Origin of the sequence: Pseudomonas sp. RIT357, assembly GCF_000632245.1 — a bacterium.
Lineage (GTDB): Bacteria > Pseudomonadota > Gammaproteobacteria > Pseudomonadales > Pseudomonadaceae > Aquipseudomonas > Aquipseudomonas sivasensis.
This window is the reverse complement of the sequence record NZ_JFYX01000009.1, coordinates 1-57,671: the sequence shown is the minus strand read 5'-3', so window position 1 is coordinate 57,671 and position 57,671 is coordinate 1. Positions and strand designations below refer to the sequence as shown.

The window sequence follows — 57,671 nt, the reverse complement described above, 5'->3', positions numbered from 1 at the left end:
AAAGTCGGCTCGACCTGACCATCAGCCAGCAGTTGGGCATAGGCACCTTGAGCCTGTACGGCAGCTCTGTCGACTATTGGGGCGGGCAGGAAGGGCGCCAGGTTTCATTCACCGCCAGTTACGGCTCGACCTGGAACAAGGTCAACTGGAACCTCTCGGCGCAGCGCTCAAGGGTCCAGGACACGCGACAACTGACTCAAAGCGAGCTCAGTGACGATGTGTTTTTCGGGCGTATCGGCCAACCCGGGCGCATCGATAACCGCTACATGCTGACGTTATCGATGCCGCTGGGGAGCGAGCCGAGGTCGCCGACCATCAATACTTCGCTGTCTCGGGACAGTGGCGATACACGGGGCAGCCAGCAGCAGGTGGGCATCAACGGCTTCCTGGGCGAGAACGCCGAGTTCGACTACGGTTTTTCCGCCAGCCGCGCGACCAGTGATCAATCGAGTTCCAGGCAACTTAACACCCACGCAGGGTACCGCACCGGTTCCGCCAGCGTGCGTGCAGGCTATGGTCAGAGCCGCGATAGATCCCAGCTTTCATTTGGCGCCGATGGCGGCATCGTCGCTCACGCTGGCGGCGTGACGTTTTCGCAAAGCCTGGGAGAGGCCTCTGCGCTGGTTCATGTGCCGGATGCCGAAGGCGCAGTGTTGGGCCACGACGGTGTTACACGCATCAATAGCAGCGGGTATGCCGTGGTTCCGTCACTCAGGGCATTCCAAAACAATACGGTGAGTGTTGATCCACAAGGCATGTCCATGGACGTGGAGCTTCAAGAGTCGAGCCTGGATATCGTTCCAACCCTCGGTGCAGTGCAATTGGTGGAGTTCAAGACCGTCAGCGGGCGGGCGGTGATCGTCCAGGCCAAACAGCAGAACGGCACGCCGCTGCCATTTGCGGCTCAGGTTCTGGACCAGCAAGGCCGGGAAGTCGGCGTAGTGGGCCAAGCCAGCAAAGCTTTTGTGCGCGATATCCCGGCTGCCGGCACGTTGATCGTCAAATGGGGTGAAAAAATTTCTGAACGATGCGACGTCCACTACCAGATGGCTGCGCATGCCGCGAACAGCCGCCAGCAAGACGTCGACTATCTCCAAGGGTTGTGCGTACCCAGCTCGGTTCGCCAAGTAGCCGGCAGTATTGAACGGCACCCGTGAATATTCGGTGCCACATCTGTGGGGCACCAGCAGAGGACTTTTGTATGAACTTATCTTGGCTTGCTGCCTCGACGTTGGGCGGCTGGATGCTAGCGATGCAAGCGCATGCTTTTTCAGGTGGGGATTGTTATCCGCAAGGGGCAACGGCGATCAACATTGCCCCCATCATCCCCCCGACCAACCCTCAGGTCGGGCAAGTGATCGGTTTGGCGGGAGGCTATCCCTTTAATGCACCGGCAAGTGTCATGCAGTGCCGTTACGACTTCTGGAGCGATTTCCACTGGGTAACTGCGACGATCAACGCGGTCAACTCCAGCTCCACTGGCAGGACATTCAACGCCAACGGTGTGTCCATGCCAGTGTTCGCCACAGGCGTGCCCGGGGTTGGGTTTGCAATGATGGCCCGCGACCCGAATCATGGCTTCGCCGCTGTCGGTCAATCGGCAGCATCACTGCTCAGGGTGAAGTATCCCAAGCCAGTTGTCTGGGGCCTGCAGGGACGGCTTTACCTGGTGGCCACGGGAGGGGCGATTTCTCCGGGGACTGTGCCCACACGCACTGTCGCGCATTACAGGGTGCAAAATACCAATACCTCAGCCCCTGGGTATCATCCGGTCAATATGCAGGCGCTGGTCATTAGCCCACCGCTAAAGCCGACATGCCGGGTTTCGACGCCCTCCATTGCGATGTCTTTGGGAAGCGTACCGGTTACGGCGTTCCGTGGCGTCGGCAGTCATGCCGGCAGCGTAACCCGCAATATCACGCTCTTGTGCGAAGGCGGCACCGGAGGCACGCGTGATGTGTTTATCACCGTCACTGACCATACCACCCGCTCGAATCGCAGCGATGTGCTGTCCCTGACCGCAAGTTCCCAGGCCAAGGGCGTGGCCCTGCAGTTGGTACGCGGCGGCAATATTCTGGTTCGTTACGGTGCGGACTCCTCAAGCGTGGGCAACCCTAATCAATGGCTGGTGGGGACGACGGGCAATGGCACGGTGCAAATTCCGCTGACTGCGCGCTATATCCAGACGCAACAGACGATCGCGCCAGGCAGCGCAAATGGCGTGGCAACGTTCACGATGAGTTACCGATGAGCCGGACGTTCCTGCGACGGCTCAACGTGATAGGGCTGCTGATGGCGCTGCAGGCACCTCTGGTCCACGGCGAAATCGTCATCGACCGTACCCGTGTGATCTATCCGGCTCAAGCCCGCGAAGTAACGGTCAACCTTACCAATGAAACGGATGGCCCGCGGCTGGTCCAGGTATGGATCGACGCCAACGATAGCGAGGCGTCACCTGAAAACAGTGATGTGCCGTTCACTGTCACTCAACCGATTTTCCGCATGGAGGCCGGCAGTGGACGAGCGCTGCGCGTGCTCTATCAATCGGCTTCACACACGAACGAGGACCGGGAATCAGTGTATTGGCTCAACGTGCTTGCGATCAGGCCGACAGGCGAGCCCGCTGTGCAAAATAACCAAGTGAATCTGGCATTTCGTACGCGGGTTAAATTGTTCTTGCGGCCGAACCAACTAGCGGGGACGGCGGCAAGCTCGATTAATGACTTGAAATGGCAACTAGTTACCGGGGATGAGTCGACGCTACACGTGAATAACCCCGGCGATTACCACGTCACGCTGTCCGGCATCGTTGTGACACGCGAGGGCGTTGAATACCACAGCGAAGACCCGCCGATGATCGCACCACGATCCACCGCCGTCGTGACGATGCCAAGGCTGCCGCACGGCGCGGCGGGCAGCGCAACAGTGCGCTTCACTACACTTGACGATCAAGGTGCAACCCAAACGCATTCGGCGCTGTTGGGCAAATCCAGGTGAAGACGGTTCAAGCCCTGCGCTGGCGTACCAGGTGCTTGAACCCTTCGAACACCAGCACCATGACTGCGATCCAAATCGGGATATAGGTCAGCCATTCGCCCGCCTTGATGCCTTCACCCAGCAGCAAGGCCACGAACAGCAAGAGCACCGGCTCGACATAGCTGAGCAGCCCGAACAGGCTGAACGACAGTAATCGGCTGGCAATGATGTAGCTCACCAATGCAGAGGCGCTGATCAGACCCAGCATGGGAATCAATGCGTAAAGCTTTGGGTGCACATCCATCACCGCAAAACCTTGCTCGCCGCTTTGCACGAACCACCAAGCCACCGGCAGCATCAGCGCCATATCCAGCCAGAGCCCACCCAAGTTATCGGTCTTAAGGTATTTGCGCACGATGAAGTAAAGCGGATAGCCAATGATCACCACCAGCGTTGCCCACGAAAACCCACCGGCTTGGTACAACTCGTTGAGTACCCCAAGGCCGGCAAAGAACACTGCGATCTTTTGCAGATAGGACAGCTGCTCACCCCATACCAGCCGTCCGGTGAGCACCATGGTCAATGGCAGCAGAAAGTAACCCACCGAAACATCCAGGCTGCGCCCGTTCAGTGGTGCCCACATGAACAACCACAGCTGCACGCCCAGCAAGGCCGAAGACAACACGACGCCTGCGATCAATCGAGGCTTTGCCGCCAGAACCTGCAGCAATTCCCAAACACGTCGCCATTCGCCGCTGACGATCATGAACACCGTCATGCACGGCACAGTCAGCAGCATGCGCCAGCCGAAAATCTCCAGACCGCTCAACGGCGTGAGCAACGATGTGAAGTAATACATCACGGCAAACAACACCGAGGCCGAGACCGATAACACAACACCTTTAGACACGCTGTCCTCGCGAAAACCGATTTGTACAAGAGAGGCGGGCATTATGGTGCTTGCGGCGTGAAACGGCTGCTCAGTTTTGGGGCGATTGGTGGGAAATTTTCTCACGCCATAAAATTTCTCCTATCCCGGTGGCGAGCGGGCTTGCCCGTGTTGGGCTGCGATGCAGCCCCGCAACCTCTTTCGGTCAACACCCGCTGCCGCTCGCCCCAACAGCACTCGACTACGAGCGAGCGACGCGCCCCGAGACATAGTGGCTAACATCATTGAACCCTGGGGTGGACGAGTGCCCCGATGTCACCAATGAATCGATAAACGCTTCATCCTCAGCCGTGATCTTGACGTCCAGCGCGCCGGTGTAGGCATCCCACTGGGCCTCGGTACGCGGTCCGACAATCGCCGAACTCACCGCAGAGTTGTTCAATACCCAGGCGATGGCAAACTCGACGATCCCCACACCGCGTCCCTGGGTATATTGCTGAATTTGCTGGGCAATGCGCAGCGACTCCACGCGCCATTCGGTTTCCAGGATCCGTTTATCCTGGCGTGCGGCGCGGCTGCCCGGCTCTGGCGTGACATCCGGCGCGTATTTACCGCTGAGTACGCCTCGGGCCAGCGGGCTGTAAGGCACCACGCCCAGGCCATAGGCGGCAGCGGCGGTAATCTGCTCCGCTTCAGCCTGCCGGTTGACGATGTTGTACAGCGGTTGGCTGATCACCGGTCTGTCCACGCCCAAACGCTCGGCCACGCGGATCACCTCGGCAATGCGCCAACCGCGGTAGTTGGATAAGCCCCAGTAGCGGATCTTGCCCTGGCGGATCAAGTCGCCAATCGCAGAAATCGTGACCTCCAGAGGGGTCGAGTGGTCTTCGCGGTGCAGGTAGTAGATGTCGAGGTAATCGGTGTCGAGTCGGGTCAGGCTGGCGTCGAGCGCATTGAAAATCCGTTTGCGACTCAAGCCACTGCGGTTGGGCAAACCGTCCGGTGGACCGAAACCGACTTTGCTCGCCACCACCCAATCCTGGCGGTGTCGGGCAATGGCTTCGCCGACGAGTTCCTCGGAGCGTCCGCCGGTGTATACGTCGGCCGTGTCGATAAAATTGATGCCCTGATCCCAGGCCTTATCGATGATGCGCAGCGAGTCCTCGGTATTGGTCTGCTCGCCAAACATCATGGTGCCCAGCGTCAAGGCGCTGACCTTCAAACCGGACTGGCCCAATGTGCGGTAAATCATGCAAAGCTCCTTGCGGCTGTGAGACGTCATCCATGCAATACCAGACTCAGAGGCTCTGGAACAAGCCCTGAGCGTGTTTCTTCATTCGCTCAGCAACGCATGGCAGCGCACTTGGAGAAACCGATGCAGCACTTTTACCCGCTCCGACACTTGCAGGCGGTGCGGGCACATCAGGTTGAATGGCGTCGGTTCGCCTTGCCAATCCGGCAACAAGTGCACCAGGCGGCCGGCCTTCAGATCCCGGGCGATATCCAGGTTGGCTTTATAGGCGATGCCGTGACCGGCCAACGCCCAGCGCCGCACAATTTCACCGTCGTCGCTCAGGTAATCGCCTGTTACGTGGACTTCCTGCAGCTCGCTGCCCTGGCGAAAGAACCACGTACTGTTGGCGCGCCCCTGGCGCATGTACCGCAGTGTGTTGTGTTGCGCCAACTGCGCGGGCGTCGTGGGTGTGCCGTGACGCGCGAGGTACTCGGGGCTGGCACATGCAATGCGCTGGTGACCGGGCACGACAGGCAGTGCCACCAGACTGGAGTCACGGGGTACGCCGAAGCGCAGGGCGATATCGACGGTGTCGCGGAAAAGGTCAGCATTGCTGTCGTTGAGCAGCAATTGCAGGCGGATATTCGGGTGTTCCGCCTTGAATTCGTCCAGCCAGCCCAAGACGACATTGCGTCCAAAATCCGACGGCGCGGCCAATTGCAGCAATCCGGTCAACCCCTGGCTGTGCTGCTTGAGGGCTTGTTCACCTTCGGCCAATGCGGCCAGGGCTTCGCGCACGCTGTCCAGGTAGCGCTTGCCTTCCTCGGTCAGGCGCATGCTGCGGGTAGAGCGCGCGAGCAGGCGAATGCCCAGCCGTGTTTCCAGACGCTTGAGGGCGATGCTGGCCGCAGCAGGCGTCAACCCCAGGCCGCGCGCGGCGGCGGACAAACTGCCCGTGTCGGCGGTGCGCACAAAAACTTCAAGGTCCAGGATTGAGCTCATTTGTAAAAATCCTTTAAAGATCTTGTCGTTTTACCGGGATTTTTCGTCGATTGCCAAGCTGGGAAGATGAACGCTCACTTTCTGACCCAGGACATCTCCCCATGGCATCTTCCCTCAACGGTAAAACGGTCGTCGTGATCGGCGGCAGCAGTGGCATTGGCGCGGCGGTGGCCAAGGCCGCCGCTGCACGCGGTGCTCAGGTGGTGTTGGCGGGGCGGCGCCTATCGTCGGGCCGCGACAACGGCCTACGCAGCGAGCCAGTGGATGTCACCGACCCCGACTCACTGCAACGTCTGTTCGAAAACGTTGGGCGTTTTGACCATCTGGTGTACACCTCCGGCCCTTCGGTACGCGCCAAGACCTTGATCGAAACCGATCTGGACGAGGCCCAGGACAACTTCAACGTGAAACTCTGGGGCGCGTTGCGGGCGATCCAGCAGGCGCTGCCTTTCCTAGATGAGCGCGGGAGTATCAGTCTGACCTCCGGGCAACTGGGCCGTAAGTTGGCGCCGGGCCAGTTCATCAAAGTTGGTATCAACGCGGCCACTGAAGCCCTGGGCAAGCAGTTGGCAAAGGAGTTGGCGCCGCGACGCGTCAACGTGGTGAGTCCCGGTGTGATTGATACCCCGGCGTATGCAGGGTTGGCCGAGGACCAGCGCCTGGCGATGTTTGCCAAGGCTGGTGGCGCGTTGCCGGTGGGGCGCGTGGGGCAGGCAGAGGAAGTGGCGGCGGCGTATGTGCTGGCCATGGAAAATGGCTACATGACCGGTGCTGTCATTGATATCGACGGCGGCGGGCTGCTGTAAACGCGGACGAGATGTGGGAGGGGCTTGCCCCCTCCCACATGGACGCCGTCAAGCCTTGAGGGTGCGCGTCATCCGCAACGCCAACACACTACCGGCCACAATCACCGCCGCCAGTAGGTACAACGCAATATCGGTGGACCCCGTCGCATCCTTTACAAAGCCCACGATGTACGGGCTGAGAAAGCCCGCCATCTGGCCCATGGAGTTGATCAACGCCAAACCACCCGCCGCCGCGCCCGCGCTGAGCATCGCAGTCGGCACTGGCCAGAACATCGGCAGACCGGTGAGGGCACCCATGGTGGCGATCGTCAGGCCCAGAATCGCAATCGCCGGGGTCGTGGCGAAGTTCACCGCAATCACCAGACCAATCGCGCCCATCAACATAGGCACCACCAAGTGCCAGCGACGCTCTTTGCGCAAGTCTGCGGAGCGGCCCACCAGCAGCATAAAGACCGCCGCCAGCAAATACGGGATCGCACTGAGCCAGCCGATCACCAAGTTATCGCTGAACCCCAGGTTCTTGATGATCGACGGCAGCCAGAAGTTGATCGCGTACACACCGCTCTGGATGCAAAAGTAGATCAGGCCGAATGCCCAGATCGCCGGGTTCTTGAACACTTCGGCGAGGGAATCGGTGGTGGTTTTCGGCTTGTTGGCCAGGTCCGTCGCCTGGTCGGCTTCCAGTACCGCACGCTCGTGGGGTTTGAGCCACTTGGCGTGGGCAAACGTGTCACTGAGCAGGAAGTAGGCGAGGGCGCCGAGGATTACGGTGGGGATGCCTTGCAGCAGAAACATCCACTGCCAACCCGCCAAACCGCCTTGGCCGGCGGCGAAGTGGTTGAGGATCCAGCCGGAGAACGGGCTGCCGAGTAAGCCGGACACCGGAATCGCCGACATGAACAGCGCCATGATCCGTCCACGTCGGAACGTTGGGAACCACTGCGACAGGTACAGCACCACACCAGGGAAGAAGCCGGCTTCGGCGGCGCCCGTGAACAGGCGCAAGGTGTAGAAATGCGTCGGCGTGGTGACGAACAGCAGGCACGTGGACAAGGTGCCCCACACGATCATCATCAACGCGATCCAGCGCCGTGGACCGAACTTGGTCAGCGCCAGGTTGCTCGGTACGCCGCACAGCACGTAGCCAATGAAGAAAATCCCGGCCCCCAGGCCGTACACGGTTTCACTGAATTTCAGCGCATCAAGCATCTGCAACTTGGCAAAGCCAACGTTGACCCGGTCAAGGTAGTTGAACAGATAGCAGATGAAAATGAAGGGGATCAGGCGCAGGGTAATGCGCTTGTAGATGGCGTTTTTATCGTCATCGGTGGCCAGTGTGGCAGCGGCGCTCTGTGACATGGCGTTCTCTCTTTATTATGATTTTTCGCGATGCGAGGGTAACGTTGATCGCTCAACGAGTCTCGGCCACGGGGCGGGGTGCTGTCTTTGTGCTCGCGCACAGTGATGGAAACTTTGCGCTGTGCCGATGAACAACCATGCTTTTTTAGGAATTTAGACTCATGTTCGAGTTGGATCATGACTTGGCACAGGACATCGTCGATCGGACCATGGCGATTTTGCCCTACAACGTCAATGTCATGGACAGCCAGGGCCTGATTCTCGGCAGTGGTGAGTCCGAGCGCATCAACACCCGCCATGAAGGTGCGCAACTGGTGCTGGCCAATGGTCGCGTGGTGGAAATCGACGGCCAGACCGCCAAACACCTCAAGGGCGTACAGCCGGGTATCAACCTGCCGCTGATGCACGATCAGCGTCTGATCGGCGTGCTGGGTATCACCGGCGAACCTGAACTGCTGCGCACCTACGCGGAACTTGTGCGTATGACCGCAGAAATGTTGGTCAGCCATCGCCATCAGCAAGCCGAGCAGCAATGGCGACGCCAGCGTTGCGACGATCTATTGGCGTTGCTCCTCGCCGAAACCGGTGATTCGCCGCGCCTGGTCGACGAAGCTCAGCAACTGGGGCTCAAGCCGCAGCTGGCGCGCACGCCGTACCTTTTCGAACTGGGGCCGGGCCAGTCGGCGGAGGCATTAAGCGCATGGCTGACGTCGCGCTATCCGGACAGTTGGTGCGTCAGCTCGGCGCAGTTCTCGTTGTTATGGTGCCGGCCCGCGGCGGTGCAAGTGGATAATCCACGCCTGCTGGAAAAGCTCGAAGGCCAAGGTTGGAATGTGCTGCGCGTAGCCGTCGGCGGGCAAGCGGAAGGACTGGCCGGGCTGCGCCGTTGCTATCGGCGCGTGGGCGACTTACTGGCCTACGGTCGCGATGTACTGCCGCACTCACGGCTGCTGACCCTCAACCGTTATCGCCTGCCGGTGATGCTCTGGCGCCATCGCAACGACGACGCCCTCGATGAACTGCTCAACCCCCTGCGCAAAGTGCTCGCCAAGGACAACAACGGCCAATTGCTGGCCACGCTGCGCAGCTGGTGCGAGCACGATGGCCAAAGCCAGGCCTGCGCCGACGCGTTGGGTATCCACCGCAACAGTCTGCGTTACCGCATGGAGCGCATCGCTGAACTCAGTGGCGTCGACCCGCTGACCCTGGACGGCATGCTCGCCCTGTATCTGGGCGTCCAGCTGTTGCCCCAGGCTTTGTCGGAATGAACAACAAACCTCACCCGCACTTGTGCATCGGACCGGCGTCATTCCCGGTGCCAACTGGCAGCATGGGCGTCATAAAAACCGGAGAAAGCCCATGAAAATCATCATCGCCCCCGACTCGTTCAAGGACAGCCTGAGTGCCGAAGGCGTTGCCCAGGCCATTGTCCAAGGCTTGGCTGAGGTCTGGCCGGACGCGCAGTTGATCCAGTGCCCGATGGCGGACGGCGGTGAAGGAACGGTGGACTCGGTACTCGCAGCCTGCAACGGCGAGCTGCGCCGCCAGGCGGTTCGCGGACCGTTGGGCGCGACGGTTGACGCGCGCTGGGGCTGGTTGGCCGACAGCCACACGGCGATCATCGAAATGGCCGAAGCCAGCGGCTTGCAATTGGTCCCACCAGGACAGCGCGATGCGTGTATCAGCAGCACTTACGGTACCGGCGAGCTGATCCGCGCCGCCCTGGATGCCGGCGCACAGCGCATCATCCTGGCGATTGGCGGCAGTGCCACCAACGATGGAGGCGCGGGGGCGATGCAGGCGCTTGGCGTGCACTTGTTTGATGCCCACTCCCAAGTGCTGGCGCCGGGCGGTTTGGCCTTAGCTGGCCTGGCCCATATCAGCCTTGAGCGGCTTGATCCGCGCCTGTCTGAGGTGCGCTTTGAAATCGCGGCCGACGTCAACAATCCCCTGTGTGGCCCCCACGGTGCCTCAGCTATTTTTGGCCCACAGAAAGGCGCCAACCCCGCACACGTCCAACAGCTGGACGCGGCCCTCAGCCACTTCGCCGATCACTGCGCCAAGGTCTTGCCCAAGGACGTGCGCGACGAACCCGGCAGCGGCGCCGCCGGCGGCCTGGGCTTCGCCGCCAAGGCCTTTCTCGGTGCACAGTTTCGAGCCGGCGTGGAAGTCGTCGCCGAATTGGTTGGCCTGGACGCCGTCGTGCGCGACGCTGACCTGGTCATCACCGGCGAGGGCCGCTTCGACGCCCAGACCCTGCGCGGCAAAACCCCTTTTGGCGTCGCTCGTATCGCCCAGCAGCACGGCGTGCCCGTGATCGTCATCGCAGGCACCCTGGGCGACGGCTACGAGCAAATGTACGCCCACGGCGTCGACGCCGCCTTCGCCTTGCCGAACGGGCCGATGAGCCTGGAACAGGCGTGCAGTGAGGCCCCGCGCTTATTGCGCGAGCGGGCGGCGGACATTGCGCGGGTGTGGCGCGTGGCGGCCAAGCACTGACGCCACCTCCCGAACATGGGACAATCCGCGCCTTTTTTCGACACGGAGAGTCCCCATGTTGCGCCCCGCACTCCTGGCCTTGCTGTTGACCAGCACTGCCACCTTCGCTCAAACCAACACTGAAACCGTTCCCTTGCTCCGGGAAATCAAGAATTGGGTCACGGGTTGCGACAACCTGCGTAATTGCCATGCCCTCAGCGCACCCAGTGGCGTCGACGAGGAGGACTACAGCTCGCTGACTTTGCATATCTGGCATCAGGCCGGGCCTGAAGGTTACCTGCGTTTGCGCTTCGACCACCGCGGTGAGGCGCTCGACCTGTCGACCCTGCTGTTGGACGGCCAGCCGCTGGGGCTGGAGTTGACGCAGGGGCTGCACGTTGAACTGGACGATCAGGGCGGTGATCCCGAGGTGCAGTCCTATGGCGTGATCGAGGAGGCAGTGGCGCGGCGTTGGTTGCAGCGTTTGCGTAACGGCCAGCGCCTGCAATTGCCGGGGGATGAGCAGGCGCATGTGTCGCTGAGTGGGTTGAGCGCTTCGCTGCTGTTGATGGATGCGGTGCAGGGGCGGGTGGATAACGTCACGGCCTTGGCCCGCCCAGGTAAGGGCGCGGCCAGCGCCGTGCCTGCACGTTTGCCCACACCGGTGCTGCGCAAATTCCCAGGAGCACCGATGTTGACTGCGCAGGAGCAGGCCGGCCTGATAGCGGCCGCGTTGCACACCGTCACGCCCGAGGACAACGGCACCGGCAGCGCACCCGAGGCGAACGCTGGTGCCCTCACCGCGCAGCAGGCGATGACCGTGGTGCGTTATGACTGCGCGGCCTACAACTGTGAATACGATGTGGTCAGCCGCCAGCGCCAGGCGCCGTATGCCGAAACCCCGATGCAGCTTGAGCCCTTGCCATTAGGGATCGAACCACTGCAAGGCTCTGTGGGATATGACGCAGCTAGTGGCACCTTGAGTTATTTCTACAAGCTCCGGGGAATTGGCGATTGTGGCGCGGGCGCCGTCTGGGTGTTCGACGGCAAGGGTTTCCAGCTCAGTGAATTGCTGTCCATGCCGCGCTGCACTGGGGTGGGTTACGGTGATTGGCCTGCGTTGTGGTCGACGGCGCCAGCGCCCTAGCCATCGGGCGGGCAGGGCCTCTACACTGGCTGGCCACGTGTCTTTCAAAGGATGAAACGCCATGCACACACCTGAACCCCATATCGTGATCCAGCGCTTTACCGAGGCCCATCTTGAGGGCGTCGCAGCGCTCTATAACGAACCGGCGGTGTGTCGACAGGTGCTGCAAATGCCTTACCAATCGGTGGAGGCCTGGCGCAACAAGCTGGTGATGGACAACGAGCGTCGGCTGCAACTAGTGGCCGTGCACGGCGGCGAGGTGATCGGCCAACTCGGCTTGGAACAGTACCTGCGCGTGCGCCAGGCCCATGTGGGTTCGTTCGGCATGGGCGTTGCGCCGGCCTGGCAGGGCAAGGGGGTGGGGTCGCGTCTGTTGAGCGCTGCGCTGGACGTGGCTGACAACTGGATGAATCTTCACCGCGTGGAGTTAACGGTGTACGCCGACAACGAAGCCGCGCAACACCTGTACCGTAAATTCGGTTTCGAGGTGGAAGGGCTGCTGCGCGATTACGCCCTGCGTGACGGTGTGTTTGTCGACACCGTCAGCATGGCCCGTCTGCGCCAGCGGGGTTAACCCAGAGCAAACGCCACCGCAGCCTGCGCATGCAGCTCGGTGGTGTCCAGCAGCGGCAGGTCGCTGTGTTCGGGCTTGATCAACAGGCCTATTTCCGTGCAACCAAGAATGATTGCCTGGGCGCCACGGGCGGCCAGGGATTTGATCACCCGTTGATAGATCTGCCGTGAAGTGTCGCTGATCACGCCCACACACAACTCTTCGTAGATGATGCGGTGCACATCCTTACGCTCATCCGTGTCCGGCACCAACACCGTCAGGCCGTGATCGGTCAGGCGGGACTTGAGAAAGTCCTGCTCCATGGTGAATGCGGTGCCCAACAAACCGACCGTCAGCGTACCGGCCTCCACTGCGGCCAAACCGGCTGCATCGGCGATGTGCAGGAACGGAATCGACACCGCCGCTTCGATGCGCGGCGCCACTTTATGCATCGTGTTGGTACACAGCACCACACACTCGGCGCCGCCAGCCTGCAGGCGGCGTGCAGCATCTTCGAGGATCTGCGCGGTGTCATCCCAACGCCCCGCATGCTGGGCCTGTTCCACCGGGCCGAAATCCACGCTGTACATCAACAGTTGCGCCGAGCGTAGCGGGCCCAGCTGGTCGCGCACGCGCTGGTTGATGATGCGGTAATACTCGGCGCTGGACTCCCAGCTCATGCCGCCGATAAGGCCGATGGTGCGCATGTGATGTTCCTGACAAGGGATGTGACTTCACCTTACCCACTGGCCAACCAATAGTCATACGCAGTTGCCAGCCAAATGACCGGTGCAGTTTTAAGGCGTACGGCGAACCGCCGCATCTGCCATGATCAGTCTTCGCAACCTGGCTCACCCAAGGAAATCCGCAATGGACGATGTACAACAACTGGGCGAGATGCTTCGTCATTACGCCGACAGCGAAGCCCACAAAAAACAGCAATTCGACGTGCAGTCAGCCCGCTGGGCGCAAAAGCTCGGCGAGTTGTTCGGGCAGATTGAGCTGTGGCTGGAACCGGTCAAAACCGTCGGGCTGCTGGAAGTCAATCGTGAAGCCTATGTGGCCAGCGGCCCGAGCGTGCCGGTGGAGACGTCCACCTTCAAGACTGAGAAGCTCATTGTGCAGATCACCGGCAAAACCGTGGAGTTCGTGCCGGATGTGATGGGGGCGGGCGGTTCGATTTCCGTCGCGGTGATGGGCTTGACCGCAGCCCGCCATGGCAGCGTCTCGCTGGTGCTGGCGGCCGACAAGAACGACTGGCTGTGGAAGAAAACCAATGGCCTGAAAGACCCCGACACCTTCGGCTTCGACGCCAACTTCCTGGCTTCGCAATTACAAAGCCTGATCCCGCGCGATCGCGCTTGAGCCTTCAGCTTTGACGCCGATCCCAGGCCTGGCAAATGCCCGAGGCTAAATAAGGCGTATTCCCCAGGATTGGCTATACCTACAGCTCACTGTTTCGATGATGACCGCCAAGGAGTTCGATGATGAAACTAAGGCTAATGATCGGCGCGCTGTGTATCGCCACGCTGGGGATGACCGGTTGCGCCAGCAAGGTCACGCAACCGGATGAGTATTCGGGCTTTCTGTCCGACTACAGCCAACTCAAACAAGCCCAGTCGCCGTCGGGCGCCGTGGTGATGCGCTGGGTCGATCCCAAGCTGGACCTGAGCCGCTACAACGCGGCGTACATCGAACCGACTCAGTTCTACCCCAAACCCCACGCCACCGCGAAAATCCCCGAGAGCACCCTCAACGGTATCAACGCCTACTACAACCAAGCGCTCAAGCGTGAGCTGGCCAAGTCACTGCCCCTGGCCAGCGCGCCCGGCCCTGGCGTGATCGTGGTGCGCGCGGCAATCACCGCCGTCAGCAGCAAGACCGAGGGCCTGAAACCCTATGAATTCGTCCCGGTGGCCTTGGTGGCAGCGGCGGTGAGTACCGGTACCGGCATCCGTGACCAGGAAACCACTTTGGGGACCGAAGCGCAGTTCCTCGACGGGGCCACTGGCAAGGTGATCGCCCAGGTGGTGCGCAAAGGCACCGGCAAGCCGTTGGACAATGCTGCCCAGGTAATGAAGGCCGATGACGTCAAAAGCGTGATCGATGGCTGGGCGTCGGACCTGCATCAGTCCTATGTAAAGCTCAGAAACCACTAGAACGCATTTCTGGCCAGGCGGTTGTAATAGCTGAGCAGGGCGTCGTAGCGGCGGGTGACGCGGTAATAGTCGTCACTCAACTGCTGCGGCGCGGCGTGGTCCTGCCAGTCCTGGTGCAGGGTGTTCAAGGCCTTGAGGTATTCATCGGCAGGCGCCTTGATGTTGTACCAGAGGTAAATCGCCTCATCGTCCAGCCTTCTGCTGGGCATGGCATTGAGAAAGACTCTGCTGTCCTCGGCGGCCTTGCGTACCCCCTCGGTCAAGTCAGCCACGCGCTGCGGGGTCAGGTTGGCGTCGCGCACGCCTTGCTCGATCTGGTTCACCGCCTGGCGCGCCGCGATCATGTAGTTGAGCAAGTGCCACTGCATGTCTCGGCCAAAGCGCGCTTCCAGCAACGCCAGTTGGGCGGGACGCACACTCAGGTCTTCATCCGCCAACTGTTGGCGCAGAGAAGTGGACGCTGCCAGGTATTTTTCGACGACCTGATCGTAGGCCAGCAGCAATTGCTTGCCAGCGGCCTCTGACGCTATTTCCTGCGTTGTCGGCGCCAGGCTGCGCGCCTGCACGCGAGTAACCCCATCGGCCAGTGCCGTGACGTTGTACAACGCTTGCGCGTAGGCACCGGCGGCGGCGAGCAAGTTGCTGTCGGGCGCCTGGCGTTCCAGCTTCACCGTGTACTGCTGCGAACATACCGACCGCTGGATAAGGTACGGCTCGGGCTCATTGCGGTCGCCATAGGTATCGAGGGTGGGCTTGTCGGGCTCCACTTCGGGAATGGGGTAATACGCGAGGCGCGTATCCCGGTCGACGCGGTTCACGCAATCAATGATCGGTGCCAGGGCACTGGCTCTGGCAGTGTAGGGACTGTCGCGCTGGTCCAGCCACAGTTGCACTTTTTGCAACGGTCTGGTGGCGCTGGCCACCCCGAGCAGGCCAAGGCCCAATGCGATGCTTATGGGTAACAACCATTTTGGATTCATGGCTTGCCCTCCTGGCCGTACCACTGCACTTGGGTGGCGGGCGCCTGGCACTCAACCACGCTACGTGGCATGCGGCTGCACAGGCGTTCGGTCCACTGCTGCAGACCTTGGTTGCGGGTAACCAGGTGCTGGTTGTCGAGCATCTTCAGCCCGGCATAGAGCGCGACCGCGCCAACAAGACAAAGCGCGCCGCCCAGGACGGCCCAGCGTGGATGCCGGGCGGTCCACGGGGTGTGGTGATTCATGAATGGCCGCTTGATCAAACCCACCAGCGCCAGTGCGACCGCCAGGGTCAAACTGGCGAACGGGCTGAACACATAACCCAACGCTGCGGCCAGAATGAGACCCGGTACCAGGTCACGTATCGGCAGCAACGGCAAGTGGGTCGGGCTGAGCCAGCGGGGCAAGCGTTGGCTGAGCTGTTCATCCAGCACGCGGTAATGGTGGGCCAGCGGTCGCCAGGCCTGCCAGGCTATGCCCGCACACACCACGGCGCCGATCGACCACAGAATGCCCTGGCCCAGGGTCGGTATTACTTTGCCGGCCAAGGCTTCGGCCTTTACCAGCACACCCACCAGGCAACTGAGCACCAGCGCAACGATCCACGGCCAGGTGTCCATGGAGGCCTCCCAGCCCTGCCAGAAATACACCGTGCCACCGGGCATGCCTTCGGCAACGCTGACGTGGTCGGCATAAATATCGGCACTCAACGTCTTGCAGGCCTTCCAGTCGTCTTCGTCGAAGCGCTGGGCAAAGGCGCGGCGCTGGCCAAGGCTCATGGGTGCCAATAGCAAGCGCGCGGCACGCTGTCGCGGGCTGTCGGGCGGTTGTGCGGCCAATGCACGTTGGTGCGCCATAAAAGCAGGACCCTCTTGGCGCTTCAACATCTGCGCCCAGTCTCCAGCGGGGCACCCATGATCTGCGCCACCGTGCCAGTTTTGTCCGGCGCAAACCGCTTCGAATACAGTGCTCGACCAGTAATGATGGTTGGCAAGCAGTCTGGCCAACCATTCGTTGAACCACTCGGCATGGGGATGATTGTTCACCCAGGCATGCGCGTTGGGTGTAGCGGCGTAGGCCGCCAGGAACGCAGCGTCGTCTTGCTGGCCAAGGGCTTGGTGCAAGGGGGTCTGCAATTGGGTCCGTTGCTGGAACTCCAGGGCGCTGATTAACGCGCTGGGCAGTTCCAGGCGTTGCCAGGCAGTCAGCCAGTTGAAGGTTTCGAAGGCCCACCGGGTGTCTTCGGCATTCAGATCGCCTTCGATGCAGCGCTGTAACAGGTGGACTTCCAGCAACAGCGCGGTGCCATCGGCCATGGCCGCTTCGTAATGCTGAGCGAGGGTTTGGTCGGGCGTCTCGACCAGCACGTCATCAGCGACCTGCTCGTCCGGGTTCCACGCCAGTGCAGCCTCGTAGGCTTCGCGCAGGCGCTGAAAGCCTTGCGGGTCATCGTCCGGGCGGTTCTGTTTCAGCAAGGCGGCGTATTGGCGCTTGATCGTACGGCTATCGGCATCCGGCGTCAGGCCGAGGACATTCCAGCAAGTCATGTGCGGTACAGCTCCCTAGACAATCGCAGGCGCCATGCCTGTTTTACGGCGTGATATTCCAACGGTATGGGGCAGGGCGCGCCCGGTCCAGCGCTGTTGCGACCGGGCGCGAGGTGTCACTTAAGCGGCGTCAGTGGCGGTAGCTTCCATTGACCGGAACCTACCTCAGGCTTGGGCAGGTAGATGCGCAGCACAGCGAAGAATGGGCCGGGTGGAGCCGGCAACCAGTTGCTCTGTTCGGCTTTCGGTGGCTCATGGTGCTGTAGCGCCAGGGTCACGCCGCCATCGGCGTCGCGCTTGAGATCAGGCAACATGTGCGAGTTGATCAGGTAGCGTTTCTTGTGGTTGGGCACCAGCAACTTGGTCTTTGCGTCGTACAGGGTCAGGGACCAGAACGCATCGGCTGGCGGCAGTTGGTCCTTGGCGAAATGCACGGTGTAACTGTGGCGCGCACCGTTGGCAGGCTTGCCTTCGCTGTCGACGACGTACTCGAGGTAAGCGGCCTCGTCACTGGAGTTGCCGAAGATCCCCAGGTCCGCACCGGCGTAGCGGTACAGGTAGTTGTTTTGCAGATGGTCGCGACTGCCGAACAAATCACCGCTGGGCACTTGATGCGTTTCGATCCTGTCTTTTTTGAACGCTGCAAATTCAGCGCGGGCATCGCTGATGCCATCTTCCAGGGCTTTGCGCTGCTCGGCGGTCAATTGGTTGAGCGTGAAGGGTGCGCCGGGGGCGATGCCGATCCTGGCAAAACGCGCGAGCAGCTCTTTTTCACTGTCCTGAGGGGCGGCGAAGGAGAGCATGAAGTTCAGGTAGCGGAACAGCTGCGGGCCTTCGACCATGGTCGCCGTAGGCTTGGGCCATTCGACCTTCGGCGCCTTGGCCGGCGCGGCTTGTTTCACATAGCTGCTCAAGGACTGCACTTTGTAGCCGTTCTGGATCTGCTTGACCTTGTTCAGGTCTTTTTCATCGAACAGCTGCGTGCGGTACAGGGCGTAGGCGATGTTGCTTTCGCTGTACACCACGCGGTCAACGTCCACCGGCTGCTGACCTTTCCAGTCCGGGCCGGCAATCATGTAGTGGCCGCCGTTGTTGCCGGTGCTGCGGGTGCCCAGGTAGGCGAAGTTCTGTGTGTAAAGATCGATCAACTGCACCGAGTAGTAACGGTTGTCTTCGATCTTCGGCAACGTCAGCACCAGCGGTTCGCTGCGCAGGTCCATCCATACAAACGAGTAGGCCGTGTCGGAGCTCGGGGTCAAGGACGCCGTGTCTTTGGGCGTAAACACCTGGGCGGTGTTGCCTATCCGGTTGAACGGCGCCTTGAAGTTGGCACCGCCTTTATCAACGGCCTGGGTGTAAAGCGTCTTGTACATCTGCACGACCGGGTAGCCATACAGATACGCTTCCTTGGCGATAGCCCGCGCTTCGCTCGGGGTCGCGGTGAAATCGGCCAAGGCGCCGGTACTCATGAGTATCGAGAGGCTCGCCAACAGCAGGCGCGTCGGTTGTTTGATCATGTTGTTGCGTCTCTTAATGAGCAGGGGTGATGTCTTCCAGTTTTCAGCTTTTATCGACGTTGGCCTCGGTCGGCGCATACAACCGTAAAAAGCTGAACCCGTGTTTGCCGGACGAAGTTTGCACCCAGTTGCGCTCGAAGTCTTTTGGCACGTGCGTTGAGGGGCACGATCGCGCTAGCGTCCTATTGAATGAGTAACGGGGCAGGGCGGCGACGAGTGTCAAACGTGGGGCAGCATCGCTTTGACTTTGTCACGCAGTTGATCGATGGAAAACGGCTTGGCAATCACCTGCATGCCGTCAGGCACATCGATGTTTTCGGCATAGCCGCTGGCGAACAGGATGGGCAGGGAGGGGCGCAACTCACGCACTTTGGTTGCCAATTGCTTGCCGTCCATATCGGGCAAGCCTACGTCGGTCATCATCAGGTCAATCACCTGGTCAGTATCTTTAACCTGTTCCAAGGCCTTTTCAGCGTCGCCTGCTTCAAGCACCTTGAACTCCAACTCCTCAAGCACATCGACGATCAGCATGCGCACGATGGCGTCGTCTTCAACGACAAGGATGGTGGAGATGACTGTGGACATAATATGGAATTCCCAAAAAAGGCGAGGTTTACCGGCTGCCGTTCTGACAGGCCTCTTCCTTGAGTAAGCGCGGCCTGTAGACAAGTTCCCGCAAGCGGTAAAAACAATGCAATACAAAAGGCTAGGGAGAATAGCTTGTTCCGCTGTAGGAATCTGTACAAAACAGCTTTAGAAAAATGGTCTTGCCCGCCAGTTTGGGGCAAACTCCCGGTTTTTCCGTATTTGGCCAAGGCATGCCCATGACTCCTGCGTCGTCCGTCGATGAAAAGAGCTTTCGTAACCTCCTGAGCCGGAACGTGGCATTGCCCCTGGGTGTGGGTGTGCTGAGCGCCGTGTTTTTCGTCTGCCTGATTACCTATTTGCTAACGGTGATCAAGTGGGTTGAGCACACCGATCGGGTAATCAATAACCTTAACGAGTCGTCCAAGCTCACCGTGGACTTGGAAACCGGCATGCGTGGTTTCCTGATTACCGGCGACGAGCATTTCCTCGACCCATACGAAGTGGCTAAGCCGCGCATCATTGCCGACCTGCGCAATTTGCAGGAACTGGTGGCCGATAACCCGCAACAGGTCGACCGCCTCAAACGCCTTGAGGCCATGCAGGACGAGTGGAATAAATACGCCCAGTCGATGATCGATATGCAGCGCCAAAGCGGTGATTACCGCGGCGCGGTCAAGGCTGGCCGCGGCAAGCGCCTCACCGATGAGATTCGCAAGGAGTACGACGATGCGGTGGCGATGGAGCAACAGCTTCGCCTCACTCGCAATGAGGACGTGACGCGCACCACGGTGATCAGTGTCACCTTGTACCTGGTATTCGTACTCGGTTTGAGTGGCATTCTGGCGTATATCGGCCGGAAGAATTTACTTGCTCTATCACAGAGTTACGCCGCAACCCTCGCGTCTCAGCAGAAGATTGCACGGCGCCTCGAACAGCAGGCTTGGTTGCGCAACGGGCAAACCGAGCTGGCCGAACAAGTGCTGGGTCAACTGACCCTGAACATGCTGGGGCGCAATATCCTGCAATTTTTCGCTCAATACATGGGCTCGGCGGTTGCGGCGCTGTATGTACGCGAAGAGCACGGCGGCCTCAAGCGGGTCGCCACTTATGGCTTCTCCCGTGACCAGGAGCAACTGGAACAATCGATCTACAGTGACGAAGGCATCGTTGGGCAGGCTGCCCAGCTGGATCGCCTGATTCGCCTGGACGATGTGCCAGTGGACTACTTTAAAGTCAGTTCCGGCCTTGGCGAAGGCGCCACCCGCAGCGTGCTTGTGATGCCGACCAGCGATGATGACCGCGTCAACGGGGTAGTCGAACTCGGTTTCCTGCGCCCGCTGGAGGACCGTGACGTTGAGTTGCTGGAACTCATCGGCGGCAACATCGGCACCTCCATCGAAGCCGCGCGCTATCGTCAGCGTTTGCAGGAAGTGCTGGCCGAAACCCAGCAGCTCAACGAAGAGCTGCAAGTGCAGCAGGAAGAGCTCAAGACCGCCAACGAAGAGTTGGAAGAGCAGTCACGCATCCTCAAGGAATCCCAGGCCCACCTGGAGACCCAACAAGCAGAGCTGGAGCAGACTAACGAACAATTGGCCGAGCAGGCCCAGACCCTGGCCGAACAGCGCGACGCCATGGACCGCAAGAACATCCAGCTCAATCAGGCTCAGGTAGAACTGGAAGACCGCGCCGAAGAGTTGCAGCGGTCCAGCAAGTACAAGTCCGAATTCCTCGCCAACATGTCCCACGAACTGCGCACGCCGCTGAACAGCTCGTTGATTCTGGCCAAATTGCTGGCGGAAAACCCCCAGGACAACCTCAGTGCCGAACAGGTCAAGTTCGCCGAATCGATCTATTCGGCCGGTAATGACCTGCTCAACCTGATCAACGACATCCTGGATATTTCCAAGGTGGAAGCCGGCAAACTGGAAGTGCGCCCGGAAAACTCCAGCGTGACGCGTCTTGTGGACGGTCTGCGCGGGATGTTCGAGCCGCTGGCCGCCGACCGCAAGTTGGGGTTCCAGGTGGAGATCCAGCCAGGTGCGCCGATCATGCTGTACACCGACCGCCAGCGCCTGGAGCAGATCCTCAAGAACCTGCTGTCTAACGCGGTCAAGTTCACTGAACAGGGCCAGGTCAGCCTGTCGGTATCAAGCGCATCGGAAGGGGGCATTGCCTTTACCGTGCGCGATTCCGGGATCGGCATTGCTCCGGACCAGCAGGAAAGCATCTTCGAAGCCTTCCGCCAGGCCGATGGCACCACCAACCGGCGTTACGGCGGCACCGGGCTGGGCCTGTCGATCTCCCGGGACCTGGCGGCCTTGCTGGGTGGCTACATCAGCGTAACCAGTGAACCGGGCAAGGGCAGCGTTTTCACGCTGGTATTGCCGGAGCAGTACGTGGAGCGCGCCGAAGACGCGCCGCCGATCGAGCAGCCGCGCCAGGCCGTCGTAGTGCCGGCACCAACGCCGATCAAAGTGTCTCCGTTACCGGTGACCGACACTAAACTCATCCCGCGCTTTGCCGACGACCGCGACAAGGCACCGTTCACCACGCGCTGCATCCTGGTGGTAGAAGACGAGCCTAACTTCGCGCGCATCCTGTTCGACCTGGCCCACGAGCTGGGCTACCAATGCCTGGTCGCCCACGGTGCGGATGAGGGTTATAGCCTGGCTGAGGAATACATCCCCGATGCAATCCTGCTGGACATGCGCCTGCCGGACCATTCCGGGTTGACCGTGTTGCAACGCCTCAAGGAGCACGCCAGTACCCGACATATCCCGGTACATGTGATATCCGTCGAAGACCGCGTCGAAGCTGCCATGCACATGGGCGCCATCGGGTATGCGGTGAAACCCACCACCCGCGAGGAGCTCAAAGACGTATTTGCGCGCCTGGAAGCCAAGCTGACCCAAAAGGTCAAGCGCGTATTGCTGGTGGAAGACGACGACCTGCAACGCGATAGCATTGCCCGCCTGATCGGCGACGATGACATCGAAATTACCGATGTCGGTTACGCCCAGGCCGCGTTGGAGCTGCTGCGCACCAACGTCTACGACTGCATGATCATCGACCTCAAGCTGCCTGACATGCTCGGCAACGAGCTGCTCAAGCGCATGGCCACCGAGGACATTTGCTCGTTCCCGCCAGTGATTGTCTACACCGGGCGTAATCTCACCCGAGATGAAGAAGCCGAGCTGCGCAAGTACTCGCGCTCAATCATCATCAAGGGCGCCCGTTCGCCGGAGCGCCTGCTGGACGAAGTCACACTCTTTCTGCACAAAGTCGAATCCCAGCTGTCCCATGACCGCCAGAAGATGCTCAAGACTGCCCGCAGCCGCGACAAGGTCTTCGAGGGGCGCAAGATCCTGTTGGTGGACGACGATGTGCGCAACATCTTCGCCCTCACCAGCGCCCTGGAGCATAAAGGTGCCGTGGTGGTGATCGGGCGTAACGGCCGTGAAGCCATCGAGAAACTCAATGAAGTCGACGATATCGACCTGGTGCTGATGGACGTGATGATGCCGGAGATGGACGGTTACGAAGCCACCGCCCTGATCCGCCAGGACCCGCGTTGGAAGAAGCTGCCGATTATTGCGGTGACGGCCAAGGCCATGAAGGACGATCAGGAGCGCTGCCTCGCGGCGGGTTCCAACGATTACTTGGCAAAGCCGATCGATCTGGACCGTCTGTTCTCACTGATTCGCGTATGGCTACCCAAGATGGAACGCATTTAAGTGGAGCACGTTTTTTTGGACAAGAGCAGCGACATTGAGCTGCGCCTGCTGATTGAGGCGATATACCTCAAGTACAGCTATGACTTTCGCGACTACTCGGGTGCGTCGGTCAAACGCCGTGTGGCTCACGCCCTGCGCCAGTTCGACTGCGCGACCATTTCGGCGTTGCAGGAACGGGTGCTGCATGATCCAGCGGCATTCATGCAATTGCTGCAATTTCTCACGATCCCGGTGAGCGAGATGTTTCGCGACCCGTCGCACTTCCTGGCGATCCGCCAGGAAGTCGTACCGCTGCTCAAAACCTATCCGTCGATCAAGATCTGGATCGCCGGCTGCAGCACAGGGGAGGAGGTGTACTCCATGGCGATCCTCCTGCGCGAAGAAGGGCTGCTGGAGCGCACGATCATCTATGCCACGGACATCAATCCTGCCTCGCTCGATAAAGCCAAGCAGGGCATCTTTTCCCTGGAGAACGTGCGCGCCTATACCGCCAACTATCAGCAGGCGGGTGGGCAGCGTTCATTTGCCGACTACTACACGGCGGCTTACGATTACGCGATCTTCGACAAGACGCTGCGCGAGAACGTGACCTTTGCTGATCACAGCCTGGCGACCGATAGCGTGTTCTCAGAAACTCAATTAATTTCATGCCGTAACGTACTGATTTATTTCAATAAAAAGTTGCAAGACAGGGCGTTTGGGTTGTTTCATGAGTCGCTGTGCCATCGCGGCTTCCTGGTGCTGGGCAGTAAGGAAACCCTGGATTTTTCTGCCTACAGCAAGCAGTTCGAAGCCTTGGTCAAGCAAGAGCGGATCTACCGGAAATCATGAACGACGCGCAAGCCAGCCCGATTCGCGGGATTGAAGCCATCGTCGTCGGCGCGTCTGCCGGCGGTGTGGAGGCGTTGCTGCATATTTTTGGCGAGCTGCCTGCGGGCTTTGGATTGCCGATCATTGCCGTGCTGCACCTGCCAGATGAGCGCCGCAGCCAGCTGGCCGAGGTATTTGCGCGGCGCTTGCGTATCCCGGTCCTTGAAGCTCGTGACAAAGAAATTATTGCAGCGGGCTCCCTGTATTTCGCCGGCCCCGGCTATCACCTGTCGGTGGAGCATGACCGCAGCCTGTCCCTGAGCCAGGAGGATCGCGTGCATCATTCCCGGCCCGCCATCGATTACCTGTTCGCGTCCGCCGCTGATGCCTATGGCAAAAACTTGCTGGCTATTCTGCTGACCGGCGCCAACCAGGACGGCGCGAAAGGGTTGGCCCATGTCAAGCGCTCGGGGGGGATCACCGTCGTGCAAGACCCCGCCGAGGCGCGTATTTCGGTGATGCCGCTAGCGGCCCTGGCCTTGCATACACCTGACCATATTCTCACGCTGAGCCAAATTGGCTCGTTGCTGGCTTTGCTGGAATCCTCCCCATGTTAAGTACCTTCCAGGCCAAACTGCTGATCGTCGACGATCTGCCGGAGAACCTGCTGGCTCTCGAAGCGCTGATCAAACGCGAGGATCGCCAGGTCTTCAAAGCGTTGAGCGCCGACGAGGCCTTGTCCCTGTTACTGGAACACGAATTCGCCATGGCGATTCTCGACGTGCAGATGCCCGGCATGAACGGTTTTGAATTGGCCGAACTGATGCGAGGCACCGAAAAAACCAAGAACATCCCGATCGTGTTCGTCAGTGCCGCCGGCCGCGAACTCAACTACGCCTTCAAGGGCTACGAGAGCGGCGCGGTGGACTTCCTGCATAAACCGCTGGATATCCACGCGGTGAAGAGCAAGGTCAATGTCTTCGTCGACTTGTACCGCCAAAGCAAGGCCATGAAGCAACAGGTTGAAGCGTTGGAGCGCAGCCGCCGCGAGCAGGAGCAGTTGCTGAACCGCCTGCAGGCCACCCAGGCCGAGTTGGAACAGGCTGTGCGCATGCGTGATGACTTTATGTCGATTGTCGCCCATGAGGTGCGTACGCCCCTTAACGGGCTGATCCTGGAGACACAGCTACGCAAGATGCACCTGGCCCGGGATAACGCCGCCGCGTTCACCCTGGACAAGATGCACGCGATGGTTGACCGCGATGAGCGGCAGATCAAAAGCTTGATTCGCCTGATTGAAGACATGCTTGATGTGTCGCGCATTCGCACCGGCAAGCTGTCGATCCGCCCCGCAAGGTTTGACCTCGCGCAACTGGTCAGCAACCTGGTGGAGAACTTCGCGCCACAAGTGGCAGCCGCCGACTCGTCGATGCAACTGGTTGTGCAAGGGCCCGTCGAAGGGAACTGGGATGAGTTCCGCATTGAGCAGGTAGTCACCAACCTGCTGACCAACGCCTTGCGCTACGGGGCCAAAAGCCCAGTGGAGGTGCAGGTGTACAGCGAGCATGGCGAAGCTAGGGTCGAAGTGCGCGACCACGGTATCGGCATCAGTGCAGAGAACCAGAAGCGTATTTTCCAGCAGTTCGAGCGCGTGTCTGCCAGCCAAGTGGCGGCGGGCCTGGGCCTTGGGCTGTTTATTTCCGAGCAGATCGTTTCGGCCCATGGCGGCACCATCGAGGTCGAAAGCCAGATAGGCGAGGGCGCGCTGTTTCGGGTGTGTCTGCCCCTTGAAACGTCAGCGTGAAATCAATCGTCACTTCGACGCAACCTCTGCGTGACCCCATGGTCGTACTTGCAGCAATTGACCGAACGAAGGCTTCCCATGAGTGAAGATGCACAAGATGTCGTACTGATCGTCGAGGACGACGAATCCATTATGTTTGTGCTGGGTGAATACCTGGCAGGCCTGGGTTATCGGGTCCTGAAGGCGATCGACGGCAAGCAAGCGTTCGAGATTCTGGCGACCAAGCCGCACTTGGACCTGATGGTCACCGACTACCGTCTGCCGGGCGGGATTTCCGGGGTACAGATCGCAGAACCGGCGATCCAGTTGCGACCGGAATTGAAGGTCATTTTTATCAGCGGTTACCCGCAGGAAATTCTCGAATGCAACAGCCCGATCACGCGCAATGCGCCGATCCTGGCCAAGCCGTTTGACCTGGATACCCTGCACGAGCATATCCAACGCTTGCTGGCGTGAAAAAGTGGCGCGTGGGCGCCACTCAATTCAATCGTTAACGTTTTAACCTTTGAACATTGGCGTTGAGCGTACTGGCTGGCGTGTACGCGAACTGCCAACCGCGTTTTCCGTCAATACCATTGAGGAAGGCCTGCAGACCTTTGTCGTTGCTCAGTGGATAGACCGTCATACCGCCGCTAATTACCGGGAGGTTGCCATTTTTGATCATGGCCATATCCAGATCCGGACTATTAGTGTTGAAAAGGTACAACTGATTATCTTTGGTTTTTTGGATGTAGACGGTGTGCGCGAACGCTTCGCCCTCATTGGTATGCTTGAAATTCAATAGCCCGGACTCTGTAATGTCAGCGCTGTTGAACACCGTTTGGAGGTTATCTGTTTTGATTCCCATCAGGTCCAGGTAATGCGGCGAATAGTTTGTGCCGCCGCTGCGGTCTGTAGCCTTTATGACAGCATCGTACACTTCAGATGAAAGGCTTTTTTCAGCCTGCCCTACCCGCATAGACGCCTCGTAACAAACCAGGCCCTGATTACCCGGCGCTTTGTGCAGTATTTCCAAGTTCTGTCTCAACTGAGTGTTAGACAGTTTTTGGGGGCCGGACGGAGTGAGGGGGGCGCTGTACAAGCTGTTGACGTCCAGATTGAAAACGCTGTTTTTTTGCTGCCAGTCATCCGTGTGATCAAAGACCTTGAATTCCAACTTTGTTGGGTCGGTGCTATGGGTTTTATAGGGGGGCTGAAGTTTCTTGTCACGCGTCAGTTTTTCTAAGCCTTTTTGCATCGCCTCTGCGCTTGAAAAGTTGGCGAGACCATGGTTGGGATCATAAAAGTAATACGTTTTATACCCGCCATCGACTTTTACTCCTGCGGCCATCGCATGGCCTGGAGAGTCGATCATTAAGGATTTCGAAACCGTCGAATTGGACAGCTCCCTGACCATGTCTTGAATGGAAACCTGACGGGTGGGCTGTCCTGCGTGGAAGGCACTTTGGCCACCCGTTTTGCTTTGGATTCTACTGAGCTTGGCGACGAAATCCCTGGAGGCCGGATCTAACGCAAAGGCCGCGGCGGTGTACATATTCTTGATTAACACTTGCTCCTTGCCTTGCGCCATCGCCGTTGCCATGGCACGTGCGAGAGCCGCGCACTGACCATCAGACAATTGCCCTGTTTGGGTGAGGTAAATGATTTGGGGCATAGGCGTAACGTCGCCGAAGCGCGGCTCAATGTTGCCTATAAATCGCGCCGATGTGTTTTTACCGAACTGATAGGCCATGTCGTCATACTTTTTGACCAACATGCCGACCTGTTCTGATGTCAGGGTTTTACTGGCGCCAAGCTTCATTAAGTCAGCCAATGACATCTTATTGGAGTAGCCATTGATCTTCCGCGGGTCTCCGTAAATATAGCCGCGGTCAAACGCCTCTTTATCTGGCCCTTCTCGATGGGTTCTAACGGATTTCTTCCAGTCGCCGACCACCGCGCCACTTATTCTTTTTGCAGGGTCCGTTGCTGTCGCAAAACTTCCCAAATCATTGCTGTGTACCGAAGGCAGGAAGTCTTTTATGGCAGGGCCGTAGGGTTGCCCGGTTGCCGGGTTGAAGGCGTGCCACTTTCCATCGAGAAGGGTTGCCGGTGCTTCAATGAACTCGTTGTTGACCTTGAATGTTCCCACCGAGGCCGCGTCGAAACGTTTACTGGCGGACACCAGGTCATAACTGCCGGCAGAATGAGTCAGTGTTCTAAAACCCTTTAGTACTGACGTGGAACCAGTTTTCGCGAGGTAAAAGGCCCCCTTGGCGAGGTCCGTTGCGCCGTCGAAGGGATTAAGACTTCCTATGGCTGTACGCCCGACAATCTTAGCGCCGTGGAGCAGCTTGCTGAGTGCGGAAGCGCCGGACATCATTGCTTTGGCGCCCTTTGCCGCCGCACCGGCCCCGACGATAAAACCAAACACATCCAATGTCAGATCCAAAACGCCTTCAGCGTAATCACCGTTTTGAAAGTTGAAAATCGCCGACCTTAACGGGATCAGATTCAACATGAACTCACGCACCTTTTTGTGAAAAGGCTCCTCAGTGTCAAAGGTCGTTTGTTGTTGGGCCTCCATTGTGAGTGATTTGATATTGATGTGTTTGATAAACGCATCGGCAATATAAGAGGTGCGTTCACTGTTAAAGCTATCGGGCGTGGCGGTTGCGCCACTTTTTTCATCCGTGAGGCCTGACGCGGACGGTGTGTCGGGAATCACCTGGACAAGTTTTCTATCAGGATGGGTGTGACCGGTTGGGAATCTTCCAGGTCGAAAATCGCCCAGGTCGGTACGTTCGGTAATTTTTGCGTGTTTTAGATCTATCTCGTAGGTATGAATCTGACCCATGCGTTCAGTTTTGACCAACAGGTTGTGATCGTCACGCTCGCGTATTTTCGGCATGAGAGAGAAGGGTGAATAGTCAATGTATTGCTCTTTAACAAGAGTTAATTTTCCGAGTTCAAGATTATTTCGCGTGGAAATGGGTTGTTGCGATATCAAGTGTTTGACTTGCGTGCCCAGGCTTTTTTCCATGCCTGAGCAGTACGCCGAAAACGCACTTTTGAAGGCCGAGGAAAGATGAGGGAGTTGCTTTATCGTTTTCAGGACCTCGCTGATATTGACGCCAGAGGCTGACGAAACAAACCTGCTGGGCGAGTAGGGGGATCCGTCGGTGAAGAGCGCTCTATAAAAAGCATCGGGTTGGGCGGTGGGTGCGCCATGTGCACTTCTTCCATCCATGTACAAATCCAGGACCGAATAAGGTCCGGGGAAATCCGCAACAGAAGGCTCCAGCGTGATGCACTTTTCATCAAACAGTGCCGCAGCCATGTGCGGCAGCGCCTTCTGTAACTCTTCCCGCGCCATGTCCCTGGCTATCGGCATCGGTGCACGTTGCGCGTCGCTGGCAGTTTTCAATTCAGCGATCCGAGCATGAAACGCGTTGCGCACTGCGTTCATCTGCGTTTCGTTTTCAGGGTAAGGCAAGCCATTGGCACGCCCCCAGTCCTTGAGCGCTTCCTGCTGGACAAGGAACTCAGTACGACGCTCCTCTTCAGAGATCGGTGCGATCGCCGCTTGCAGCATCACCTCGCCGTAGGTCATCGCCGCCGTTGATCCCGCTGCCTTGGCCTCAAGGCGCCCGACGGCGGTGACAAAACTGACCCAACTGTGAGAGCCGAAGGTCAGGCTTTCGGGGATGTCCTTGACCAGCAACTCCGGCGTACGACTTGCCAACAGCAGGTGGGCTTGCAGCGCGGCTTTCTCGGGCGACGATGCTTGGCCTGAGGACACCAGGTAGTCGCTCAGGTCCTTGACGATGCCCGCTACAGGCTTCCCGTAAACATTAGGGCCCAAGGTAGAAATGCCCGCTACGTAGCCTCTGGGAGCGCCTGGTTGAACCTTACGGTCAATACTCAGCGCAGCCAGCAGCCAGTCGTTGGGACTGCCTTTCACAGACTTTGCATCGAAACTGCTCTGCAGTGCTTGGCCAAGTGCCTGCCCCCTGGGCGACTGGATCAACCTGTCGAGGACCCGTTGAGGATGACGTAACTCGGAAGGCTCGAATGTCGCGTCTTGCGCCAGGTACTCCAGCACGCTCTTGAAAGGCTTCAGGTCAATGTCGCCGATCTTGCCGTGACGTAGGTTTGCCCTCAGTTGCCACTGGCTGCGGGTGTCGAGTGGTATCGGCCATGCCAGTGCACCGCCATAGTTGCCATGGGGCGGGTGTTGGGGTTCTGGTCGGAGCAGGGCCGCGGCGAGATTCTCCGCTTCCTGGTGATTGGTGGGAATATCCCAACCGTTTGCCTGCAGGTAGTGCTCAAGTGTGGCTTCGCCCCATGTGTTCATCGCAGCTTCTGGATAGCTGCTGTCGGGGGCGATCTGGACGTTGTTTTTCTGCAGGTGATCAAGAATCAGCTCGGAGGGAAGATCGCCGCGCTTTAAAAGCATGGCGAGATGCGTGAACGCAAACGCGGCATCACGGCGGGTATTCTTATCTCCCAGGGCCTTCTTTTGCCCTGTGAGTGCCTCCTCACTGCGCGCCTCGTGAAGGCCGGCGGGTAGCTGAGCAAAGGATTTATCCTGCGCCAATTGCGCCGCTCTGTCCTGGCGCTCTGCGACTGACGATTTTTCGGGCTCCCGATAGAAGCGCTTCACCAGCCATAACGGCGCGCTGTTGCTGTGTTCGGACAACGGCGGGGAGAAAGTGGAAAGTCCGTTGCCCGCCGCTATGACCTTCGCCGCCTCAACGACAGGGCCGCTTACCCCGGACCACTGCTTGTCTTCCTGGCCATGCGTCTGTGTCACTGGTGATGCGGTGATATAGCGCTGAACTTTGAAAGATACTTGACCCGATTCGGGCGTGATTTTCACTGTGCGGCTATCCACCCCGATGTGTCTCATCCACTCCTTGACATCATCGGACTGCATCGCTCGCCCTAATTGCGCCCACCACTGACCGAATGTGGAGTTGGGAGGAATGTTTTCTATCATCACCTCCCGATCCTGACTTTCAACATCAGTCAAGCGAAGGAGTGCCTTGCCATAAATCTCGGCCAGAAGGCTGTCGCCCTCGGAACGGGCGGTGTCATGGGAGGGGACGGGACCTTCAGTCCTGAGCCCAGGCTTATTGAACTGGGGTTGATCTACGGACGTCAGTGGCGCGTTGACGTTCATCGTGAGGTGATGACTGAGCACTACATCATTACGGGATGGGATCATTGGCTAGCTCGTCAGGTCGGCAGGGAGGAACACCCTAGGTGTCACTCTCAGTACCCAAAACCGTTCTGGCGATTCCGCTTATCCCGACGCCAATGATTTCCGAACTTTTCCCTCTTGACCTGGCTGTGCCGCAAGCAATACATGCATCACATCACGCCCGGATCATCTCCCGCACCTTCGCCGTCAACAAATCAAAGGTAAATGGCTTGGTAATCAACTGCATGCCAGGGTCGAGAAAACCACCGCGCACGGCGGCATGTTCGGCATAGCCGGTAATAAACAATACCTTCAGATCCGGCCGCATCTGCCGGCCGATCTCTGCCATTTGTCTGCCGTTCATGCCGGGCAAGCCGACATCGCTGATCAACAGGTCGATCCGCTGTTCAGATTCAATGATCGGCAATGCCGTATTGGCGTCCTCTGCCTCAACAAACCCATAACCCAGCTCTTTAAGTACTGCGCTGACCAGCACGCGTACGGCGGGGTCGTCCTCGACGATCAGCACGGTCTCCCCGGAATTGGCAAATGGCAGCAACGCAGGGTCGACGGGTGCGGGCACGACGGTCTCACCCAGAAAACGTGGCAGGAACAAGCTGACGGTCGTCCCCAGGCCCACCTCGCTGTGCAGGGTGACGTGTCCGCGGGACTGACGGGCGAAGCCGTAGATCATCGATAAACCAAGGCCGGTGCCTTGGCCGATCGGCTTGGTGGTAAAGAAGGGATCGAACACACGGCCAATCACGCTTTGCGGGATGCCGCAGCCATTATCACTGATGCTCAGCTCAACGTAATCGCCTGGAGGCAGGGTGCCAAAAGCAGCGGTGAAAACGCTGTCCAGGTGCCGATTCGACGTTTCCACCGTCAGCTTGCCGCCGTTGGGCATTGCATCGCGGGCATTGAGCACCAGGTTGAGCAGGGCGCTTTCCAGCTGATTGGGGTCGGCTTCAGCTGTCCAAGGCTGGTCGGTGAGTTGCATCTCAAGGGTAATGCTTTCATCGATGCTGCGTTCCAGCAGTTCACCCATGGAGCTGACCAGTTCATTGATATTGACCGGTTTGGAGTCCAGGGATTGCCGGCGGGAAAACGCCAGCAACCGATGGGTCAACCCGGCTGCGCGGTTAGCTGACGTGACGCCCAGGTCGATGAGGCTATCGAGGTCGTCCAACTTGCCACGGGACACGCGCCTGCGCAGTAACTCGAGGCTGCCGATAATCCCGGTGAGCATATTGTTGAAGTCGTGAGCGATACCGCCCGTCAATTGGCCGACGGCTTCCATTTTCTGTGATTGGCGCAGCGCCTCTTCGTTGTGGCGCAGTTGCGCGGTGCGCTCTTCGACTTGTTGTTCAAGGGTTTCAAGTGTGCGTTGCAGGCGCAGTTCGCTTTCGCTCAAGTCGATCAGGCGGTCACGCGCCTCGTACTGGCGACGACGGCCGCGCAGAGCAGCGCTGACCAGGCTGATCAGGGTCACCGGGTGGAAGGGCCGCTCCAGGAAGGTCACATTGCCGAGCAGGCCACTGAGGTGGGACGAACCGTTCTGTTCGCTGCCGCCGTGATGGGTCATCAGCACGATGGGCATATCCGACCAAGCGGGCTGCTGGTGCAGTTTTTCCAGCAGCGGCTCCAGCTCGATACCGCGCAAGGCTTCGGCGGCAATGATCAACAGACCTGCACCTTCTTCCATCGCGTCGCACAGCATCGGCAGGTGGGTCGCGGCGATGCCGGAGTAACCGGCTTCGTTGAGCATCATCAACGCCAGTGAACTGTCGCGCCCCACTGGCGCCAGGATGATCGCGCGTTCGGAAACGCCAAGTAGATTCGGCACTATTGCTCATCCTTGAGCAAAGGGGAGCCTGCGCCCATGTAGGTCGGGATGCCGCGCAGTACGCCCTGGAAGTTGTCCAAGGGCTCGCCGACGGTCAAGCCACGGTTGCTGATGCGGTATTCACGAATGGTCGACTCGTGGGCGCCGGTACGTTTCTTGATGATCGAAATCGCCCGGCGGACTTTGCCCAGCGCTTCAAAGTAACGCAGCAGAATCACTGTGTCGGCCAGGTAGGTGATGTCGACCGGTGCTTGCATGTCACCCACCAACCCGTGTTGAGCGACGGTCATGAAGGTCGCCGCACCGCGACGGTTGAGGTACAGCAGTAACTCGTGCATGTGCAGGATCAGCGCATTTTCTTCAGGCATCGCCGCCTGGTAACCGTTGATGCTGTCGATCACCACGGTTTTGATACCCCCTTCGTCGATAGCGCGGCGCACCCGGTGGGAGAACTCGCCAGGGGACAGTTCGGCAGCATCCACTTGTTCGATCATCAAGTTGCCGGTGGCCTGCAGCGCTTCAAGGTCGATACCCATGTTTTTCATGCGCTCAAACAACAACCCCAGCTCTTCGTCGAAGATAAACAGCGCTGCCTTTTCGCCGCGTAACACGGCGGCGGCAGCGAAGATCATCGAGATCAACGATTTGCCGGTACCGGCCGGGCCGAGAATCAGGCTGCTGGAGCCCGTCTCGATACCGCCGCCCAACAATGAGTCCATCTCGCTGATGCCGCTGGTGAGCGTCTGGCGGTTGTAACCACCGCGGTGTTCGGCGGCCACCAGGCGAGGGAATACATGCACCCCGTCCTGCATGATGGTGAAGTCGTGGAAACCGCCGCGATACTTCTGTCCACGGTACTTCACCACGCGAACCCGGCGGCGTTCGGCACCGTAGTTCGGCGTCAATTCTTCCAGACGGATCACGCCGTGGGCCACGCTGTGCACGGTTTTATCCAGGGATTCAGTGGTCAGGTCGTCCAACAGCAGTACGGTGGCGTCATAACGCACAAAGTAGTGCTTGATGGCGAGGATCTGCCGGCGATAACGCAACGAACTCTGCGCCAGCAGGCGGATCTCAGAGAGGCTGTCGACGACCACGCGGGTCGGCTTGACCCGTTCCACCACCTCAAAAATCTGCCGCGTGGCTTCACCCAGCTCAAGGTCAGAGGAATACAGCAGGCTCTGTTGGTGCTCGGCATTGAGCAAGCTTTCCGGTGGGGTCAGCTCAAAAATATGGATGTTGTCATCCAGGTCCCAACCGTGGGATTTGGCGCCCTGGCGCAACTCGCGCTCAGTCTCCGACAAGGTGATGTACAAGGATCGCTCGCCGTTTTTTGCCCCGGCCTGAAGGAAATGCAGGGCCACGGTGGTTTTACCGGTACCAGGTTCACCTTCCAGCAAAAACAGGTGGCTGCGCGATAGCCCCCCGGCAAGAATGTCATCAAGACCTTCGATGCCGGTGGCCGCCTTTTCACTGAACAGCTCTTTGGATGTAGACAAGAAGTGCCCTCGGGTCACGTACAAGTGGAAGGGCATGTTCGTCACAACACGCCATGTTTACTTGACCGTGGCACTATGCAACCGTTCAACAAACGGCTCAATTTATCGGTACAGGCGAGCCGTCCGCGAGGTGTCGTGGCGTGTCTTAGAGCCCTTGCTGCAAGGCCGGATCGTCCGGATTCTGTTGCTCAAGCTGAGCCAGCAGCACTTGGACATTCTGCAACTGCCCACTCTCTTTCCAGTAGTTGACCAGCAGCACCCGAGCCTTGCGATTGGCCGGGTGGCGCTGGACGATTTCTTCCAATTGGCGCTGCGCTGCCTCCAGCTCCTGCTGGTCGTGCAGGGTGGTGGCCAGGTCGTAGCGGTAATCCTGATTATCCGGCTCAAGCTCTACCGCTTTGGACAGGCCGAGGAGGGCATAAGGCCGCTCGCCATGGTGCAGCAGCCACATGCCGAGGGCGTGTTGCAAGTAGGCGGATTCGGGGTGAGACGCCAGCTGCCGCGCCAGCAATTGGCGGGACTCGTCGGTCTTGCCTTGCTTATCCAGCAGCTCGATCTGCGCGACCACTGCTTGCAGGTTGTCCGGTTGCAAACGCATCGCCCGTTCCAGGGCCTGTTGCGCCTCCGGCAACAGCGCGCTGTGGATGTAGAGGCGTGCCAGCTGAATCCACCCCTCGGCGGTTTCGGGCTGGGCCTTGAGGGATTTCACGAATTCGTCCAACACCTGCTGCAGCGGCCCGAAATACAGGCCAAGGGTGTCCGGCGACAGGCCGAGCAAGGCATTGGCGGCGGCAAAGCGCACGCTTTGCTCGGGGTCATCCAGCGCCGGGCCCAGCAGCAGGGTGCGCTGGCCCGTGGGCACCAGGCCGACAATGCTGTGGATCGCCGCTTCGCGCACCACCGGCGATTCATTGATCAGGTCTTTATCCGCCAGCTTCAGGGCCTGGGGGCTTGGATAGTTGTGCAGTTCAGCATGCAGGGCGGCGCGGCGCTCATCGGTCAGGTCCGGGCGGCCCAATTGCTGATACAGCACTCGGGCGGCGCCAGGCTCGCCGTTACGCGCCTGTTTCAGCGCTTTGGCGTAGCCATGGGCAATCGCGGGAGCCACAGCCACCGGGGCGGAGCGGGAGAAATACCAGGTGAGCAGCACAATGAAGAACAGGGCGCACAGGCCGACGATGGCGTAACGGCGTGACTTTGACATGCAGGCGTCCGAAAGCTTGAGTAGCTATTACAAAGGCCGTCAGCTTCGGTCAGACCAGGGCAGGTGTCAAACCGGCGTCAGGTGAGCACGTACTCCACTGGCTCCAAGGGCGCCGGCAGTTCGGTTTCGCCCAGCGCCGCGAGAATCTCACGCTCCAAGGTGCGTAGGAGCGCATTGCAGGGCAGGTCATTTTCATCAAAGCCGAACGGGTCTTCCAGGTCATCGCCGATTTCATCCAGGCCAAAAAAGGTGTAGCTGACAATGGCAGTGAACACCGGTGTCAGCCAGCCCAGAGGTTCGGCCATGGCGAAGGGCAGCAGAATACAGAACAGGTAGATGGTGCGGTGCAAAAGCAGCGTGTAAGGGAAGGGCAGTGGCGTGGTCTTTATCCGCTCGCACGAGGCCTGAACCTGACTCAGGCTGACCAAGCGGGTTTCCAGCTGGGTGTAGCGCCATTCGCTGATGACGCCCTGCTGAGCCAGTACCGAAAACCGCCCGCCGAGCTGTTGCAGCACACGGTCCGGCAGGTTGGGATGGTCCGCTTCCACGCTGGCCCAGGGCTGTATCGCCTGGGCTTCATTTTCATGGCGCAGTCGTGCGATCAACCCATGGGCAAAGCCCCCCAGCCCGCGCAACACGCGCGCACGTTCAGCGGCATCGGCGAGTACTTGTGTTTCACGGATCAGCGAGCGCACCTCGATGATCATCTGCCCCAACTGCTTGCGGCCCTCCCACCAACGGTCATAGCAGGCATTGTTGCGAAAGCTCATGAAGATCGACAACGAGAGCCCGAGCAAGGTGAAGGGCGTGGCGTTGACCTTGGAGAAGTACGCGGGGTGCAGGGTTTCCACGAGCACGATCACTGACGCCAGCAACGTGACCAGTAGGCTGCGCAGGGCGATGCGCTTGGCAATCGAACCTTTTAGGGAAAACAGGATACCCAGGAGATTGGGTTTAGGACGCACGATCATGGGGGGGCTTCTTTGGTGGTGCAGGCCATCAGGTTAGAAGCTGATAGGGAGGGCGTCCAATCGCTTGGGCTTACCGGCTGATCGGTGGGGTCTATGATCGGAGGTGCGCCAGCTTCTGTGTCAAGCAGGCCTCTGTGGTGGGCGGGGCAAGTCCACTCACCACCAGTGCCTTGCCCCCTTGGCCAAACCAGTCAGCCATGTTGAAAGCTTTGACCATTGTCGCTGTGCAGCACCCAAGCGACTATCTGGGCCATACGCTCGTTACCCGGTCCATCGTTCAAGGAAACAATGATGCAGATTGAAACCAAGGTTTTTCTGGTCAGCGGCGGCGCTTCGGGCCTCGGCGCGGCCACCGCTGAGATGCTGATCGCCGCTGGTGCCAAGGTGATGCTGGTGGATTTGAACGCCGAAGCGGTCGCCGCCAAGGCCAAGCAATTGGGTGAAAACGCCCGCAGTGCGGTGGCCGACATCAGCCAGGAAGCTGCCGCTGAAGCCGCCGTGCAAGCCACGGTCTCGGCATTTGGCGGCTTGCACGGGTTGGTCAATTGCGCAGGCGTGGTGCGCGGCGAGAAAATTCTCGGCAAGAACGGCCCTCACGTGCTGGCGAACTTCGCCCAGGTGATCAACGTCAACCTGATCGGCAGCTTCAACCTGTTACGCCTGGCCGCTGCGGCCATTGCGGAAACCGAAGCGAATGCCGACGGTGAACGCGGCGTGATCATCAATACCGCTTCCGTGGCCGCCTTCGATGGGCAAATCGGTCAGGCTGCGTATGCGGCCTCCAAAGGTGCCATCGCCAGCCTCACACTGCCCGCGGCTCGCGAATTGGCGCGTTTCGGTATTCGCGTAATGACCATCGCTCCCGGTATCTTCGAGACGCCCATGATGGCCGGCATGACGCCGCAAGTGCGCGACTCCCTGGCCGCCGGCGTGCCATTCCCGCCACGCCTGGGCAAGCCTGCCGAATACGCCGCACTGGTGCGGCACATCATTGAAAACAGCATGCTCAATGGCGAGGTGATCCGTCTTGACGGTGCCTTGCGCATGGCAGCCAAGTAAGGAGAGTGACCCATGACTGATCCCATCGTGATTGTCAGCGCCGTGCGCACGCCCATGGGCGGGTTCCAGGGTGACCTCAAGGGACTGACCGCACCTCAACTCGGTGCCGCCGCTATTCGTGCAGCGGTTGAGCGCGCCGGTATCGCCACCGACGCCGTGGATGAAGTGCTGTTTGGCTGCGTACTCCCTGCTGGCCTGGGCCAGGCGCCAGCGCGGCAAGCGGCATTGGGCGCCGGGTTGGACAAGTCCACCCGTTGCACCACCCTCAACAAGATGTGCGGCTCAGGTATGGAAGCCGCCATCCTGGCCCATGATTCACTGCTGGCGGGCAGTGTCGATGTGGTGATTGCTGGCGGTATGGAGAGCATGTCCAACGCACCGTATTTGCTGGACCGCGCCCGCAGTGGCTACCGCATGGGTCATGGCCGCGTCCTCGACCACATGTTCCTCGACGGCCTGGAAGACGCTTACGACAAGGGCCGCCTGATGGGCACCTTCGCCGAAGACTGCGCCCTGCATAACGGCTTCACCCGTGAAGCCCAGGATGCCTTCGCCATTGCCTCCCTGACCCGCGCTCAGGAGGCGATCACCCACGGCAACTTCGCTGCCGAAATCGTCCCGGTACAGGTCACTGTCGGCAAAGAGCAAAAAACCATTCTGCACGATGAGCAGCCCCCCAAAGCCAAGCTGGACAAGATTGCCAGCCTCAAACCGGCGTTCCGCGAAGGCGGCACGGTGACAGCGGCCAACTCCAGCTCGATTTCCGACGGTGCTGCGGCGCTGCTGCTGATGCGCGAGTCCGAGGCGCACAAGCGTGGGCTCAAGCCGTTGGCGGTGATCCATGGGCATGCTGCATTTGCCGATGAGCCGGGGCTGTTTCCCGTGGCGCCAGTGGGTGCGATTCGCAAATTGATGAGCAAGACCGGCTGGAACCTTGATGAAGTGGATCTGTTCGAGATCAACGAAGCCTTCGCGGTGGTCAGCCTGGTGACCATGAGCAAGCTGCAAATCCCCCATTCCAAGGTCAACGTGCACGGCGGTGCCTGCGCCCTCGGCCACCCGATTGGTGCCTCGGGTGCCCGCATCCTGGTGACCTTGCTCTCGGCCCTGCGCCAGAAGGGCCTCAAGCGTGGCGTTGCCGCGATCTGCATCGGCGGTGGTGAAGCCACAGCCATGGCCGTCGAATGCCTGTATTAAGGAGCCACGATGCTGCCCAATGACGAACAACTGCAAATCAGCGACGCGGCCCGGCAATTCGCCCAGGAACGTCTCAAACCTTTCGCCGCCGAATGGGATCGCGAGCACCGCTTTCCCAAGGAGGCCATCGGCGAGATGGCCGAACTGGGGTTTTTCGGCATGCTGGTGCCGGAGCAATGGGGCGGTTGCGATACCGGCTACCTGGCTTACGCCATGGCCCTGGAAGAAATTGCCGCCGGTGATGGAGCCTGCTCCACCATCATGAGCGTGCACAACTCGGTGGGTTGCGTGCCCATCCTCAAGTTCGGCAACGACCAGCAAAAAACGCAGTTCCTCACGCCTCTGGCCAGCGGCGCCATGCTGGGGGCCTTTGCCCTGACCGAACCGCAGGCCGGTTCCGACGCCAGCAGCCTGAAAACCCGCGCGCGTCTGGACGGTGACCACTACGTGCTCAACGGTTGTAAACAGTTCATCACCTCCGGGCAAAACGCTGGGGTGGTGATTGTGTTTGCCGTTACCGACCCGGCGGCAGGCAAACGCGGGATCAGCGCGTTTATCGTGCCCACCGATTCGCCGGGCTACAGCGTCGCGCGGGTCGAGGACAAGTTGGGGCAGCATGCGTCCGACACGTGCCAGATTCTGTTTGAAGACGTGAAGGTCCCGGTGGCCAACCGTTTGGGTGAGGAGGGTGAAGGCTACAAGATCGCCCTGGCCAACCTTGAAGGCGGCCGCGTGGGCATCGCCTCGCAAGCAGTGGGCATGGCCCGTGCCGCGTTTGAAGCGGCGCGCGACTACGCCCGCGAGCGCGAGAGTTTCGGCAAACCGCTGATCGAACACCAGGCGGTAGCCTTCCGACTCGCCGACATGGCCACGCAAATCGCCGTGGCACGGCAGATGGTGCATTACGCCGCCGCCTTGCGCGACAGCGGCAAGCCGGCGCTGGTGGAAGCGTCGATGGCCAAGCTGTTTGCCTCGGAAATGGCCGAAAAAGTCTGTTCGGCCGCCTTGCAAACCTTGGGCGGTTACGGTTACCTGAGCGACTTTCCCCTGGAGCGGATCTACCGCGATGTGCGGGTCTGCCAGATCTACGAAGGCACCAGCGATATTCAACGCATGGTCATCTCACGCAATCTCTAAGGAGCCGATACATGAGTTACGAAACCATTTTGCTCGACGTCCAGGGCCGCGTCGGGCTGATTACCCTGAATCGTCCGCAAGCCCTGAATGCGCTGAATGCGCAGCTGGTCAGTGAGTTGAACCATGCACTGGATGATCTGGAAGCCAATCCGCACATCGGCTGCATCGTGCTGACCGGTTCGAAGAAAGCCTTTGCGGCCGGCGCCGATATCAAGGAAATGGCCGAGCTGACCTACCCGCAGATTTACCTCGATGACCTGTTCAGCGACAGCGACCGCGTGGCCAACCGCCGCAAGCCGATCATTGCCGCCGTCAACGGTTTTGCTTTGGGCGGCGGCTGCGAACTGGCGCTGATGTGCGACTTCATCCTGGCGGGTGATGGCGCCAAATTCGGCCAGCCAGAGATCAACCTCGGCGTCCTGCCCGGCATGGGCGGCACCCAGCGCCTGACCCGCGCGGTAGGCAAGGCCAAGGCCATGGAAATGTGCCTGACCGGGCGCTTTATCGATGCGGTGGAAGCGGAGCGTTGTGGGATTGTCGCGCGCATCGTGCCGGCCGATGAGCTGCTGGATGAAGCGCTGAAGGTCGCCACGCTGATTGCTGGCAAGTCGGTGCCAATCAGCATGATGGTTAAGGAAAGCGTGAACCGTGCGTTTGAAGTGAGCCTGTCCGAAGGCGTGCGCTTTGAGCGCCGCGTGTTCCATGCGGCGTTTGCGACGCTGGATCAGAAGGAAGGTATGGCGGCGTTTGTGGCCAAGCGCGCGCCAGAGTTCAAGGATAAGTAAGCCAATCTTCATGTACTGAAGTGCACATGTGGGAGGGGGCTTGCCTCCTCCCACAGTAGTTCGTTGGTGTCTGTCAGAGCTGGTAGTTCTTGAGTTCCCTAGCAATCACCATCCGCTGAATCTCGCTGGTCCCCTCGTAAATCTGCGTGATCCGCGCATCCCGGTAGTAACGCTCCACCGGGTAATCCTCCAGGTAGCCGTAGCCGCCATGTATCTGCATCGCTGACGAGCAGACCTTCTCCGCCATTTCCGAGGCAAACAGTTTGGCTTGTGACGCTTCCGACAGGCACGGCTTGCCGGCACTGCGCAGGCGCGCTGCGTGCAGGATCAGCAGGCGGGCCGCGTTCAAGCGGGTCTGCATGTCCGCCAGCAAATTAGCCACGCTCTGATGCTCGATGATCGCCTTGTCGAACTGCACCCGGTCCCGGGCGTAGGCCAGCGCCGCTTCAAACGCTGCTCGCGCGATACCCAGGGCCTGGGCGGCGATACCGATGCGGCCACCTTCCAGGTTCGACAGCGCAATCGCCAGGCCTTTGCCGCGCTCGCCCAGTAAGTTGGCTTCGGGAACTGTGCATTGGTTGAGGGTGACGGCACAGGTGTCAGAAGCGCGAATGCCCATCTTGTGTTCGGTGCGGTCCACCACAAAGCCAGGGGTGTCGGTGGGCACTAGGAAAGCGGAAATGCCTTTCTTGCCCAAGTTCGGATCAGTCACGGCAAACACGATAGCCAACTTGGCGCGCTTGCCGTTGCTGACGAATTGCTTGGCGCCGTTGATCACCCACTGGCCGTCACGCAGCTCAGCGCGAGTGCGCAGATTGTGGGCTTCGGAACCGGCCTGGGGTTCGGTCAGGCAGAAGCAGCCAATCGCTTGGCCACTGGCAAGTTCTGCCAACCAGGTTTCTTTCTGCGCCGTTGTGCCGTAGTTGAGGATCGGCCCGCAACCCACTGAATTGTGGATACTCATCAGTGCGCCGGTGGCGCCATCGCCGGCAGAAATCTCTTCCACCGCCAGGGCATAAGCCACGTAGTCGACGTAGGTGCCGCCCCATTCTTCCGGGACCACCATGCCCAGCAGGCCGAGTTCGCCCATTTTGGCTACCAGGTTGTCGTCAATCCAGCCGGCTTTTTCCCAGGCTTGGGCGGACGGGGCGATTTCACGCCGGGCGAAGTCACGCGCCATGTCGCGGATCATCACTTGTTCTTCAGTGTATTCAATGTCTTGCATGGCTTATCTCGCAATTTGCTCGAACTGTTGGAAGAAGCTTTCGACGTGGGCAACTGATAGCCCATGCAACGTTGGCGGGTTCCAGCGCGGGGTTTTGTCCTTGTCGATGATCAGGGCGCGCACGCCTTCGATCAGGTCGCCGCGCTTGAACCATTGCCGGTCCAAGTGCAGTTCCAGGGCGAAACACTGTTCCAACGACAGGCGGCGGCCTTTGCGCAACATTTGCAAAGTCACGGCCATGGCCAGGGGCGAGCGGGTCTGCATCAGGTGGGCCGTGTTGAGCGCCCATTCATGGCTGTCGGCAACGGTGACGGCCTGTAATTGCTCAACGATGCTCGGCACATCCGGCAACCCGAAGAAATGGTCGATCGCCGGGCGCAAGGCTGCCAAAGGCGCATCGGGCAGCTGCTGCACCGCAAGCTTTGCCAACACACCTTGCAAGTCTTTGAGCGCAGATTCGTGCCATTGCAGGTGGTCGAGTTTCTGGTCCAGCTCGGCGAGCTTGTTGCTGTCGAGGTACCAGTCCGCCAAACCGCAATACAGTGCATCGGCGGCGCGGATCTGCACGCCGGTGACGCCGAGGTAAATACCGAGTTCGCCCGGAATGCGCGGCAGGAAATAGCTGCCACCCACGTCGGGAAAATAACCAATGGCCACTTCCGGCATGCCCAGGCGGCTGCGTTCGGTAACGACGCGTAAATCGGCACCTTGCACCAGGCCCATGCCACCGCCGAGGACAAACCCGTCCATCAACGCCAGCACGGGCTTACGGTAGTGGTGGATGGCGAGGTCGAGGGCGTATTCCTCGACGAAGAAATCTTCGTGAAGGGTGTCGCCATTCTTGAAACTGTCGTACAGGGAACGGATATCGCCGCCGGCACAGAAGGCTTTGTCGCCGGTGCCGCGCAGGACCACGGCGTAGACCGATGGATCGTCGGACCAGACCTCCAGGTGCCGGGTCAGGCTGCGAACCATGTCGAGGGTGATGGCGTTTAAACCCGCAGGGCGGTTAAGGGTGAGGTGGCCGATATGGTTGCGGACGTCGGCCAGTACCTCTTCCTGAGGCGAATCGGCGCGGCTTGCTTCGGATGAAACCTGAGCAGTCATCTCTAACTCCCTGCTTTTATTGTTCTTTATCAAGATGTTCGCGGACGAACCATCTCGCGATCGTACCAGTGCAAATTTGCACAGTACAACCCGGAATCATGCAGGTGGTTGTTGCATTTATGCAGGGCGCCCGGGCCTCTGCTCAGGGCACGCGGTTGGCCAGTACTTCGCCAATGCTGCGACGGCGCGCGTGGGTTTCGGCCGCGTGAATCAGTTGTTCAAGCTCTGCGGGCGCCACGTCGTAGAACTGCTCCATCTCGGCAAGCGCCAGCTTCAAATCGGCGGCGGTCACGGCAGGGTTTCGCGCTGCATCGGGGGTATTCAATACGGCCGAAGGGGACTCGACAGCCCCCTTGGGATAACGCGTGCGAGTGGCGTTGTTGTAGGCCAGCGCACATGCCAGCAGGGCGCTGGCGCCGAGCAGCACAGCGCCCAACTCATGCCAGCCCAGTGCGGCGGAAGCCGGGTCGGCCAGCACCAGGGTCATGGCCAGGCCACCTGCGGGTGGGTGCAGGCAACGCAGCCAGCACATCAACACCACTGCCATGCCGGCCGCCAGGCAAGCGCCGCCCAAGGTGCGTCCGAGAACCCGCGCGACCAGCAATGCCACGACACCGGCGCACAGGTAGCTGCCGATGATCGACCAGGGTTGCGCCAGCGCACCGGAGGAGACGGCAAACAACAACACCGCCGAGGCCCCTAGCGGGCCGAGCAGGTGCAGCGCCACCTCCATGCCAAATACCTGGGCACAGAGCCAGACACTGAACAATGTACCCAGTGCCATGCCAATGGCGGCCCGGCTCCATTCGGTAGGACGAGTATTGATTGCAGCGGGAAACCAGCGAGCGAGCATTGAAAAGAAATCCATAAACGGCGGGCAAAAAAAAAGGCTTGTCTGGTTTCCCGGAAAAGCCCTTTGAACGTTCCTGCATTTGGGGGAGGAACCTGCGCAGTGTGCCGCGCCTCGATTATCGGCGCCAATGCATATTAATGAGGTTTTAATGCATAAATATTGAATTAAAACCCGTTTCATCAAAGGGGAATGTACGCGGTGTTCAGTTTGCCCAAGACGCGGATATCGGTCTCTTCGTTGAACATATGCTTTTGCAGGTTTTCCAGGAGCCCTGGCTCGCCAGAGAGGGGACCTTTGAGTGCCACCAGAGCGTTGCGTAGCGACATCAGTCGATCCAACGGCGGAATGGGTAGGTAGCCGATATGCACTTCATCCCGGATCAAGGCAGCAGGAGTATCAGGTAAACGATCATTTGGCACGGCATTGTCCTCTCGCGAAGTGAGCCGCAGTGATGGCTGCCGCTCTTAACGTCCTTGTTGTGTTCCATGGCCTGTGGCGGTAAAGACCTACCCCACATGGCCATCGAGTTTACAGTTGGGTTTCAACCCCCGGAAAGTGAAATGACACCAGCCATTACGCATAGCTGCGTAGGATTCTTCCGGGTCGGCTCAAGGCTGTGGGGGTTTGGCCAGGTACAGAAGGACAAAGGTGTTGCGATCGAACTCACCCGTTAAGGTCGGTGTGAGCGTGGCAAAGCGCGGATCTTTAAGCGCGCGGAAATCCTCTTCGCTCATCACCAGCCAGGCTGGCCCTTGCAGCGGCGTCAGGTCAGCGGCTTGCTGGGTAAACAACGGCACCTGATCGCAGTCGAGGTTGACCATGTATTTGATGGCCTTGGCGTCTTTGCCCAAACCGTGCAAGACCACGGGGGCACGCTGCTGCATCACCTGCTCATGAACGTTCAAGGTAAATGTGCGGGTGTCATAGACACTGCGCTCCAGCGGTTCCACCACCAGGATATAGGTAGCCCACACCGCCAACACCGCAGCGAAAGCCGGCCCCACCGGCCGTAGACGAGAGACGAACAACGTCAACAGCGCCAATGCCTGCAGCGCACCAAGCACACCCAGCACCAAGCCCAGATGGCTCAGTTGTTCCGGATAACGTGGGCGCACGAACAGCAACCCGGCGATCAGCAGCGTAGGCAGCAGCGTCCATAGACCCAGCATCAGGGCGCGCAGCCCGGCGAAAAGCCGCCCGCGTGCACCGTAAAAGGGATACGCCGCAATAATCGCCGCCATGGGCAGCATCGGCAGTACATAGCGCGCCTTTTTCGCCTGGGGAATCGACAGGCCAACCATCACCAGCAAGCCGGCAGCGGCGCAGTACAGCACCAATTGCAAGGCCGGCTCCGGCGTGCGCCGCCCACCGGTCGCCACTGCCAGCAGCACCAGCAACGCCAGGGGATAGGCCAAGGCGTAATTACCCAGGGAGCTGGTGAAGTAATACAGCACACCGCTGCTGCCTTCGCTGCCATCCATGCGCCCGAGGAACTGCATGCGGATAACGTCCTGCATGAAACGCTCACCGCCACTGAGTTTGGCCATCAGCAACAGCAGGCCGACACAGGCCAGCAGCAGCGCCAGCGCCAGGAGGCCGAAGCTGAGCAGTTGGCGCCATTGCCGGTTGATCAGGTAATAGCTGCACAGCACACCGGTGGGCACGACCAGGCCAATTGGCCCGCGTATCGCAAACCCCAGGATCAAGAGCAGAAACAGCCAGTGCAGACGTTTACCCGCAGAGAAATGATCATGGGCGTAACCCAGATAAAACACCGTCAAGGTGATCGCGGCGAGCATCTGGTCCAGGGACACGGCGCGGGTTTCGCTGATAAAGGTGGTGCTCAACAGCAGCACCGCAATGCTCAACAAGCCCCAGCGCTGGGAGTAGGGCGCCGTGAGGCGATACACCAGGATGACGATCAGTGCCGAGGCCATCGAAGTGGGCAGCCAGGCCGTGAGGCTGGTGACCTGGCCCAGGGGCAGCGACAACAGCCAGGTCATCAGGGTCGAGGTGGCCAGATAATCAGCATACGGCTGGCCGTAAGTGGTGGGAAAAAAGCCCGGCCCATGGCGCAGCATTTCCTGGGCGAACAGCACGAAGCGTGAGTCGAAACCGATAATCGCCTGGTGCCAACTGCCGGCGATAAACAGCAACAGCGCCAGCAATCCCAGGCAGAGGGATTGGCGGCGGATCGTGGCACTCAGCAAAGGCGGTCGGGCTGTGTTCACGTATCAGGCTTCCACGACCTGTGGCACCCACTGCTGCTGCGGAATCGGCAACTGACATGAGTCGCCTCGCCCTATCGGGAAGTATTGGAAGCCCTTGCGCGACAGGCGCTCGCCGTCATACAGGTTGCGGCCATCGAAGATCACCGGGGTTTTCAGGCGCTGGTGGATCAGGTCGAAATCGGGGGCTTTGAACTGCTGCCACTCGGTGCACACGATCAGCGCATCGGCGCCAACCAGAGTGGACTCCGGCGTGCCCATCAGCATCAGCCGTTCTTCGTCGCCGTAGAGGCGCTGGGTTTCCTGCATGGCTTCCGGGTCGAACGCGCGCACGTTGGCGCCGGCAGCCCACAGCGCTTCCATCAGCACGCGGCTGGGTGCATCGCGCATGTCGTCGGTGTTGGGCTTGAACGCAAGGCCCCACAGGGCGAAGGTCTTGCCGCGCAGATTGCCTTGGAAGAACGCGTTGACGCGCTCGAACAGCTTGCTCTTCTGGCGTTGGTTGATGGCTTCTACGGCTTCCAATAGATCGCTTGAGCAGTTGGCCTGTTTGGCGCTGTGGATCAAGGCGCGCATGTCTTTGGGAAAACATGAACCGCCGTAACCGCAACCGGGGTAGATAAAGTGATAGCCGATGCGCGAGTCGGCACCGATGCCCAGGCGCACGGCTTCGATATCCGCCCCCAGGTGCTCGGCCAGCTCGGCGATCTGGTTGATAAAGCTGATCTTGGTGGCCAGCATGCAGTTGGCGGCGTACTTGGTCAGCTCGGCGCTGCGCAGGTCCATGAAGATGATGCGGTCGTGGTTGCGGTTGAACGGCGCGTACAGATCGCGCATCACCTCGCGCACTTCTTCGCGCTCACAGCCGATGATGATGCGATCCGGACGGCGACAGTCGGCAACCGCCGAGCCTTCCTTGAGGAATTCCGGGTTGGAGACGATATCGAACTCCAGGTGCCGGCCAGCGACGTGCAGGGCTTTTTCGATATGGGCGCGCAGGGTGTCGCCGGTGCCCACGGGGACCGTGGACTTCTCCACCAGGATTACCGGGGCCACTCGATGACGGGCCACGGCGTCGCCCACCGACAGCACGTACTTCAAGTCGGCCGAGCCATCTTCATCCGACGGCGTGCCGACGGCGATGAACAGCACTTCACCGTGTTCGACGGCGAGCTTCTCATCGAAAGTGAAATTCAGGCGGCCGCTTTCCAGGTTCTCCTTGACCATGGCGGCCAGTCCCGGTTCGAAGATACTCACATGGCCTTGCTGCAGCAGCTTGACCTTGTTTTGATCGACGTCCATGCAGATCACATCGTGACCGACTTCGGCTAATACGGTGGCCTGTACCAGGCCGACGTAACCACTACCAAATACACTGATTTTCATGGGGCATTCCTGGGACGAGTAGCACTGGCACGACGAGAGTTGATGATCAGCACACCGAGGATGACAAGCGCCACCCCCAGGGTTTTTGAAACGGAAAAATGTTCGTTGAACACCGGGAGGCTGGCGGCCAACAGGTACACCAGCGCATAGCTGATGCTGAGCAATGAATAGGCGCGGCCAAGGGGCAGGTGCTTGAGCGCGCCGAGCCAGCAGAGCATCGACAGCGCGTAGGCGAAGATCGCCAGGCTCACCACGCCCAACGCAGCGAAGTCGATGGCGTTGCTGTTCAACGCCGCCAGCCATTCGGTGGGCAAGGGCAGTCGCGTCATGCTCCAGCGCATGCCCAATTGGGCGGCGCTGACCAAGCCAACGCTGCCCAGGGCCAGGGCAAAACCACGCACGCGGCTCATACCTGGCGCCCCAACAGCACCACACCGGCAATCACCAGCACGACACCCAGCCAATGCCGTGTGTCGATGTGTTCCTTGAACACAAAGCGCGCCACCAGCGTGACCAGGACAAAATTGAGGCTGAGCATCGGGTAGGCGATACCGACTTCCAGGCGCTGCAACACCAGCAACCACACCAGCAAACCAAAACCCAGGCACAGCAGGGCCGACCACAGCCACGGCGAGCGCAGCTTCAGCGCCCAACCGTCGGGCTGGTCGCGCCAGCTTTCCACGGCGAATTTTTGCGAAACCTGGCCCATGCATGTCAGCAGGCAGGCGGCCAATAACAGGCATAGCGTGATCATGGCGCAACCTGCGGGAACACCAGGATCACGATGTTGCCTTGCTCGTAGCGCTTGCCGTCTTTGGGCAGCAAGTCCACCTCGGCGATTTCGTCGTCACCCTTCACACGCATGACCACCCCGACGGCGCCGTGTTTACGTGCGTCGCTCATCCACTGCTGGACCTGTGTGGTGTCGACCTTGTGATGGGCCGCATCGTCAAAGGCCAAGCCATATTTCACTTCGCCGACGGTGTTATAGAGGGTCACGTCCGGGCGCTTGACGCGCCAGGCCAAGGCGGAGGCTGCGCCCAGGTCATTGCTCAGCAACGCGCTGGTCTGGCTCAGCTCCTGGAGGTGATCGATGATGAACTGGTCCGGAGTCTTGTTGTAAACCACCGAATGGGGCAGTGCGGCCGGTACCAAAGCCACCAGCAACCAACTGCCGACTACCGGCGCTGCCCACAAGCGCAGCGGGCGTGACGCTTGCAGCAGGTTGGCGATGATCCAGCCGAACAGGAAGACAAACACCAGCACCAGGCTGAGGGTTTCCTGACCGTGTTCGTAGACGGGCTTCTTCAGTTGAAACCACGTCAGCGCCAGTAACGCCGCGACGCCAATCACCAGGTTCAGCCAACCGTTGATACGCACGACACGGCCGCGGCCTGCGGCGAGTTTGTCCGCCAGTGTCGAGCCCATCAGCAGCGCCAGCGGCAACAGGCACGGCATGATGTAGGAGGGCAACTTGCCCTTGGCCAGGCTGAAAAACGCCAGCGGCATCAGCAGCCACAGCAGCAGGAAGGCAGTTTTCGCTGCACGTTTTTCCTGCCACGCCTGTTTCAGGGTGGACGGCAGCAGTGCGACCCACGGCAGGCTGAACGCGACCAGCAGCGGTAGGTAATACCAGAAAGGCTCGGCGTGCTGGGCATCCTCGCCGGCAAAACGCTGGATATGCTCGTGCCAGAAGAAGAAATTCCAATAGTCCGGTTCTTGCAGATGCACGGCCAGTGCCCACGGCAGGCTCACTGTAATGGCGACAACCACGGCCACCAGCCCATAACCGAGCAGTTCGCGAAAGCGCTTCTGCCAGATCGCGTAGGGCAGGGCGATTAACACCGGCAACAGCCACGCCAGGAATCCCTTGGTCATAAAGCCCATGCCACAGGCGAAACCGAGCAGCGCCCAGGATCCCAGGCGGCCGTTGCGGGAGGTGATGTCGAAGCAGAACCACAGGGCAACGCCGGTCAGGTTGACCCAGAAGGTGAACTGCGGATCGAGGTTGGCATAACCGCCCAAGGCCGCGACGCTGACAAAGCTCATGTACAGCACGGTGCTGACCAGGCTCTTTTGCGGGTCATTCCACAGCCGGCGTGACACCAGGTACACCAGCAGGATGCTCAAACCGGTGCTCAACGCCGATGCGAAGCGCACACCAAACAGGTTTTGCCCGAAGATCGCCTGGCCGAGCGCGATCATCCAGTAACCGGCAGCCGGCTTTTCGAAATAGCGAATCCCCATGAAGTGCGGCGAAGCCCACTTACCGGTCAGCAGCATTTCCTGGCTGATCTGTGCGTAGCGGGTTTCATCAGGAATCCACAGACCATGGGTGGCCAGCGGCAGCAGGTAAAACACGCCAAACGCTAACAGGAGCAGGGGCAAGGCCCAACGCCGAATCATGCCTGCTGCACTCCAAGCCAACCCTCACGGCCGCTCAATGCGCCCCGCACCAACTGTTGCTGGGGCAGGGTGGTCAGGTCCGCAGGCAACAAGTCACCCAGCGGTTTGAAATCGATGCCGCGCTGCCCTGCCTGGGCAAGCAACTGGCGAAAATCGTTGGCCATCAGAATCCCTTCTACTTCTGCGTGGATCGTGTAGACGTTGAGCTTCGACTCGGCAAACCGGTCAAGAATGAAGCTATTGAAGTCTTTGGCGGCCACCACCGGCCCGACGACTTCGTCGAAGGTCGGCAGGTCCACCGGAATTTGTGGCGTACCTGCGCTGCCATCGGCCAATGTCGGCCGAAACAGGCTGGTACCCCGGCAATCGCTGTTGTAGCGAAAGTTGAAACCTTGTTTGGCTTGCACCACACGCTCATCGGCACGCCAACCGGCGGCCGCCGAACAGTCGATGCGTTCGCCCAGGATGTCGCTCAGGGTCTCCACGCCGCGTCGAATTTGCTCGACCAGTTGTGCATCGCTCCACCGTCCGGTGTTGGCCTGCCAGCCATGGTGATCCCAGGCGTGCAGGCCGACTTCGTGACCGGCGGCCTTGGCCTGGCGCATCAAGTGCCCCAAGTCACGGCCGATCGGCTTGCCCGGCCAGGCAGTGCCGGCGAGCAGGATGTCCCAGCCGTACAGGCCGGCAGCGTTGGAACGCAGCATCTTCCACAGGAATTGCGGGCGGATCAGGCGCCACAAGTGGCGCCCCATGTTGTCCGGCCCGACACTGAAGAAGAACGTCGCTTTTACCCCGGCCTCGTCCAGGGATTCGAGCAACCGTGGCACACCTTCACGGGTGCCCCGATAGGTATCGACGTCAATGCGAAGACCTGCCTGCATTAGCGCTTATCCGCGATTTCGAGCATGGCCTCGCGCAGGAAGAAGTCCAGCGTGTTGCCGATGGTTTCGCTCATCTCCACGGTTGGCTCCCAGTTCAGCAGGCGCTTGGCGTTTTCGATGCTTGGCTTGCGGTGTGCCACGTCTTGGTAACCGGTGCCGTAGAACGCCTTGCTCTCCACATCGCGGAAACCGGCGAACGGCGGGAAGTTGCTGCGCAGCGGGTGCGCTTCGAACTGACGCAGCAGCTCTTCGCCCAACTGGCGGATGCTGGCTTCGTTTTCCGGGTTACCGATGTTGATGATCTGGCCGTTGCAGGCATCGTTGTCGTTATCAATGATGCGGGCCAGGGCTTCGATACCGTCGGCGATGTCGGTGAAGCAGCGTTTCTGCTCGCCACCATCGAACAGGCGGATCGGCGTGCCTTCCACCAGGTTCAGGATCAGTTGGGTGATTGCACGGGAGCTGCCGATACGGGCCGAATCCAGGCGGTCGAGGCGTGGGCCCATCCAGTTGAACGGACGGAACAGCGTGAAGTTCAGGCCCTTGGCGCCGTAGGCCCAGATCACGCGGTCCAGCAGTTGCTTGGAGACCGAGTAGATCCAGCGTTGTTTGTTGACCGGGCCAACCACCAGGTTGGAAGTGTCTTCGTCGAAATACTGGTCCTGGCACATGCCATAGACTTCAGAGGTCGACGGGAAGATCACGCGCTTGTTGTACTTGACGCAGTAGCGCACCAGCTTGAGGTTTTCTTCGAAGTCCAACTCGAACACGCGCAGCGGGTTACGGGTGTACTCGATTGGCGTGGCGATGGCCACCAGCGGCAAGACCACGTCGCACTTCTTGATGTGGTACTCGATCCACTCGGTGTGGATGCTGATATCGCCTTCGACGTAATGGAAGTTCGGGTGGCTGCGCAGGCGCTCAATGGCGTCGGAGCCAATGTCCAGGCCGTAGACCTCATAACGGTCGTCGCGCAGCAGGCGCTCGGACAGATGGTTACCGATAAAACCGTTCACGCCCAGGATCAGCACGCGGGTACGGCGTGGCTTGCGGCCGGACTCGGCACCGCGCAGCACGGAGCCGTCGACCAGGCCCAGTTCGTTGGCCAGGGAAGGGCCGGCCAGGTACAGGCCGTTGTCGTTGCGCTGGCCGAACTTGACCACCAGGGAGTCTTCGCCGCAGGCGATGCGCAGCGGGTTGACGCTGATCACCCGGCCCGGTGCCAGGCCTTCGTTGCCCTTGACCACCTCGGCTTGCCACACGATCAGCTTGTGTTCGCCCACGGCACAGAATGCGCCTGGATACGGTTGAGTCACGGCGCGAACCAGGTTGAACAGGGTTTCAGCCGGGTGTTTCCAGTCCAGCTTGCCGTCTGCGGCCGTGCGGCGACCGAAGTAAGTGGCTTGGCTTTCATCTTGTGCGGTTTCAGTCAGCTTGCCTTCGGCCAGTTGCGGCAGGACATCACGCAGCAGGTTGCTGGCGGCTTCACGCAGCTTGGCATGCAGGGTCAGGCCGGTGTCGCTACGCTCGATGGTGACTTTTTGCTGAGCGAGGATCGCGCCGGCATCCGCACGCTTGACCATGCGGTGCAGGGTCACGCCGGTTTCGGTTTCGCCGTTGACCAGCACCCAGTTGGCCGGGGCGCGGCCACGGTACTTGGGCAGCAACGAACCGTGCAGGTTGAACGCACCTTTACGGGCGGTGGCCAGCAGCGGCTCGCTCAGCAGGTTGCGGTAGTAGAAAGAGAAAATGTAATCCGGGTTCAGCTTGGCGATGCGCTCAATCCACAAAGGGTGGTTGGCGTCCTCTGGCGCATGCACCGGGATACCGTTGCGGGCGCACAGTTGGGCAACGGAGCCGTAGAAGTTGTTTTCCTTGGGGTCGTCGGCATGGGTAAACACAGCAGCAATTTCGTAGCCGGTATTGAGCAGCGCTTCAATGCCTGCACAACCAATATCGTGGTACGCGAATACAACAGCTTTTGAACTCATGACTGAACCTGATCGGCGGAAGTGGAAGTATGGGAAGACACCAGGCCGTCAACGACGACCACAGGAGCCGGTGCTGCCGGTTGGTTGCGCAGCACTTTTTCGATAAAGAAGCGTGGGCGGGCGCGCACATCGCTGTACATGCGGCCCAGGTATTCACCCAAGAGGCCCATGCCGATGAACTGGCCACCGGTGAAGACGAACAGCACCGCGAACAGCACGAACAGGCCGTCGCCCGCCCAGTCGGCACCGAAGGCCAGGCGCAGAACGATCAGCGCGAAGGCAAACAGCATGCCCAGGGCCGCCAGGCTGAAGCCGACAATAGACAGCAGGCGCAGCGGCGTGGTGGTCATGCAGGTCAGCAGGTCGAACATCAGGCTGATCAGGCGCATGGCGCTGTATTTGGACTCACCGTGTTCGCGCTCGGCGTGGTGCACCAGGATTTCCGTGGTGTGGCGGGCGAAGCCGTTGGCGAGGATCGGGATAAAGGTGCTGCGCTCGCGGCAGGCGAGCATGGCGTCGACGATGGTGCGGCGGTAAGCGCGCAGCATGCAGCCGTAGTCGGTCATGGCCACGCCGGTAGAGCGCTGCACGGCAAGGTTGATCAGGCGTGACGGCCAGCGGCGAAACGCCGAGTCCTGGCGATTGTTGCGCACGGTGGCGACAACGTCGTAGCCGAGGGCGGCTTGCTCCACCAGGCGCGGGATTTCTTCGGGTGGGTTCTGCAGGTCGGCATCGAGGGTAATCACCACTTCGCCCTGGCACTGTTCGAAACCCGCCATGATCGCGGCATGCTGGCCGTAGTTGCGGTTGAGGATCACAGCCACCACGTTGCTGCCGTCTTCTGCGGCAGCGTCTTCCAGCAGTTGGGCCGAGTTGTCACGGCTACCGTCATCCACCAGGATGATTTCGTATTCGTAGGCCAGTTGCCTGCACGCCGCGGTGGTGCGACGCAGCAATTCAGGCAGGCTTTCTTCTTCGTTGTAGACCGGGATAACGATCGACACGCGATGAATAGGGTAGGGTTTCAAAGATTTATGACCTCGGGGTTAGAGCAGCGTGGCGCGTGAAAACGCCCGCAATCATTGGATACAAACGCCGTGCAACGGTTGGGAACCGCTAAAAATCGAATTCTAATCAAGAGGTTAGTTCAAAAATGTGAATATCACCTTGAGCTTCCGTATTTAAGATTAAGCTCAAAAATGTAGGAAAGGTATGAAGCGGAAGTCGAAAATTCGTTTATTTGATAGCCAGACAGCCAGGGTTCAGCTAAACGTGAGGGCGCTAAGGGGGGGGGCTGGATCGCGGTGAAACAGGAACGGCATGCAACGCATTTACTACAGCGTGGGCGAACACAAACAGGCTTCGACCACGATTGAAGAATCTTCTCTGCAATGCCTCTCAAGTGCCGGTAAAGTAACGCGTCTCTTGGCAGGGTAATCGGATGAATAGCGTGCAGCTTTTACGCGGCCAGTTGCGGCCAGTATTGATGGGGTTGTTGATGAGCGTGGCGTGTGTCACGACCGTTCGCGCCGATGAAAGCGTGGCGTTGACCAGCCTCGATCAGGTGCCGGATGGCGTGGAAGTACGTGGCAAGCAGATCGCCGCTTACACCTGGGACGACCGCCAGGGCAAGAATCTGCTGGTGCTGGCTGAACAAGTCAGCGAGCGGGACGACGACGGCACCCAGTCGTCCTTTGTGTATGCCGCTCAGTACCTGATCGACGGTAACCGCCCCAAGCGCGTGTGGATGCTCTACGACGATGTGCAGCATTGCGAATTTGACGCGGCGTTGCGTTTCGACCAAGCCGCGACCAAGGTCACCGACCTGTCTGGCGATGGCATCACCCAGGCCACTGTGGGCTATTCGCGCACCTGCACCAGCGACGTCAGCCCCAATGAGTTCAAGCTGATCATGCATGTGGGCAAGTCGCAGAAGTACCGTTTGCGCGGTGTCGACCGCTACGGCGCCGCCTGGTGGGATGAAGAGGCCGGGGCGTTGCGCGGGATGCCGCTGCCCAAGGATTGCAGCACCGCTGGGCAACAGGCGCTCGTCAGCCAGTACAAGGAGCAGGGCACCGAATTGCCGTTACCCGGCTGCTATGGCGATGAGAGGGATTTCGCCAATGCGCCCGAGGCGTATCTCACGTTCATGCGTCAGCATTGGTTCGCACTGATGCAAAAGCAGGACGCCGAATGGAGCCAGGCCCAGACCCAGCCCCAGGAACCCACGGAGGACGAAGAAACCGCCCCATGATTTGGTAAGAGGGCCTGTGCTGCGCTAGACTCGGCCCTCGCCAATTCACTAAATACCTTGATTTAACAATGGCTTGTTCGAGGTATTTAATCCAAAGGCTGATCTATTTTGACTGAGCATATCCGCAACCCGCTGACCCTCTACCTCACCCGCCTGGCCCCCTCCAGCCAACTCACCATGCGCTACGTGCTGCAGGACGCCGCCGACCGCCTGGGCTTCGAGGATATCAACCTTGAAGACATCGACTGGCACCTGCTGCAACCCGAACACGTCATCGCCCTGGTAGCCGCCCTGCGCGAAGACGGCTACGCGCCCAACACCTCATCGTTATATGTAAATGCGGTGCGCGGGGTGATGAATGAAGCGTGGCGCATGAGCCTGATCAGTCAGGAACACTTGTTGAGAATGCGCACGGTCAAGCCAGCGCCCGGTACGCGTCTTGGCCAGGGCCGTAACCTGCGGCGCACGCTGATCCGTGAAATGATGGAAGTCTGTGCCGCCGACCCCAGGCCACAAGGCCTGCGTGATGCAGCGGTCATCGGCATCCTCTACGGCTCGGGCATGCGCAAGTCGGAGTCGGTCAACCTGGATCTCGCGCAGATCAACGTTGAGGAGCGCAGCTTGCGTGTCATTGGCAAAGGCAACAAAGAGTTGATCAAGTACGCGCCGCAATGGGCATTTGCCAAGTTGCAGGCCTGGTTGGCGTTTCGGCGCGAGCAGTTAAAAGAGGGCGAGCAGGACGACAGCTTCCTGTTCAATCGCATCCGCCGGGGTAGCCATATCACCCGGGAACGCATTACTAAACACGCGATTTACTACATTGCCCGGCAGCGAGGGGAACAGGTTGGGGTGAAGATCATGCCCCATGACTTCCGTCGCTCGTTTATCACGCGGGTGATCGAGGAGCATGACCTATCGATCGCGCAGAAGCTGGCGCATCACACCAACATCCAGACCACCGCCAGCTATGACGTGCGTGACGACAACGAACGCCGCCGAGCCGTAGATCGGTTCGACCTGTAGTGAGCGGGCTTGCTCCGCGCCGGCTTGCATAGCAGCCACCTAGTTTATTGGGTCTGCTTCGCAGCCCAGCGCGGGGCAAGCCCGCTCACCACAAAAGCCTGATGATCACAAAAGCCCGATCACCACAAAAAGCCCGGTCACCGCGAAAAGAGAGGTCACCACAGGCGCTCAGTTCATCAAGGCGCTCGCCACAGGGAGGATGTTCAGCCTTCGAGCGCCTTCAAGGCTAGAGGATGGGTTTCCCCCCGGTAACCGCATAGCGTGAACCGGAGATGTAGCTGGCTTCATCCGAGGCAAGCAGCACATAAATCGGCGCCACTTCCACCGGCTGGCCAGGTCGGCCCAGTGGTGTTTCGCTGCCGAAGCTCTTCACGTCTTCATCGGTCATGGTCGCCACGATCAGCGGCGTCCAGATCGGTCCGGGGGCCACACTGTTGACGCGAATGCCCTTGCTGCCCAGCAACTGCGCCAAACCGCCGGTGAAGTTGGCAATCGCGCCCTTGGTGGCGGCGTAGGCCAGCAGGGTCGGTTTGGGCATGTCAGAGTTGACCGAACTGGTGTTGATGATCGAACTGCCAGCCTTCATATGGGGCAGGGCAGCCTTGCAGATGCGAAACATCGCCGTGATGTTGATATCGAAGGTCTTCACCCATTCCTCGTCCTCGATTTCTTCGAGGGTTTCGTGGGTCATCTGGAACGCGGCGTTATTGACCAGCACATCGATGCGACCGAACTGTTCGACGGTGCTGTCGACCAGTGCCTGGCACTGGGCTTTCTGTGCAAGATCGCCGGGCAGTAACAGGCATTGGCGACCGGCCTCTTCCACCCAGCGTGCGGTTTCCTTGGCGTCTTCGTGCTCGTCCAGGTAGGCGATGGCAACGTCTGCACCTTCACGGGCAAACGCAATGGCAACCGCGCGACCGATGCCGCTGTCGGCCCCCGTGATCAGCGCGATTTTGTTGGCCAGCCGACCAGAGCCTTTATAGCTTTGCTCGCCACAATCGGGATACGGGTCCATTTTTCTCTGGGAGCCTGGGACCGATTGGGCTTGAGGGGCGAAAGGCGGGCGTGGGTAGTCAGTCATCTCAATCTCCATAGGTTCCTAAGGGTGCTATGGAGTTAGTAATTCCTTGGCCGGCGATAGTTGTGCTGGATCCTGCCCAGGGCCGACGAGTGGTTAACGCCAAGCCCTGTTGTTACCCCTCAGGAGGAGGGCGGGGCACTCGCCAAGTGGGCGGGCAAACGGCGTAATGTCCAGATCACCGTGAGCATCGCCGCAACGGCACACATCGCAATACCGATGATCATTGGCGCCGGGGTGTGGTCGGCAAAGACTCCAACAAGGGTCATGGACACCGCCCCTGTGATCATTTGAATCGCGCCAAGCAAAGCGGATGCAGAACCCGCCACCGCGCCATGGTCCTCCAGGGCCAACACACCCGAGGCAGGCAACAGCAAGCCAAGGAAGCCGAAGCCGATAAACAGCAACGTCATCATCAGGACCAAGCTATCAACCCACAGCGTGGTGACCGCCAGCAGGAGCATCACTGCAGCCACCGCCGTAACTGACCAAAGTATCAACGGCACCAGACCGAAGCGTGCGCTCAGTCGCGCCGTCAGCTGGCTGATAGCGAAAAATGACGCCGCATTCAGGGCAAAACACAGGCTGAATTGCGTGGGTGTCAGGCCGAAATACTCGATGTACACAAAGGGCGCGCTGCCAATAAAAACAAAGAACGTTGCCAACCCAAAGCCGCAGACCACCGACAATCCGATAAACACAGGATCGCGCAGCAGAGCCCCATAACTGCTGAATGCAGTGCCCAGGGTTTTACCCATACGACGCTCGGG

49 protein-coding genes (1 of these 49 running past the window's edge) are annotated in these 57,671 nt (G+C 59.8%); 21 read left to right on the top strand and 28 right to left on the bottom strand.

Features of this window, described 5'->3' with window-relative positions; genetic code table 11:
* The 3 genes in view from BW43_RS19220 to BW43_RS19225 are tightly spaced (at most 44 nt apart) and all read left to right on the top strand, a layout consistent with a single transcriptional unit that may run on beyond the window.
* A protein-coding gene (locus tag BW43_RS19220; protein WP_256226166.1) for a fimbria/pilus outer membrane usher protein crosses the window boundary here: on the top strand, positions 1-1,157 show its 3' portion. It extends 1,444 nt beyond the left edge of the window; the window shows 1,157 of its 2,601 coding nt (coding positions 1,445-2,601); its start codon lies beyond the left edge, outside the window; it ends in the stop codon at positions 1,155-1,157.
* A 44-nt stretch (positions 1,158-1,201) separates the two neighbouring features.
* Positions 1,202-2,251, top strand: a complete 1,050-nt coding sequence (locus tag BW43_RS28750; RefSeq protein ID WP_122680968.1) for a fimbrial protein — start codon at positions 1,202-1,204, stop codon at positions 2,249-2,251.
* Positions 2,248-2,997, top strand: a complete 750-nt coding sequence (locus BW43_RS19225) for a molecular chaperone (protein WP_050442817.1) — start codon at positions 2,248-2,250, stop codon at positions 2,995-2,997. Before BW43_RS28750 ends, BW43_RS19225 begins: the two co-directional genes overlap by 4 nt.
* A gap of 7 nt (positions 2,998-3,004) precedes the next feature.
* Here the strand turns inward: BW43_RS19225 and rarD are convergent, their stop codons facing one another.
* From rarD to BW43_RS19240, 3 genes are all read right to left on the bottom strand, one after another.
* The gene (gene rarD, locus BW43_RS19230) at positions 3,005-3,886 is read right to left on the bottom strand and encodes an EamA family transporter RarD (RefSeq protein ID WP_032885747.1); all 882 of its coding nucleotides are present in this window, start codon (positions 3,884-3,886) and stop codon (positions 3,005-3,007) included.
* Positions 3,887-4,106: 220 nt separating this feature from the next.
* Positions 4,107-5,117: an aldo/keto reductase gene (locus tag BW43_RS19235; RefSeq protein WP_032885691.1), complete on the bottom strand. Its 1,011-nt coding sequence runs from the start codon at positions 5,115-5,117 to the stop codon at positions 4,107-4,109.
* Between the two features lie 81 nt (positions 5,118-5,198).
* The gene (locus BW43_RS19240; RefSeq protein WP_032885690.1) at positions 5,199-6,101 is read right to left on the bottom strand and encodes a LysR family transcriptional regulator; all 903 of its coding nucleotides are present in this window, start codon (positions 6,099-6,101) and stop codon (positions 5,199-5,201) included.
* 101 nt (positions 6,102-6,202) lie between these two features.
* On the opposite strand from BW43_RS19240, the gene BW43_RS19245 reads away from it, so the two are divergent.
* On the top strand, positions 6,203-6,907 hold the full coding sequence (locus BW43_RS19245) for an SDR family oxidoreductase (RefSeq protein ID WP_032885689.1): 705 nt from the start codon (positions 6,203-6,205) through the stop codon (positions 6,905-6,907).
* 48 nt (positions 6,908-6,955) lie between these two features.
* Here BW43_RS19245 and BW43_RS19250 read toward each other — a convergent pair whose 3' ends face one another.
* Positions 6,956-8,266, bottom strand: coding sequence for an MFS transporter (locus tag BW43_RS19250; protein WP_032885688.1), 1,311 nt, complete (start codon positions 8,264-8,266; stop codon positions 6,956-6,958).
* A 161-nt stretch (positions 8,267-8,427) separates the two neighbouring features.
* On the opposite strand from BW43_RS19250, the gene BW43_RS19255 reads away from it, so the two are divergent.
* The 4 genes from BW43_RS19255 (at position 8,428) to BW43_RS19270 (ending at position 12,465) form a co-directional block, all read left to right on the top strand.
* On the top strand, positions 8,428-9,534 hold the full coding sequence (locus tag BW43_RS19255; protein WP_032885687.1) for a sugar diacid recognition domain-containing protein: 1,107 nt from the start codon (positions 8,428-8,430) through the stop codon (positions 9,532-9,534).
* A gap of 91 nt (positions 9,535-9,625) precedes the next feature.
* On the top strand, positions 9,626-10,765 hold the full coding sequence (locus BW43_RS19260; RefSeq protein WP_032885686.1) for a glycerate kinase: 1,140 nt from the start codon (positions 9,626-9,628) through the stop codon (positions 10,763-10,765).
* A gap of 55 nt (positions 10,766-10,820) precedes the next feature.
* The gene (locus BW43_RS19265) at positions 10,821-11,891 is read left to right on the top strand and encodes a DUF1176 domain-containing protein (RefSeq protein ID WP_032885685.1); all 1,071 of its coding nucleotides are present in this window, start codon (positions 10,821-10,823) and stop codon (positions 11,889-11,891) included.
* Between the two features lie 61 nt (positions 11,892-11,952).
* A complete protein-coding gene (locus tag BW43_RS19270; protein WP_032885684.1) occupies positions 11,953-12,465 on the top strand; it encodes a GNAT family N-acetyltransferase in 513 nt (170 codons plus the stop codon).
* Here the strand turns inward: BW43_RS19270 and BW43_RS19275 are convergent.
* Entirely contained in the window at positions 12,462-13,151 is a 690-nt protein-coding gene (locus BW43_RS19275; RefSeq protein WP_032885683.1) for an aspartate/glutamate racemase family protein, read from the bottom strand. The genes BW43_RS19270 and BW43_RS19275 overlap by 4 nt on opposite strands.
* Before the next feature lie 163 nt (positions 13,152-13,314).
* Between BW43_RS19275 and BW43_RS19280 the strand changes: the two genes are divergently transcribed.
* Positions 13,315-13,809, top strand: a complete 495-nt coding sequence (locus BW43_RS19280) for a hypothetical protein (RefSeq protein WP_032885682.1) — start codon at positions 13,315-13,317, stop codon at positions 13,807-13,809.
* A gap of 122 nt (positions 13,810-13,931) precedes the next feature.
* On the top strand, positions 13,932-14,603 hold the full coding sequence (locus BW43_RS19285; protein ID WP_032885681.1) for a DUF3313 domain-containing protein: 672 nt from the start codon (positions 13,932-13,934) through the stop codon (positions 14,601-14,603).
* On the opposite strand, the gene BW43_RS19290 is transcribed toward BW43_RS19285, so the two are convergent.
* The 4 genes from BW43_RS19290 to BW43_RS19305 form a co-directional block, all read right to left on the bottom strand.
* On the bottom strand, positions 14,600-15,583 hold the full coding sequence (locus BW43_RS19290) for a DUF3829 domain-containing protein (protein ID WP_032885680.1): 984 nt from the start codon (positions 15,581-15,583) through the stop codon (positions 14,600-14,602). The genes BW43_RS19285 and BW43_RS19290 overlap by 4 nt on opposite strands.
* The gene (locus tag BW43_RS19295; RefSeq protein ID WP_032885679.1) at positions 15,580-17,130 is read right to left on the bottom strand and encodes a J domain-containing protein; all 1,551 of its coding nucleotides are present in this window, start codon (positions 17,128-17,130) and stop codon (positions 15,580-15,582) included. Before BW43_RS19295 ends, BW43_RS19290 begins: the two co-directional genes overlap by 4 nt.
* 116 nt (positions 17,131-17,246) lie before the next feature.
* A complete protein-coding gene (locus BW43_RS19300) occupies positions 17,247-18,647 on the bottom strand; it encodes a DUF1254 domain-containing protein (RefSeq protein WP_032885678.1) in 1,401 nt (466 codons plus the stop codon).
* A 219-nt stretch (positions 18,648-18,866) separates the two neighbouring features.
* Positions 18,867-19,232 (bottom strand): response regulator, encoded by a 366-nt coding sequence (locus BW43_RS19305; protein ID WP_032885677.1) that lies wholly within the window; start codon positions 19,230-19,232, stop codon positions 18,867-18,869.
* Positions 19,233-19,471: 239 nt separating this feature from the next.
* Here BW43_RS19305 and BW43_RS19310 point away from each other — a divergent pair, with 239 nt between their 5' ends.
* The 5 genes from BW43_RS19310 to BW43_RS19330 all read left to right on the top strand — a co-directional run bounded on the left by BW43_RS19310 (position 19,472) and on the right by BW43_RS19330 (position 26,039).
* Positions 19,472-22,969: a response regulator gene (locus BW43_RS19310; protein WP_032885746.1), complete on the top strand. Its 3,498-nt coding sequence runs from the start codon at positions 19,472-19,474 to the stop codon at positions 22,967-22,969.
* Entirely contained in the window at positions 22,970-23,800 is an 831-nt protein-coding gene (locus BW43_RS19315) for a protein-glutamate O-methyltransferase CheR (RefSeq protein WP_177326419.1), read from the top strand.
* Entirely contained in the window at positions 23,797-24,396 is a 600-nt protein-coding gene (locus tag BW43_RS19320) for a chemotaxis protein CheB (RefSeq protein WP_032885676.1), read from the top strand. The genes BW43_RS19315 and BW43_RS19320 overlap by 4 nt, the downstream gene beginning before the upstream one ends.
* The gene (locus BW43_RS19325; protein WP_032885675.1) at positions 24,390-25,583 is read left to right on the top strand and encodes a hybrid sensor histidine kinase/response regulator; all 1,194 of its coding nucleotides are present in this window, start codon (positions 24,390-24,392) and stop codon (positions 25,581-25,583) included. Before BW43_RS19320 ends, BW43_RS19325 begins: the two co-directional genes overlap by 7 nt.
* Positions 25,584-25,661: 78 nt before the next feature.
* A complete protein-coding gene (locus BW43_RS19330; RefSeq protein ID WP_032885674.1) occupies positions 25,662-26,039 on the top strand; it encodes a response regulator in 378 nt (125 codons plus the stop codon).
* 34 nt (positions 26,040-26,073) lie between these two features.
* On the opposite strand, the gene BW43_RS0127345 is transcribed toward BW43_RS19330, so the two are convergent.
* The 5 genes from BW43_RS0127345 to BW43_RS19350 all read right to left on the bottom strand — a co-directional run bounded on the left by BW43_RS0127345 (position 26,074) and on the right by BW43_RS19350 (position 36,288).
* Complete coding sequence (locus BW43_RS0127345; protein WP_050442816.1) at positions 26,074-30,792, bottom strand: hypothetical protein; 4,719 nt, start codon at positions 30,790-30,792, stop codon at positions 26,074-26,076.
* Between the two features lie 151 nt (positions 30,793-30,943).
* Complete coding sequence (locus tag BW43_RS19335) at positions 30,944-32,614, bottom strand: ATP-binding protein (protein ID WP_032885673.1); 1,671 nt, start codon at positions 32,612-32,614, stop codon at positions 30,944-30,946.
* Positions 32,614-34,113 (bottom strand): ATPase domain-containing protein, encoded by a 1,500-nt coding sequence (locus tag BW43_RS19340; RefSeq protein ID WP_032885743.1) that lies wholly within the window; start codon positions 34,111-34,113, stop codon positions 32,614-32,616. The genes BW43_RS19335 and BW43_RS19340 overlap by 1 nt, the downstream gene beginning before the upstream one ends.
* 145 nt (positions 34,114-34,258) lie before the next feature.
* Positions 34,259-35,317, bottom strand: a complete 1,059-nt coding sequence (locus BW43_RS19345; RefSeq protein WP_032885672.1) for a tetratricopeptide repeat protein — start codon at positions 35,315-35,317, stop codon at positions 34,259-34,261.
* 77 nt (positions 35,318-35,394) lie between these two features.
* Positions 35,395-36,288: a bestrophin family protein gene (locus tag BW43_RS19350; protein WP_032885671.1), complete on the bottom strand. Its 894-nt coding sequence runs from the start codon at positions 36,286-36,288 to the stop codon at positions 35,395-35,397.
* A gap of 291 nt (positions 36,289-36,579) precedes the next feature.
* Here BW43_RS19350 and BW43_RS19355 point away from each other — a divergent pair, with 291 nt between their 5' ends.
* Genes BW43_RS19355 through BW43_RS19370 form a run of 4 tightly spaced genes read left to right on the top strand, consistent with a single transcriptional unit; the run spans position 36,580 to position 40,466 of the window.
* Entirely contained in the window at positions 36,580-37,347 is a 768-nt protein-coding gene (locus BW43_RS19355) for an SDR family NAD(P)-dependent oxidoreductase (RefSeq protein WP_032885670.1), read from the top strand.
* 12 nt (positions 37,348-37,359) lie between these two features.
* Complete coding sequence (locus tag BW43_RS19360; RefSeq protein WP_032885669.1) at positions 37,360-38,544, top strand: acetyl-CoA C-acyltransferase; 1,185 nt, start codon at positions 37,360-37,362, stop codon at positions 38,542-38,544.
* A gap of 9 nt (positions 38,545-38,553) precedes the next feature.
* Positions 38,554-39,681 carry an acyl-CoA dehydrogenase gene (locus tag BW43_RS19365; protein ID WP_032885668.1) on the top strand — a complete coding sequence of 376 codons (1,128 nt, stop codon included), beginning with the start codon at positions 38,554-38,556 and terminating at the stop codon, positions 39,679-39,681.
* 11 nt (positions 39,682-39,692) lie between these two features.
* A complete protein-coding gene (locus BW43_RS19370) occupies positions 39,693-40,466 on the top strand; it encodes an enoyl-CoA hydratase (protein WP_032885667.1) in 774 nt (257 codons plus the stop codon).
* A 73-nt stretch (positions 40,467-40,539) separates the two neighbouring features.
* Here the strand turns inward: BW43_RS19370 and BW43_RS19375 are convergent, their stop codons facing one another.
* From BW43_RS19375 to arnC, 12 genes are all read right to left on the bottom strand, one after another.
* Positions 40,540-41,691, bottom strand: coding sequence for an acyl-CoA dehydrogenase family protein (locus tag BW43_RS19375; protein ID WP_032885666.1), 1,152 nt, complete (start codon positions 41,689-41,691; stop codon positions 40,540-40,542).
* Between the two features lie 3 nt (positions 41,692-41,694).
* Positions 41,695-42,798 carry an enoyl-CoA hydratase/isomerase family protein gene (locus BW43_RS19380; protein ID WP_032885665.1) on the bottom strand — a complete coding sequence of 368 codons (1,104 nt, stop codon included), beginning with the start codon at positions 42,796-42,798 and terminating at the stop codon, positions 41,695-41,697.
* 142 nt (positions 42,799-42,940) lie between these two features.
* On the bottom strand, positions 42,941-43,651 hold the full coding sequence (locus tag BW43_RS19385; RefSeq protein WP_032885664.1) for an HPP family protein: 711 nt from the start codon (positions 43,649-43,651) through the stop codon (positions 42,941-42,943).
* Positions 43,652-43,830: 179 nt separating this feature from the next.
* Positions 43,831-44,070, bottom strand: coding sequence for a type VI secretion system contractile sheath small subunit (locus BW43_RS28915; RefSeq protein ID WP_122680988.1), 240 nt, complete (start codon positions 44,068-44,070; stop codon positions 43,831-43,833).
* 189 nt (positions 44,071-44,259) lie between these two features.
* On the bottom strand, positions 44,260-45,882 hold the full coding sequence (locus BW43_RS19390; protein WP_032885663.1) for a glycosyltransferase family 39 protein: 1,623 nt from the start codon (positions 45,880-45,882) through the stop codon (positions 44,260-44,262).
* Positions 45,883-45,885: 3 nt separating this feature from the next.
* On the bottom strand, positions 45,886-47,265 hold the full coding sequence (locus BW43_RS19395) for a UDP-glucose/GDP-mannose dehydrogenase family protein (protein WP_032885662.1): 1,380 nt from the start codon (positions 47,263-47,265) through the stop codon (positions 45,886-45,888).
* A complete protein-coding gene (arnF, locus tag BW43_RS19400) occupies positions 47,262-47,675 on the bottom strand; it encodes a 4-amino-4-deoxy-L-arabinose-phosphoundecaprenol flippase subunit ArnF (RefSeq protein ID WP_032885661.1) in 414 nt (137 codons plus the stop codon). Before arnF ends, BW43_RS19395 begins: the two co-directional genes overlap by 4 nt.
* Complete coding sequence (gene arnE / locus BW43_RS19405; protein ID WP_032885660.1) at positions 47,672-48,019, bottom strand: 4-amino-4-deoxy-L-arabinose-phosphoundecaprenol flippase subunit ArnE; 348 nt, start codon at positions 48,017-48,019, stop codon at positions 47,672-47,674. Before arnE ends, arnF begins: the two co-directional genes overlap by 4 nt.
* Positions 48,016-49,671, bottom strand: a complete 1,656-nt coding sequence (arnT, locus tag BW43_RS19410; RefSeq protein WP_032885659.1) for a lipid IV(A) 4-amino-4-deoxy-L-arabinosyltransferase — start codon at positions 49,669-49,671, stop codon at positions 48,016-48,018. Before arnT ends, arnE begins: the two co-directional genes overlap by 4 nt.
* Complete coding sequence (arnD, locus tag BW43_RS19415; RefSeq protein WP_032885658.1) at positions 49,668-50,552, bottom strand: 4-deoxy-4-formamido-L-arabinose-phosphoundecaprenol deformylase; 885 nt, start codon at positions 50,550-50,552, stop codon at positions 49,668-49,670. The genes arnT and arnD overlap by 4 nt, the downstream gene beginning before the upstream one ends.
* Positions 50,552-52,543 (bottom strand): bifunctional UDP-4-amino-4-deoxy-L-arabinose formyltransferase/UDP-glucuronic acid oxidase ArnA, encoded by a 1,992-nt coding sequence (gene arnA, locus BW43_RS19420; RefSeq protein WP_032885657.1) that lies wholly within the window; start codon positions 52,541-52,543, stop codon positions 50,552-50,554. The genes arnD and arnA overlap by 1 nt, the downstream gene beginning before the upstream one ends.
* Positions 52,540-53,571 carry an undecaprenyl-phosphate 4-deoxy-4-formamido-L-arabinose transferase gene (gene arnC, locus BW43_RS19425; protein WP_032885656.1) on the bottom strand — a complete coding sequence of 344 codons (1,032 nt, stop codon included), beginning with the start codon at positions 53,569-53,571 and terminating at the stop codon, positions 52,540-52,542. The genes arnA and arnC overlap by 4 nt, the downstream gene beginning before the upstream one ends.
* Positions 53,572-53,984: 413 nt before the next feature.
* Here arnC and BW43_RS19430 point away from each other — a divergent pair, with 413 nt between their 5' ends.
* Entirely contained in the window at positions 53,985-54,797 is an 813-nt protein-coding gene (locus BW43_RS19430) for a M949_RS01915 family surface polysaccharide biosynthesis protein (protein ID WP_032885655.1), read from the top strand.
* A 108-nt stretch (positions 54,798-54,905) separates the two neighbouring features.
* Positions 54,906-55,820 carry a tyrosine recombinase XerC gene (xerC, locus tag BW43_RS19435; protein WP_032885654.1) on the top strand — a complete coding sequence of 305 codons (915 nt, stop codon included), beginning with the start codon at positions 54,906-54,908 and terminating at the stop codon, positions 55,818-55,820.
* Positions 55,821-56,046: 226 nt separating this feature from the next.
* Here the strand turns inward: xerC and BW43_RS19440 are convergent, their stop codons facing one another.
* Positions 56,047-56,904, bottom strand: coding sequence for an SDR family oxidoreductase (locus tag BW43_RS19440; RefSeq protein WP_032885742.1), 858 nt, complete (start codon positions 56,902-56,904; stop codon positions 56,047-56,049).
* Positions 56,905-57,023: 119 nt separating this feature from the next.
* A partial coding sequence (locus BW43_RS19445; RefSeq protein WP_032885741.1) for an MFS transporter occupies positions 57,024-57,671 on the bottom strand: 648 nt, incomplete at its 5' end.

What these genes read in the sequence shown, in the direction of transcription:
- arnD (WP_032885658.1), bottom strand. Translation starts at nt 50,552, where the DNA reads ATGCAGGCAGGTCTTCGCATTGACGTCGATACCTATCGGGGCACCCGT.
- BW43_RS19375 (WP_032885666.1), bottom strand. Translation starts at nt 41,691, where the DNA reads ATGCAAGACATTGAATACACTGAAGAACAAGTGATGATCCGCGACATG.
- BW43_RS19260 (WP_032885686.1), top strand. Translation starts at nt 9,626, where the DNA reads ATGAAAATCATCATCGCCCCCGACTCGTTCAAGGACAGCCTGAGTGCC.
- BW43_RS19365 (WP_032885668.1), top strand. Translation starts at nt 38,554, where the DNA reads ATGCTGCCCAATGACGAACAACTGCAAATCAGCGACGCGGCCCGGCAA.
- BW43_RS19295 (WP_032885679.1), bottom strand. Translation starts at nt 17,130, where the DNA reads ATGACTTGCTGGAATGTCCTCGGCCTGACGCCGGATGCCGATAGCCGT.
- BW43_RS28750 (WP_122680968.1), top strand. Translation starts at nt 1,202, where the DNA reads ATGAACTTATCTTGGCTTGCTGCCTCGACGTTGGGCGGCTGGATGCTA.
- BW43_RS19285 (WP_032885681.1), top strand. Translation starts at nt 13,932, where the DNA reads ATGAAACTAAGGCTAATGATCGGCGCGCTGTGTATCGCCACGCTGGGG.
- BW43_RS0127345 (WP_050442816.1), bottom strand. Translation starts at nt 30,792, where the DNA reads ATGATCCCATCCCGTAATGATGTAGTGCTCAGTCATCACCTCACGATG.
- BW43_RS19330 (WP_032885674.1), top strand. Translation starts at nt 25,662, where the DNA reads ATGAGTGAAGATGCACAAGATGTCGTACTGATCGTCGAGGACGACGAA.
- BW43_RS19350 (WP_032885671.1), bottom strand. Translation starts at nt 36,288, where the DNA reads ATGATCGTGCGTCCTAAACCCAATCTCCTGGGTATCCTGTTTTCCCTA.
- BW43_RS19345 (WP_032885672.1), bottom strand. Translation starts at nt 35,317, where the DNA reads ATGTCAAAGTCACGCCGTTACGCCATCGTCGGCCTGTGCGCCCTGTTC.
- BW43_RS19370 (WP_032885667.1), top strand. Translation starts at nt 39,693, where the DNA reads ATGAGTTACGAAACCATTTTGCTCGACGTCCAGGGCCGCGTCGGGCTG.
- BW43_RS19265 (WP_032885685.1), top strand. Translation starts at nt 10,821, where the DNA reads ATGTTGCGCCCCGCACTCCTGGCCTTGCTGTTGACCAGCACTGCCACC.
- arnA (WP_032885657.1), bottom strand. Translation starts at nt 52,543, where the DNA reads ATGAGTTCAAAAGCTGTTGTATTCGCGTACCACGATATTGGTTGTGCA.
- BW43_RS19240 (WP_032885690.1), bottom strand. Translation starts at nt 6,101, where the DNA reads ATGAGCTCAATCCTGGACCTTGAAGTTTTTGTGCGCACCGCCGACACG.
- BW43_RS19300 (WP_032885678.1), bottom strand. Translation starts at nt 18,647, where the DNA reads ATGATCAAACAACCGACGCGCCTGCTGTTGGCGAGCCTCTCGATACTC.
- BW43_RS19245 (WP_032885689.1), top strand. Translation starts at nt 6,203, where the DNA reads ATGGCATCTTCCCTCAACGGTAAAACGGTCGTCGTGATCGGCGGCAGC.
- BW43_RS19225 (WP_050442817.1), top strand. Translation starts at nt 2,248, where the DNA reads ATGAGCCGGACGTTCCTGCGACGGCTCAACGTGATAGGGCTGCTGATG.
- BW43_RS19255 (WP_032885687.1), top strand. Translation starts at nt 8,428, where the DNA reads ATGTTCGAGTTGGATCATGACTTGGCACAGGACATCGTCGATCGGACC.
- BW43_RS19355 (WP_032885670.1), top strand. Translation starts at nt 36,580, where the DNA reads ATGCAGATTGAAACCAAGGTTTTTCTGGTCAGCGGCGGCGCTTCGGGC.
- BW43_RS19290 (WP_032885680.1), bottom strand. Translation starts at nt 15,583, where the DNA reads ATGAATCCAAAATGGTTGTTACCCATAAGCATCGCATTGGGCCTTGGC.
- arnF (WP_032885661.1), bottom strand. Translation starts at nt 47,675, where the DNA reads ATGAGCCGCGTGCGTGGTTTTGCCCTGGCCCTGGGCAGCGTTGGCTTG.
- BW43_RS19440 (WP_032885742.1), bottom strand. Translation starts at nt 56,904, where the DNA reads ATGACTGACTACCCACGCCCGCCTTTCGCCCCTCAAGCCCAATCGGTC.
- BW43_RS19250 (WP_032885688.1), bottom strand. Translation starts at nt 8,266, where the DNA reads ATGTCACAGAGCGCCGCTGCCACACTGGCCACCGATGACGATAAAAAC.
- BW43_RS19235 (WP_032885691.1), bottom strand. Translation starts at nt 5,117, where the DNA reads ATGATTTACCGCACATTGGGCCAGTCCGGTTTGAAGGTCAGCGCCTTG.
- BW43_RS19305 (WP_032885677.1), bottom strand. Translation starts at nt 19,232, where the DNA reads ATGTCCACAGTCATCTCCACCATCCTTGTCGTTGAAGACGACGCCATC.
- BW43_RS19320 (WP_032885676.1), top strand. Translation starts at nt 23,797, where the DNA reads ATGAACGACGCGCAAGCCAGCCCGATTCGCGGGATTGAAGCCATCGTC.
- arnT (WP_032885659.1), bottom strand. Translation starts at nt 49,671, where the DNA reads ATGATTCGGCGTTGGGCCTTGCCCCTGCTCCTGTTAGCGTTTGGCGTG.
- BW43_RS19380 (WP_032885665.1), bottom strand. Translation starts at nt 42,798, where the DNA reads ATGACTGCTCAGGTTTCATCCGAAGCAAGCCGCGCCGATTCGCCTCAG.
- BW43_RS19270 (WP_032885684.1), top strand. Translation starts at nt 11,953, where the DNA reads ATGCACACACCTGAACCCCATATCGTGATCCAGCGCTTTACCGAGGCC.
- BW43_RS19395 (WP_032885662.1), bottom strand. Translation starts at nt 47,265, where the DNA reads ATGAAAATCAGTGTATTTGGTAGTGGTTACGTCGGCCTGGTACAGGCC.
- BW43_RS19310 (WP_032885746.1), top strand. Translation starts at nt 19,472, where the DNA reads ATGACTCCTGCGTCGTCCGTCGATGAAAAGAGCTTTCGTAACCTCCTG.
- BW43_RS19325 (WP_032885675.1), top strand. Translation starts at nt 24,390, where the DNA reads ATGTTAAGTACCTTCCAGGCCAAACTGCTGATCGTCGACGATCTGCCG.
- BW43_RS19385 (WP_032885664.1), bottom strand. Translation starts at nt 43,651, where the DNA reads ATGCTCGCTCGCTGGTTTCCCGCTGCAATCAATACTCGTCCTACCGAA.
- BW43_RS19275 (WP_032885683.1), bottom strand. Translation starts at nt 13,151, where the DNA reads ATGCGCACCATCGGCCTTATCGGCGGCATGAGCTGGGAGTCCAGCGCC.
- BW43_RS19280 (WP_032885682.1), top strand. Translation starts at nt 13,315, where the DNA reads ATGGACGATGTACAACAACTGGGCGAGATGCTTCGTCATTACGCCGAC.
- BW43_RS19430 (WP_032885655.1), top strand. Translation starts at nt 53,985, where the DNA reads ATGAATAGCGTGCAGCTTTTACGCGGCCAGTTGCGGCCAGTATTGATG.
- arnE (WP_032885660.1), bottom strand. Translation starts at nt 48,019, where the DNA reads ATGATCACGCTATGCCTGTTATTGGCCGCCTGCCTGCTGACATGCATG.
- BW43_RS19360 (WP_032885669.1), top strand. Translation starts at nt 37,360, where the DNA reads ATGACTGATCCCATCGTGATTGTCAGCGCCGTGCGCACGCCCATGGGC.